This window comes from Gemmatimonadetes bacterium SCN 70-22, from assembly GCA_001724275.1.
GTDB lineage: Bacteria > Gemmatimonadota > Gemmatimonadetes > Gemmatimonadales > Gemmatimonadaceae > SCN-70-22.
On record MEDZ01000017.1, the window covers coordinates 1 to 57,671 of the forward strand.

Sequence of the window (57,671 nt, forward strand, 5' to 3'; positions counted from 1 at the left end):
ATGCGGGGGTGGGCATGCGGGGGTGGGCATGCGGGGGTGGGCATGCGGGGGTAAGTTCGAGTCTCGTGACCTCGTCCCTCCCTGAGGCGAATCGCTTCGCGCCGCGTACACCCGTCTCCCCACTCCCGTCTCCCGCCTCCCATGTCCCTCACCATCAACGAGACCTTTCGAGTCGACGCCGCGCCCGATCGGGTCTGGCAGTTCCTCAAGAACCCGGCGGAAGTGGTCACCTGCCTCCCGGGAGCAGAGCTCACCGAGACGATCGACGCGCAGACCTACGGCGGGCGGGTGAAGGTGAAGGTGGGGCCGATCACGGCCGCCTATGCGGGGAAGGCGACGCTGACCCTGGTGGACGATGCGGCCCGGCGGATGCAGATCGTCGGCGAAGGAAAGGAGAGTGGGGGCTCCGGGTCGGCGCGCATGACGATGACGGGGGTGGTGACCCCGCTCCCCGACGGCGGGAGTGAAGTGAGCGTCGACGCCGTGGTCGATGTCGCCGGCCGGGTGATGCAGTTCGGGCGCGGGCTCATCGAGTCGGTCAACAAGCAGCTCTTCCGGCAGTTCGCCGAGTCGGTGCAGGCCAAGCTCGCGACGCCGGGCGGCGCGGTGCCCGCACCCGCGGACTCGGCGGGGGAGGCGCCCACCGTTCCCCCGCCACCCGGGGGAGGCGGGGCCGCGCCCCCCTCCATCGAACCGACAGCTGCAAGCCTGTCCGCGTCCGCAGGGGAGGCGCCTGCGCCCCCGCCGGCGGGAAGGACGAGCGCCGCCCCGGCCACGACGCCCCGAGCCGACGGGGCGATCGCCAAGGGCGAGGAACTGCGCGCGCTCCCGCTGCTCTGGAAGGTGTTCGTCTCGTGGCTGCGGCGCGTGTTCGGCGGGAAGCGTTAGGCAACCCCCAGGCGCAACGAACCCGGGCGGTGCCGTGCGGCATCGCCCGGGTTCGCGTCGGCGCCGCCCCGCCGGTCAGCCGGTCAGCCGGTCAGCCGGCCGCCGCGGCGAGCGCGCGCGTGAGGGCGCGGCGGGTGTGCACCCGCGCCAGGTTCCCCTTGTAGGCGGCGCTCCCCTTGGCGTCGTCGACGAAGACGATCCCGTCGGCCGCGTGCGACGCGGCGGCCGCCACCGTGGCCGCGGTCGCCGGCTTGCCGACGAGCGCCCCTTCCACCGCCGCCAGCCGCATCGCCTTGGGGCCAAGCCCGGTCATGCCGATGCGGGCCGCGGCGATCTTCCCGCCGCTCACCTGCAGCTCGGCCGCGATGCCGACGATGGCGTAGCCCGACGCCGGGTCAGGGTCCTTCTCGTACGCCCCGCCGCCCCCCGCCCCCCGGGCGGGGACGCGGATCTCGGTGAGCATCTCCCCCGGCTGCAACGCCGTGGTGAAGACGTCGGTGAAGAAGTCGTCCGCGGCGATGGCGCGCGTGCCGCCGGGGCCGGTGGCCACCAGCGTTGCCCCCAAGGCGAGCATCGCGGCGGGGAGGTCGGCGGCGGGGTCGGCGTGCGCCAGCGACCCCCCGATCGTTCCCATGTTGCGGATGAGCGGGTCGCCGATGTGGCTCGCCACCTCCGCCAGGAGCGGCGCCTTCTGCCGCACGACGGGTGACGAGACGACGCTCGCATGGCGCGCCGTGGCCCCGATGTGCACCGCCGAGCCGCCGTCGGTGATGGCCGACAGGGCCGGAATGCGCCCGATGTCGATGAGGTGGGCCGGGGTGGCGAAGCGGAGCTTCATCACCGGGATCAGCGAGTGCCCCCCGGCGAGCAGCTTGGCGTCGTCGCCGTACCTGGCCAGGAGCGCCAGCGCATCGGGGACGCTGGTGGCCGCGTGGTATTCGAAGGATGCGGGATACATGGTCAGTTCCCCCCCTTGGCGTCCTGGATCGCCGACCAGATGCGGCCCGCGGTCAGGGGCATGTCGAGGTGGGTGATGCCGAAGGGTGAGAGGGCGTCGATCACGGCGTTGGCCACGGCGGCGGTGGAGGCGATGGTCCCGGCCTCGCCCGCCCCCTTCACGCCTAACGGGTTGACCGGCGAGGGGGTCACCGTGCGGTCGGTCTCGAAGTTGGGGAGGAACTCGGCCTTCGGGATGGCGTAGTTCATCAGCGACCCGGTCAGCAGCTGCCCGTTGGAGTCGTACTGGGCCCCTTCCCACAGCGCCTGGGCGGTCCCCTGCGCAATGCCGCCGTGCAGCTGGCCGTCGACGATCATCGGGTTGATCACGTTGCCGAAGTCATCGACCGCGACGTAGCGCCGCACCGTCACGTGCCCGGTCTCGCCATCCACCTCGACGACCGCGATGTGCGTCCCGAAGGGGAAGACGAAGTTTCCCGGGTTGAAGAACGTGGTCGCCTCGAGCCCGGGCTCCATCCCCTCGGGGATGTTGTGCGCCAGGTAGGCGGCGAGCGCCACCTCGCCGAATCCCTTCGTGCGCTGCGGCGACCCCTTCACGAAGTAGTTGCCGCCGGCAAAGTCGACGTCCTCGGGGGCGGCCTCCAGGAGGTGCGCCGCGATCCGGCGCCCCTTCTCCTTCACCTTCTGCAGCGAGTTGAAGAGGGCGGCGCCCCCCACCGCGCCCGAGCGCGACCCGTAGGTCCCCATCCCGAACGGCACGCGCCCGGTGTCGCCGTGCACGATCTCCACGTCGTCCATGGAGCACCCGAGCTCGCTGGCGACCACCTGCGCGAACGTCGTCTCGTGCCCCTGCCCGTGCGAATGCGAGCCGGTGAACACGGTGACCTTGCCGGTGGGATGGATGCGCACCACCCCGGACTCGTAGAGCCCGGCCTGCGCGCCTAACGCCCCGACGATGTGCGAGGGGGCCAGCCCGCACGCCTCGATGTACGACGACAGGCCGATCCCCAGGTACTTCCCCTTGGCGCGCGCCGCCGCCTGCTCGGCGCGAAGGCCCTGGTAATCGACCATCGCCAGCGCCTTGTCGAGCGCGGGCTCGTAGTTCCCGCTGTCGTACTGCAGCGCCACCGCCGTCTGGAACGGGAAGGCGTCGGGGGCGACGAGGTTGCGCCGGCGCAGCTCGGCCGGGTCGATCCCGAGCTGGTGCGCCGCGACGTCGAGCGTCCGCTCGAGCACGTACGTCGCCTCGGGGCGTCCGGCGCCGCGATACGCGTCGACGGGCGTGGTGTGCGTGTACGCGGCGGTCACCTCGACGTGAATCGCCGGGATGTTGTATTGCCCCGAGAGCAGCGTGCCGTACAGGTAGGTCGGGACGGCAGGGGCGAACAACGTCAGGTAGGCGCCGAGGTTCGCGACCGTCTTGACCCGCAGGGCGACGATCTTCCCCTGCGCGTCGAACGCCATCTCCACGTTGGTGTCGTGGTCGCGCCCGTGCGCATCGGTCAGGTACGCCTCGCTGCGCGTCGCCGTCCACTTGACCGGGCGTCCCAGCGTCTTCGACGCCCACGCCACCACGCACTCCTCAGGATAGATGAAGATCTTGGAACCGAAGCCCCCACCGACATCCGGCGCGATGACGCGGAACTTGTGCTCCGGGATCCCGAGGACGAAGGCCCCCATGATGAGGCGGTGCACGTGCGGGTTCTGCGACGTCACGTACAGCGTCAGCTCGTCCGCCGCCGGATCGTAACTGGCGAGCGACGCGCGGGGCTCCATCGCGTTGGCGATGAGGCGCTGGTTCACCAGGTGCTGCCGGACGACGTGCTTGGCGCCGGCGACGGCCGCGTCGGTCGCGGCGGCATCACCCAGCTGCCAGGTGAAGGCGACGTTGCCCGGCGCGTCGGCGTGCACCTGCGGCGCCCCCGGCGCGAGGGCGGCCACCGCATCGGCCACCGCGGGATGGTCCGCGTAGTCGACCAGCACCGCGTCGGCGGCGTCGCGGGCGAGCATCGGGGTGTCGGCGATCACCACCGCCACCGCATTCCCCACGTGCGCCACCTTCCCGACCGCCAGGGGGCGGAACTCGGCGATCCTGATCCCCGGGTGCAGCCACCCCGGCGGGATCGGGTTCACCCCCGCGCGCTTCATGTCCTCGCCCGTGAGGACGGCATGCACCCCCGGCATCGCCCGCGCCGCGCTCGCGTCGATCGCGTTGATCGTCGCATTGGCGTGCGGCGACCGCACGAACGCCGCGTACAGCTGCCCCGTGAGCTTGAGGTCGTCGGTATAGCGCCCCGCCCCGGTGATGAAGCGCTGGTCCTCCTTGCGTCTGACGGACTCCCCGATGAGGGACGTCCCCGGCACTGCGGTCGTGGCCATGCGCCCTCCTCAGTCGGCGGCGACGGCGGAGCCACCGTCGGCCATGGTGTTGGCGGCCAGCTGCACCGCCTTCACGATGTTCTGGTAGCCGGTGCACCGGCACAGGTTCCCCTCCAGCGCGTGCCGGATCTCGTCCTCGGTCGGCGCCGGGTTGTGCGTCAGCAGGTCGAGGCTCGACATGATCATCCCGGGGGTGCAGAACCCGCACTGCAGCCCGTGCGCCTCGCGGAATGCCGCCTGCAGCGGGTGCAGTTCGCCGTTTGTCCCGATCCCCTCGATCGTCGTGACCTGCGCGCCGTCGGCCTGGACGGCGAGCACCGTGCACGACTTCACGCCGCGGCCATCCAGCAGGACGGTGCACGCCCCGCACTGGCTCGTGTCGCACCCGACGTGCGTCCCGGTCAAGCCGAGCACGTCACGCAGGAAGTGAACGAGCAGCGTGCGCGGCTCGACGTCGCGCGTGTAGGCACGCCCGTTCACCGAGACGTTGATCTCTGCCATGCTGACGCTCCGGAAGGAAGTTGGGTCCCCGCCCCCGGATGACCGAGGCGGGGTCGCTAGCATGGCGCACGGTCCCTGACGCGTCAAGCAACCGCCGGCACGCACCGACGGCGCGGCTACCGCGCCCACGGCGCGGCTACCGCGCCCATGGCGCGGCTACCGCGCCACCCCCTTCCGCAGGACCCGCCCCGGCCGCGCCGACGTCATCGCGCCGTTGGCCACCACCCGCACGCCGTTCACCAGCACCTCGTCGATCCCCACCGGGTACTGGTGCGGAGCGGTGAACGTCGCCTGGTCCGCCACGGTCGCCGCGTCGAAGACCACCAGGTTGGCGGTCGCCCCCTCGCGCACCTCCCCATGATCCGGGAGCCCCAACCGCGCCGCCGGCATCCCGGTCATCTTGTGTACCGCCTGCTCCAGCGACAGAACGCCGAGCTCGCGCACGTATCGCCCCAATACCCGCGGGAAGGTCCCGTAGGCGCGCGGGTGCGGTTGCCCCTCCCCCGGCCTCGTCAGGCGGCCGTCGGACGCGATCATCGTCTGCGGATGCCCCATGATCCGCCGCACGTCCCCCTCGTCGATCACGTGGTAGATCATCGACGCCCCGCCGTTGAGCTCGCCTTCGACCACCAGCGGCGCGGCAGCCGCGGGCGTCGGCTCGACCCCGCGCTCCACCGCCCAATCGTACAGCGTCCGCCCCTCGAGGTCGTGCTTCCACGACACCCGACCGAACTGCACCCGCTTGATGTCGCCGCCGCCGCGGTCGTTCAGGAGGTACTCGATCACGCCACGAACGATGCTGTCGCGAAGCACCGGGTCCTTCATCCTGCGGGCCAGCGCGGTATCCCCATTGGCCAGTGCCCAGGGCGGAATCAGCACCGACAGGCTGGTCTGGCTCGCCGTGTACGGGTACTGGTCGATCATCACGTCGATCCCCGCGCTCCGCGCCGAATCCACCATCGCCAGCGTGCGCACGGACTGTCCCCACATCTGCCGGCCAATGGCCTTGTGGTGCGTCAGGACCACCGGGATGCGAGCCTCCCGGCCGATGGTGATCGCCTCCGCGACCCCCTCGAACAACCCCAACCCCTCCTCGCGCAGGTGCGAGGTGTAGATCCCGCCGCGCGCCGCGGCGACCCGGGCCAGCGCCACCACCTCGTCGGTCTTCGAGTAGAACCCCGGGATGTAGCGCAACCCGGTGCTCAGCCCGAAGGCACCGTCATCCATCCCGTCCGCCACCAGCGCCTGCATTCGCGCGAGCTCTGCCGCGGTTGGGGCGCGGTCGTCCAGCCCCATCACGCGCTCGCGGATGGAGTTGTGTCCGACGAGGAAGGCGACGTTCATCCCGAGCCCGGCGCGCTGCGCCGAGTCCATGTACGGCGCGAGCGGAAGGGGGCCGCCGCCGTCGGGCCCTCCCAGCGCCAGCGTGACCCCCTGCCGCACGTGGCTCTCCGCATCCGGGAGGCGCAGCAGCGGATCGAGGTGGGCATGCAGGTCGATGAAGCCCGGGGCCACGATGCGCCCCTCCGCTTCAATGACGGTGCCGGCCGATTGCGGATCGAGGCCCGAGCGCGAGACGCGCACGATGCGATCGCCCCGCAGCGCCACATCGGCCCGGAAGCGCGCGCTCCCCGTTCCGTCCACCACCGTCCCGCCCCGAATCAGGACGTCGTAGCGCTCGGCGAGCTGCGACCACGCGGGAGCGGCCGACACGGCGAGCAGGGGCGCGCTCAGGGAGATTCGGAGCATGAGCGCGAGGGCGCCGCGCAGCGGCGGCCTCGGGCGAAGCAGGCGCGACATCACGTTCAATCCTCTCGAAGTGGCTCTCGCCGGAAACGTGGCGAGCTGCACGCCACCGGGCAAACTCAATGCGAGTTGCCGCTCTCCTCCGGCACCGCCGGGCGCGCCGTCCAGGTCACCGACCAGCTGCGCTCCCCGCCGGGATCGACCCACGCCGCGCTCTTCCAGTCACCCAGCGCGTCGCTGAGCGAATCGGGGGCGCCGATGCAGGGGGAGAAGGCGAGGTTGAGGTACGGCGCCTCACGCCGGAACGGCGTCCACCCGCGCTTGTTGATCCACAGGCCGAAGTGCGTGACGATCCCGGGATCGAAGGTGGCGGTCAGCTCGGCGTCTCCCTCGCGCAGGGTGGCCCACCCCTGTGGCATGTCGAGAAAGAGCTTGCACGCGTACCGCTTGGCGACGTCGTGGGGGGCGACGAACTCGTGCACCTTCCCCCCACCGCGGACGAACGGCCAGCGGTGCTCGGAGCGTGCCTCGCCGAGGTCGATCTCGTGCCGCGCGAAGACGCGCAGCCGCGCGCCGCCGGGGAGGAGGACCCGCGTCGACGGGGTGAGCGGAAAGGTCGGGTGCGCCGACCAGATGAAGGGGATGCGCTCGGCGCCGTCGTTGACGAGCGCGTAGTCCATGCGCACCGAGCCGTCGGGGGTGACGCACACGGCACGTTGCAGCCGGTAGGGGAAGCGCGCCCCACGCCAGGTGAAGACCGCGCATTGCCCCTCGGCGGCGGTGCGCACGCCGAGCACCGGCTCCTGCGACCACAGCTCGCCGTGGTCGGGGAGCTCGATGCCCCCGAAGGTGCGCACCCACCCCGGGACGCGGCACGACGCGACCGTCGGGAAGCACTCGTCGAAGCCGCCACTGTCGCCGGTCTCGAGATACGAGGTCCCGTCGATGCCGCGGGCGAGGGGGACGACGTCGCTCGTCCAGAGCCACTCCCGCCCGCCCATGAACAGCTCGGTGATCTTCCCGCCTAACGACGGGACGAGGACCACCCGGGTCCCGCCACCGCGCAGCTCGAGGTAGCCGAAGTCGGCGGCGGTCGGGAAGTGCTTGCGGGGCTTGGCGCGGAAGGGGAGCTTCACCCGACCGACTCTACCGAGATGCCGCGCGTGGCGAGGATGCGTGCCACGGCCTCGCCGATCTTGTTGTTGGGCGTGCTGGCCCCTGCCGTGATCCCCACGCGCACCGCCCCGCGTGCCGGAAGCCATCCGGCCGCGTCCGCCTCGACGTGCCGGACGCCCGCCACCCGATAGTGCAGCGTCCCGCGTTCCGGATCGATCGACTCGGCATCCTCGACATGGTAGGTGGGAACCCGCTCCGCACAGAGCGCGGCGAGGGAAATTGTATTGCTCGAGTTGAAGCCGCCTATGACGATCATCACGTCGAGCGGCTCCTGCAGGAGCTCGTTCACGGCGTCCTGCCGGTCCTGCGTCGCCGAGCAGATCGTGTCGAAGGTCCGGTGGTGGGCCACCCGGTACTCCTCGCCGAAGGCACGGGCCATCGCCTTCCCCACCGCCTCGCCGATCGCCAGCGACTCGCGCGCCAGCATCGTCGTCTGGTTGGCCACCCCGATCTTGCGGAGGTGCTCGTCCGGGTCGAAGCCGGGCGAGGCCGCCTTGGCGAAGCGGTCCAGGAAGGCCGCGCGCCGTTCCGGGGTCACCTGAGCGCTCCCCATCGCCTCGATGTACGCGCAGACCTCCCGCGCCTCGTCCATGTCCCGCACGACCAGGTAGCGCCCCTCGGGATACTTGAGCACCTGCGATGCGGTGGCCCGCGTCTCCTCATGGTAGTACTTGCCGTGGATGAGCGCCGTGAAGCCGTCACGTGCATACCCCTCCACCCGCTTCCACACGTTGAGCACGCTCCCGCACGTGGTGTCGACCAGGACGCAGCCGCGCGCGCGCAACGCGTGGAAGTCGGCCACGGTCACCCCGAAGGCCGGAAGGATCACCACGTCGTCCTGCCCCGCCACCGAGAAGTCGAAGCGGGGCTCCCCATCGGTGGTGCCGGGCAGGGGTTCGAGGATCTCGATCCCCATGCGGCGCAGGTTGGCGTTGACGTGCGGGTTGTGGATGATCTCTCCCAGCAGGAAGAGCTTCCGGTCGGGGAACTTGCGGCGCGTCTGGTAGGCGTAGTCCACCGCACGGTCCACGCCGTAGCAGAAGCCGAACTCGCGGGCCAGCCGGATGGTGACGTCGCCCGCGGTCAGCGTGTAGTCATGCGAGCGCAGGTAGTCGACCAGTCGCCCCGTGTAGTCGGCAGTGAGCTCGTCCCGGACCTCGGCGCCAAGGCCGAACCCCTTGCGGAAGTAGCTGTCGGGCGGGGTGGCGGGAGTCGTCATGCGCCCCCCGTCACGCGCGCCGCGCGCGCCTCGTCCACCGTGAGCCGGTACGGTGCCAGCGCCTCGATGAAGGCGCCCGGCCAGGCGATCCGTCGGATCGCATCCCCGCGATCCGGCCCATCGTATACGCAGACCAGCACCAGGTATCCGGCCATCCGGAGCGCCCCCCCATCGCCATAGGCGTCGAAGTTCAGTCGCAGCGAGGTCTCGCCGACCTCGGAGATATACACCGCCACCTCGAGCAGTTCGTCGAGCCGCGGAGGGGACGGATACTCGAGGTGCATGACCCGCCGTGGCAGGGAGATGCCGAAGTGGTCGGCAAACTCTCGATAGCCGATCCCGACGGAGCGGAAGAGCTCCCCCTCTCCGATCTCCATGAAGCGCGTGTAGGCGTCGAAGCGGATGATCCCCATCGGGTCGCAGTCGGACCACCGGACGCGCTCGCGAATGACGAAGGGCGCCGGGGACATCAGCGTCCCCCCTTGCCCGCCGCCGCCGTCCAGAACGACGCGGCGATGACCGGGGAGAGCGCGTAGGTGACCAGGACCTCGTAGGCGCGCTGCCGGTCGATCATCCCATTCGTGAGGATCCCGACGGCGCCGGCGCCGTGCTTGGTGTCGGACTCCCCCGTCAGCGCATCCATGGCGTGACCGAGCTCCGTGCCGCCGCGCACGAGTTCGGCGACGGCCGGCGGGAGGGGCATGGCGAGGGAGCCGCCGAAGAACTCGCGCCCGTCGCGCAGCGCGACCGCGGCCCAGGCGCAGGTGCGCATCCCGAGGTGGCCGTCCTCGACGATGCCCCCCTCGAGCCCGACGCCGATGTCCGCATCCAGGGCGGCGCGGGCCGCCCGGGCGCGCGCCGCCGCGCCGCGCCGCGTCTCGTCATCGCCGACCGGCTGGTCGGGGACGCCCGAGGGCACCTGGATCCCTTCCACGATGGCCGACGCATGCAGCCGCCTAACGACGTGCGCCACCGCCGCGACCTTCACCGGATTGCGCGACCCCACGGCGACCCGGGGGACGTGCACAGGCTCCTGCATCGACTCCATCACCTCTCCGTGGGATCCTGGTCCTCACCCCCGGCCGTGCGGGCCGGGTCCTCGAAATCTAAGCGGCCGCGACGGGGGCGACGGCGCGCCTTGCTCCCCCCGCAGGCGGGGGATAAGCTAGGGCGCCCATGGGTCTCCTATCCACGCACGTACCGCTGCACGCCGTGCTGCCGCCCGCGCGCCCGCGCCACGAGCCGTCGCCGTTCACCCTCATCGCGGAGCGACTCTGGCTCGACTTCGTCAACACCGACGACGTCCGCCGCGGCATGCGGGTCGACCTGCTGCGTGACTTCGACTCGCTCGTGCGCTTCCTCGAGTCGTCCGGTGTCCTCGACCAGGAGCGTGCGGCAGGGATGCGGCGGCGCGCGCAGCAGCAGCCGGCCGGCGCCGCCGCGGCGCTGGTCGACGCGCGGCGGATGCGCGCCGCCCTGCGCGCGCTCGCCGAGCGGGGGGCGAACTCGGAGAAGATCCGCTGGGATGCGCTGGCGGAGATCAACCGCGTCCTCGGCCGCAGCGCCGGGACGCGGCGCCTGGAGACGCGCGCCGACGGCTCGTTCACCCGCGCCTTCGTCCCGACCGGCGACGCCTTTGCCGGCCTCATCATCCCGGTGGTGGAGTCGGCCGCCGACTCGCTCATCGCCGGCGAGCTGTCACGGGTCCGGCGCTGCGGCGACCACCGCTGCCCGCGCGTCTTCTACGATGCCACCCGCAACGGCCGCCGCCGCTGGTGCGACATGGCGACGTGCGGGAACCGGGCCAAGGCGGCGCGATTTCGCGAGCGCGAGCGCTCGGTCGACGACCACTCCCCGGCGACCGGCCCCGCCGGCCCCCCACGCCGGGCTCGTTAGGCCTCGCTGGGCACCACGCGGATGTACCCCATCTCCGCGGCGTAGGCGCGAAGCTTCCGCTGCAGGATCCGCCGCCCGCGGAAGAGGCGCGACTTGACCGTCCCCTCGGGGACGCCAAGCACCGAGGCGATCTCGGAGTAGCGCATCCCCTGCACGTCGCTCAGCATGACCGACGTCCGGTATTCGTCGGGGAGCGCCTCGATGGCTTCCACGACCTTCTCGTCGATGAACGAGTCGTAGAACGCCCCCTCGGGGTCGGTCTCGCCCACCGCCTCGAAGGCGGGATTCCCCTCCGCATCGTCCGGCGCCAGCACCTCGCGCGCGTCGATGCGGCGCTTGCGGCTGACGAAGATGTGGTAGAGGATCGTGAACAGCCACGCCCGGATGTTGGACCCGAGATGGTACTGCTCCCAGCGCTCCAGCGCGCGCAGGATCGTGTCGGACACCAGGTCCTGCGCATCGTCGCGCGAGCGCGAGAGCTTGAATGCGAAGTTGTACAGCGCATCCAGGTGCACCAGCGCCTCGCGCTCGAACGCCGCGCGACGCTTCGCATCGGACTGGCTCGTCATGCCGTACCCCCCTCACGAACGTGCATGGCAAGGAATCGCTTCAATTCCGTCTCCACCTCGCGCAGCACCCCCGCATCTCGGCTCACCTTCGACAACATGAGTGCCCCCTCGAGCGTGGCGACGATGAACCGCGACAGGCGCCGTGTGTCCGTCCCCGGCTTCAGGAACGCACGCGCCTCCCACAGCATCGATTCAATTTGGGCGACCCACCGGTCGAAGGCCAGTGCCAGCCGCACGCGAAAACCCTCGCCTAGAACAAATATCTCAGCAGAAAGGTTTCCAGCCGCTCCCCCTCCCTCAACCCCGCCCGCGCCGTGCAGCATTACCAGCGCCTCGACGAAGCGCTGCAGGCGATCCGCCGGCCCCAGCGTCGTGTCCCGCAGGATCGCCCCCCCCTGCTCGGCGAGCCGGTCGAACTGGCGATCCACCACCGCCATCGCCAGCTCCTCCTTGGACCGGAAATAGTGATAGAAGTGGCTCTTCCCGCTCAGCGAGGCCCGATCGATCACGTCGTCGATCGACGTGCGCCGATAGCCCCGCTCGGCCATCAACCCTGCGGCAGCCTCGATGATGCGCCCCTTCGTCTCGCTCATGGCGACTACGATCGGCCCCTCGGCACCGCCGCCGCAAGGCGCGCTCAGCGCCCGCGTCGTCGGTCACTCCCGCGCCCTTGACTCCCCCCACGGCGGTCGTCCCGCCCACGGCGATCGTCGGGTCCGCGGCGCTCGTCCCGCCCCGCACGCCCCTCGCGGGCATCGCGCTCGCGCCCCCGGCCACGCCGGTCACGCGCGAACTGGGCCCGCACCTCGGCCACGTCGCGCTCGCGCCGGCGACGGTGCCGCTCCTCGAAGCGCTCCCGTCGATCCACCAGGTGCTCCTCGGGCGACCAGGGGCGGTCGAGCAGTTCCTGCAGCTCATCCAGCGTGGCCGCGCGCACGCTCCCGCGCTGGCCGCGATGCACGACGAAGCGCAGCGGACGATCCAGCCGCGGCAGTTCCTCCGCCACCAGCGATCGCGCCAGCTTCTCCGGAAGCACCAGGCGCGCGACGCCGACCGTGGCATCTCCCCCCTCGAGCGCCGCCCTCTCCTCCACGTCGTAGTCGATACCCACCGGATGCCCCCGCACCTCGACGTGCTCCGGGAGCGCCAGCAGGCGCTCGCGCTCCTCGGCCGGGACCCAGTCGGCGAGCGGGAGCCGGAGCGGCGCGGCCCGGTACTCCCGCATCGAGCCCACGTCGCCTAACGCGGATTCGTACAGCGCCGCCAGCTCCGGCATCCCCAGGCGCCGCGTCGTCCCGCCCGAGCGCCGGTACAGCTCGCGTGCCTCCTCGATCATGGGGCGGTTGCGCTTGACGGCCACGTGACGCGGCTCGCCCCGTGCCAGCGCCTCCGCCAGCACGCGCCGCGCAACCCCCTCCTCCCCGGACGGGAACGCATCGAGGAGCTCCTCGTCCCGCTCCAGGTCGAAGCCGAAGTACGTGAGCCGCGACTCGCGCACCAGCGCCTCGCGCTTGCCGCGCCCGTCGTACGCCAGTCGCGACTCGCCGGGCACGGCGTACCTGCGCACCAGGGCCATCGGCAGCTGTGTCCCCTCGATCGAGGCGCGCGGGATCCCCATCCGATCGGCGAAGTAGCGCAGCGAGCCGGCCACCGCCCCCCAGGACCCGCATACGCTGCTCTTGCCGACCCGCGCCTCCTGCCCGTCGGCGGTCTCCTCGTCGATCACGAGGTCGAAGGGCATGATGCGCGCGACCAGGTCGCAGTACGCGCGCCTCACCTCCTCGGTCACCAGCGGCATCGTGTCGGGAAGCGGGAGTCCCACGCCACGGTACACCGACGCCATGGCCAGCGCCGTGTCCTCGATCGCCTTCACCAGCACCCCTCGCCGGTCGGCCCAGCGTGCCACCGCCTCCTCGTCGAACAGCTGGCGTGCCAGGCCGTACACCTCGCCCATGTAGCCGGCCTTCGCGTAGGCCTCGGCATACACGTTGTAGGCCGTGAGGTGATCGCTCCCGGCGACCACCAGCCCCTCCAGGTCGCGCTCGTCCCGCGTCATCCGGTGCAGCGATTCCACGCTGGCCATCACCGCAAGGTACGGCATCAGCGTGTCCTCGCCGTGCACGATGAGCTCGGCCCACTCCCGCTCCACCGGGAGCTTCTCGACGAGCCGGCCGTAGCGCGACAGCCGCCCGTTCTCGATGACGCCACGCGCCTCCAGGTGCTGCACGGCGCGCCGATAGGCGCCGCGGTCGAGCGCCACGGGGAGGTCGAGCTCGTCGGCGCGCACCCCGAGGTCGGCGCAGGTGAGCGCCACCCGCTCCGAGTCGCCCGCCAGCTGGAAGTCGGGCTCGGTGGGACGGAGCGAGGGCCAGTGCAGGTCGCGATCGCTCAGGATGAAGACCTTCCCCCCATCCACGCGCCCGTGCACGCGCCCCGCCATCTGCAGGATCTCGTTGTTCCCCAGGTGCGTGCGCGTCAGGACGTTCTTGCCGCGCTCCACGACGTTCGTGAATCGCGTGTCGTCGATGACGACGGTGTCGAGCCCCTTGATGTTCAGCGCACTTTGTCCCGCCGCCGTCATCGCCAGGAAGAAGGGCTTCTCCACCCCCTCCTCGAGGAAGGGACGGATGACGCGAATCGGCTCGCCGCCGTGGTAGAACGCCGTGGTGATGCGGCGGAAGCGATCGCCCACCAGCGCCGCCACCTGCTCCACGGCCGCCCGGGTGGGGAGGAACATCCCCACCCCCCGCCGCTGCTTCATCACCTGCTGCAGGAACCGGTCGTCGAGGAAGTTCGCCGGGTCCTTCCGCACGACGCGCACGTCGGCCGCCTTGCGCGGGTCGAAGGCGGTCGACTCGATCACCGCCGACGACCCCAGGTATTCGGCGTAGAAGCGCGGGTCCACCGTGGCCGAGAGCCAGATGAAGCGGCACCCGACCCGCTTGCCTAACGCCAGGCAGAGCTCCAGCTCCGCCGACGTCTGGTGGATCTCGTCGATCACCAGCGTGTCGCGCGCCTGGATGTCACCGTCCTGGAACCAGCGGCGCGCGATCCCCGTCGTCACCACGATCACGTTCCAGGTCGGGGTCTCGGGAGTCGCCTCCCGCTCGCGATTCACGACGCCGACCCGCAGCGCCTGGGTGCGGAGGATCGCCTGGGCGATCGGGCGGACGGCGAGCGTCTTCCCCGTCCCCGTCCCGGCGACGATCCCGAACCCCGCCCCCGATGCCGCGAGCGCCCGCACCTCGGCGCCATGCTCGCGCTCGATGACGGTCTCGATCTGGAGGGCGAGCGCGAGCTCGATCGTCTCGCACGCGGCGCGCGTGGGGGCGATGACGATCACGCGCCCCGTCGGCGGCTCGGCCGCTACGAAGGCGTCGTGGTCTGGCGGGAGTGAATGGTCATGGACGGCGCGGAGCACGCCGTAATCTAGTCGATCGGCTTGCCGCGCTTGCGCCCCTTCGCTTCGCGCTCGCCCTTCCCGTCCTTCCCGTCCTTCCCGTCCTTCACGTCCTTCACGTCCTTCACGTCCTTCGGATCGCGCCGGCTGCGCGCCCCGTCCTCGGGAAAGATCACCCGCCCATTCGGCGGCCGGTTCCGGATTGCCGTCGCGCAATCGGTGGGGGCCGGCTGCTGCGCCGGCGGCACGTTGTCGATCCAGATGCGGCACATCCCGGCGGGTGGCAGGTGGCTCTCCGGAATCGACTCCCGGGCAGCCCCCTTCTTGCCGGCCGGCACGAGCGACCGGACCGGGAGAGGGTTCTGCCCCTCCGCCCGATTCGGCGCCATCGCCAGCGCCGCCATCGCCACGAGTGAGATCCAGCCGATTCGAGAGACCACCACCACTCCCTGCTCGAGAAGTGTCGCGCTTCGGGGGCGCAGACGTGCACAGAAGGTGCCGATGCCGCCCGGATGCGCTCGAGCTGCTCTAACCCACATCAGTTCAACGTCTTACCCGGTACGTCGCCATCGGTGCCGCTCCCCGCACCGTCCCTCAGGGCAGACGATCGGGGAGGACAGGGGGACACCCCCTAGTCGCCGAAGGAGATCCCGGTCGCGCGCGCCGTCCGCACGATGTCGTGGTTGACATCCACTCGCTTCGGCTGCCTCAGCGCCTCGGTGAACGGGACCGTCACGATGTGCGGCGACTGCAGGGCGACCATGTGCCCCCACTTCCCCTGCTCCACCGCCTCGATCACCGCCCCCCCGAATCGCGTCGCGAGGAGCCGGTCGTACCCCGTGGGCCCGCCACCACGCTGCAAGTGGCCGAGGACGAGCGAGCGCGACTCCTTCCCCGTCCGCGTCTGGATCTCCCAGGCCAGCCGGCCCGCAATCCCCCCGACGCGCTTGTCCTGGCCCGGGAGCGAATCGCCGAGGATCGACTCCTGCCCCCCGACCGGAAAGGCCCCCTCGGCGACCACCACGATCGAGAAGTGCCGCCCGGCGCGGTCGCGCGCGCGCACCTTGGCGCAGACCTTCTCGATGTCGAACGGGATTTCCGGGATGAGGATCACGTCGGCCGTCCCCGCCACGCCGGCATGGAGCGCGATGAACCCGGCGTGACGCCCCATCACCTCCATCACGATGACGCGATCGTGGCTCTCGGCGGTGGTGTGGAGCTTGTCGATCGCCTCGATGGCCGTGTTCACGGCGGTGTCGAAGCCGAAGGTCGTGATGGTGCCGCTCACGTCGTTGTCGATGGTCTTGGGGACGCCCACGATCCTCATCCCCCGCTCGAACAGCCGTTGCGCGATACTCAACGAACCGTCGCCGCCGATCGTCACGATCGCGTCGATCCCCATCCGCCGGGCATTCTCGAAGATCTCGTCGGAGCGGTCGACCTCGATGAACGACCCGTCCGCCTGGCGTACGGGGAACTCGAAGGGGTTTCCCCGGTTCGTCGTGCGCAGGATCGTCCCGCCCAGGTGAGCGATGCCGCGCACGGCGTCGCGAGTGAGCGGGATGATGTCATCCTCGCCTAACAATCCGTAGTAGCCGCGACAGATGCCCAGCACGTCCCAGCCGCGGCTGGTGGCAGAGAGGACGGCGGCACGAATGACGGCATTGAGCCCCGGTGCGTCGCCGCCACCGGTTGAGAGTGCGATGCGCATCTCGGACAGAGGGGGTGAGGAACGGGCGAGGGAAGCGCGGACCTCCCCGGGCGATGGCATCCCTCCACCCCCGGGCGCCCTCGCGTCCCTGCCCGGATGCTGCGAGTGCTGCGTCAAAGGTAAACGATTCCCGTGCGGTCACGCCGCGCAGCGGTGCCCGGCGGCGGCGCCCCGCTCACCGCGGAACCTGCACCCCGGCCAGGTTGGCCAGCATCCGGATGATGGAGTCCTGCCTGACGGCCACGGTCCGCAGCGAGTCGATCTGGTCCTGCAGCTCCTGCTGCGCAAGCCGGATGTCGTTGAACGACTCGCCGAGCTCGGAGATGGCCTGCGCCGTCTGCAGGTCCTGCTGCGAGGGAGGGGCACACGCCGCCACTCCGAGGAGCGCGCTCGCCACCCCGGCCCCGAGTCGCCGTCGCATGGGATTGTGCGTCATGGAGGCGGATTATGGCCTCACGCGGGGAGGCGCGTAAGCTCCCCGGGGCTCGCGACGTCCGGACGACGTGCGCTGAGGGCCGTCCAGCGGCCCGGCAACGGATTGGGGGGTGCGGCAACGCCATGATGACGCGGACTGCTCGCGGGGGCGCCATCCTCGAGGCGTTCCCCAAGGAGCCCCCATGCGCGCCGGATACACGCTGGTCGAGAGCACCGTCGTCCTCGCCGTCATCGGCATCATCTCGTCGATGGCCATCCCCGCAATCGCCCGCCTGCGGGACCGCGCCGCCGTGCATGGCGCAACCTCGGCGCTCACCTCCACCCTGGCCGATGCCCGGCACCACGCATCGCGATGGCAGCGCCACACCGCGGTTCGCTTCGACACCGCCGCGGGGCGCGTCGTGGTCCACGCCGGGAGCGATACGCTCGCGCGCGCCATGCTGCACGACGTCTTCGGCGTCACCCTCGCGACCACGCGTGACTCCATCGCCTTCTACCCCAGCGGACTCGGATTCGGCGCCGCCAACACCCGCCTCATCGTCGGGCGCGGGGCGGCGGCGGAGACCGTCACCGTCTCCCGGGCGGGGCGGGTCAAGCGGTGAGTGACCGTGCCGCGCTCGCGTCCCGTCAGGACTCCACCGCGACCGTCCCGAAATCGTAACCCGGGATCGAGATCCGTTCGATGGGCTGTCCCAGGACCCGCTCGATCGTGCGCACCATGGCGATCTCGTCAGCCGCCATGAAGGTGAAGGCGTCGCCGGAGGATGCGGCGCGCCCGGTGCGTCCGATCCGGTGGACGTAGTCCTCGGCTTGCGAGGGAACGTCGTAGTTGATGACGTGCGTGATCCCCGAGATGTCCAGGCCGCGCTGGGCGATGTCGGTGGCCACCAGGACGCGGATCTCTCCGCGCTTGAACTGCTCGATCGCCTGCGTGCGTTGCGCCTGCGACTTGTCGGCATGCATCGCCGTCGCCTCGATCCCCGCGTCACGCAGGTCGTGCACGACGCGGTCCGCGCCGCTCTTGGTTCGCGTGAAGACCAGCACCGAGTCCATCTCCGGCTGGCGGAGGAGCTCCACGAGCAGGTCGTTCTTGCGCCCGCGTGGCACCGGGTAGACGGCGTGGCGCACCGTGCTCGCCGCCGACGAGCGCCGCCCCACCTGCACCACCACCGGGCGGCGCAGGTACTTGCGCGCCAGGGCCTCGACCTCGGGCGGCATGGTGGCGCTGAAGAGGAGCGTTTGGCGATAGGGGGGGACGCCGGAGACGATCCGGCTGATTTGCGGGGCGAACCCCATGTCCAGCATGCGGTCGGCCTCGTCGAGCACGAGGATCTCGAGCGACTCGAGCGACGCGTTGCGCTTCTCCATGTGGTCGATGAAGCGCCCGGGGGTGGCGACGATGACGTCGACGCCGCGCTGGAGCGCCTTCTCCTGCGGCTCGTACGGGACCCCGCCGTAGATCGGCGCGACCTCGACGCTGGTGAACTGCCCGTACTTGCGGAAGCTCTCGTCCACCTGCTGGCACAGCTCGCGCGTGGGCGTGAGGATGAGGCAGCGGAGCCGCCTGGGCCCGCCCAGCAGCCGATGCAGGATCGGGAGGGTGAAGGCCGCGGTCTTCCCCGTCCCCGTCTGCGCCAGCCCCATCACGTCGCGCCCCTGCATGGCGATGGGAATCGCATCGCGCTGGATCGGGGTCGGGGCGCGGTAGCCGGCAGCCGCAACGGCGCGGACCACCTCGGGCGCCAGGCCTAACGAGGCGAACGCCTCCCCGGCTTCGGCGGGAGCGACGTCGTCCGCGGGTCGGCCGTCGTCCGGGCCATCCGGCACGGCCGGTGCGGCGGCGCCGGCCACGTCGGGCGGCGCTGCGTCGGGGGCCGAAGGCGCCGCCGATGGAACGAGTGCGTCGGGGGGCGAGGGTCGCTTGGTCGTGCGTTTGCGCTGGCGCGTGGCAGGTCGCGTGGTCGTCATTCCGCGTGTCGTTGTCTGTTCCTCGGAAGCTAAGTGCCGGACGCAGGGCGACGCCACCGCCGCGGCCAACCGCCTGCGCCCACTGCCGCCGCGACTCACTGCCGCCGCGGCGTACAGCCGCCGCGACTCACTGCCGTCGCGGCGCACGACCCGGTGGGCGCGCAGCCCCGGCTAGGGGTGCGCCGCCAGGTGGGGGAGCAGCTCGTCGAGCACCCGCAGCGGCACTTCCTCGGCCAGGACGTGCCCCGCGCGGGCGATGACGCGCGCACGCCAGCGCGGCCGCCCAGCGGTGCGCGCCACGGACTCGGCGCCCCGTATCAACAGGTCTTGCCCCCCGAGGAGGACGAGGACCGGGGCGGTGATCGCGTCCAGCTCGGGGTCGGTGCGCGGCTCCAGGCGGTACCGATGGAGGAGCGCCCGCAGTGCCCAGCTGAAGGCGGGGTCGCGGGAGGGGGCCCAGTACTCGTCGGCGTCGCGCACCGCGAAATCGCCTAACGTCCCGTTGATGGCGCGAATCGCCAGGGGAATCGTCCACGGGGGAACGGCGTACTGCACGAGCGGCGCGGCAAACCCCGGCGTCGCCAGCCGGGCCAGCGCGAGGAAGCGCACGGGAGCCAGCCCCACCGGGGCCAGGAGGGTGAGCGACGACAGGCGCTCCGGCTGGCGCCGCGCCACGTCCAGCGCCACGCCGCCGCCTAACGAATGGGCGACGAGGGCGAGGCGTGCGCAGCCGAGGGCGTCGAGCACGCACGCCACGTGGTCGGCCATCGCCTCGCCCGAGTACAGCGCCGCGTCGCGCGGCTTGTCCGATCCGCCATGTCCGCGCAGGTCCATCGCGATCACGCGCCGCCCCAGCCCCATCACCGAGGGGAGGAGCTTGCGGTAGAAGTAGGCCGACGCGCCCCATCCGTGCACGAACAGCACCGGCGGGGCCGCGGCGTCGCCCCCCTCGACGAGGCGCACCCGCTCCCCGTTGCCGAGCCTGAGCTGCCGGGTTTCGAGCCCGGCCTCGTGGGCGGGGTAGCACTCGTCAGGCGAGAGCCGCCCGCGAAGGACGCTGACCAGCACGTGGACCTGTGGAAGGAGGGAGCGGTTCCTCCCAAAGTTGCCGCGCCCGCGCGTGGAATTGAAGCACGACGAACGACGGCGAGCCCTCGCACGACGCACGTGCCTGGACTCGCCGCCTACGCCGCACCCTCCTGCGATGCGACGCGTTCATGTCGCGGCTACTTCCCCGCCTTGACCTCGATCTTCCGCCCCTTGGCGACATCGTCCGACGCCTTGGGCATCGTCACCACCAGGACGCCATTCCGGAACTCGGCCGTGATCCTGGCCGGGTCGATCCGGCGTGGCAGGGTGAACGAGCGGGAGAAGCTTCCATAGTAGCGCTCGAACATGTGGAACTTCGGCTCCTCCTTCTCCTCGCGCTTCTCCTCGAGCTTCTCGCCCCGGATCGTCAGGATGTCGGCCTCGAACGAGACGTCGAGGTCCTTGCCATCCAGCCCGGGAAGCTCGGCGGTCAGGACCAGCGCATCGGGTTTCTCGACGATCTCGACCGGCGGCATCCACCCCACGGTCTCCATCGGAAACCGTTCCATCATCGGCGGCTGGTTGAACATGCGCAGCAGGCGATTCTGCATCTCGTCCATCTCCCGGAGCGCACTGGAAAAGATGGGCGTGGTGCGCGGCAGCAACTGTCTGGTCATACGGCCCTCCATGCTCGGACATCACGCGTCGATGCATCCACCATCGACACACGCAAGGTGGCGTGTTGCCGCCCTTCCGTCTGTAGGGCGCGTCGCGGATCGACTGCCAGTGTTCGGCCTACGTATCGGCGCGGGCCGGGACCCGACCCAGGTGGGGCGCGACGGTCAGGCGAGCTCCACCTCGCGCCCCGCCGCGCGCGCGATGATCCCGAGTCGCGTCGTCACCTCGGCCGAAACGGCGTCCGCATCCCGGCGCGCGTCGAGCGGGTACATCGCCCACGCCTCACACAGCGACGGCGCCCTCGGAGGCCCCCCGCGCGACGCCCGCCAGATCCCGTCGCGGTCGCACCCCCGCACGACCAGCTCGTACGCCTGTCCCCACGCCTCATGCGTCTGCATGAGGCCAAGGCGGGCAAGCGTCTCGAGCCAGAACAGCGTCGTCGCGACATCACCGGTGGGAGCGCTCCGCCCGGTCAGCGGGTCTCCCAGCACGAGCTGCGGCTGCGGGAGGAGGGCGTCGCCCACCTGCTGTTGCACTTCCTTCTGCCCGACCGGCCGGATGAGGTACTCGCGCAGTTCCTTGAGGAACTCGTGGTTCTCGTGCCGGTACAGCGGCATGTGGGCGAGCATCACCAGGAGCGAGACGGAGGGCGGCGTCGCATCGGGCGAGATGGCATGCTTGTTCCCGATGCGAACCCAGGGATCCTCGGCCAGCGGCGACTGCAGGAAGTCGCGGACGCGCTGCACCATGCGGTTGGCGCACCCGCGCAGCCTGGGATCGCTCTCGTAGCCGAGGCGGGCCAATACCGCCGCCGCCGCCTCCCGCAGCCGCCGCCGACCGTAGCGCCGATAGTCCGCCCCCGTCCCCCGCGCCCCCAGCTCGAAGAGGTAAGCCGGGTCGTTGTCTTCGGCGAGCAGGCGGAAGAGCGTTCTGCGCGCCACGAGGAATGGGGGAAAATCGGGGTCGTACCCCAGCTCGAGGAGCCGATGCACCGCGGGGATCGTCCCGATCGCGTCATCCAGCTTCCGCGCACCGTCGCTCGGGATCTCGAGCATCGATCCGTTCCAGGTGCCATCGATCCGCTGGGAGACGGCGAGGCGCAGCCCCGGGAAGTACGCCAAGGGGATGGAGGGGAGCCGCTCCGCTGCATCCGCAAGCATGGCAACGGACTTGATGGCGCGATACTGTACCGGAGGCGACCCGTTGGTGATAATCCATTCCAAGGGGAAGCGCAGCGGTTCGGGGCCGGAAACGTCGGCTGCAACGATCTCGGGGAGATTCTGCGGCAGGGTCACGGGACCAATCCACCTCGCAAGTTGTTGCACGACATACAACTAAACTGCGACGCCGGCGGCGCGCGGACCCGCCGCCCCATACGTTATCAGTTTAGAGAAACGGCGCTAGAGGTCCCGCGCCCTGCGCTTGTCCGGGGAGCGGGTGCTCTCCAATTTGCCCTTTCTGACGTTCACCGTACCGACATGCCACCAGACGCCTCCTCGCCCCCCTTGCCACACCGGCGCCGCCGTGCGCGGTGAATTCGTCGATGTGGGCGGTGCGCGCCTCTACTACTATGCCGCTGGCACGCGCGGCGTAGGGGAGCCGGTCGTCTTCATTCACGGCTTCCCCACCTCATCGCATCTCTGGGGCGAGGTCGTCCCGCTGGTCCCCAAGGGGCACCGCGTGGTGGTCCTCGACCTCCTCGGCTACGGGCGGAGCGACCCTCCTGGCGGGGCGGAGCTCTCACTGCGGGCGCATGCCGATCGCGTCATCGCGCTCCTCGACGCGCTCGGGATCAACTACGCCACCATCGTCGGGCACGACATCGGCGGTGGGATCGCGCAATCCCTGGCCATCCGCTATCCCACGCGGGTTTCGCGATTGTGCCTCATCAACTCGGTGGCCTTCGACGCCTGGCCGGGACGGGAGGTGAAGCTGGTACGGGCAACGATGCCGCTGACGCGCCACCTCCCCGCCACGTGGATTCTCTCCGTCCTCCGCGCCGACCTGCTGCGCGGCTATGTCGTCTCGGAACGGGGGGCCCACTCCATCGAGCAGTTCGTGCGCCCCTTTGCGACCGATGCCGGGCGCGACGTCCTCATCGCGCACCTGGCGGCGCTGGACCCCGCGGAAACAAAGGCGTTCGCCCCGCGGTTGAAGGATATCGTGGCACCGACGGCGATCGTGTGGGGCGCCGAGGATCCCTTCCTGCCGCGCGACATTCCGCAGCGGCTGGCGGAGGCGATTCCTGGCGCCACGCTCGACGTGGTGTCCGACATGCGACACTTCACCCCGGAAGAGGCGCCCGAACGGGTGGCCTCGGCCCTCACCGCGCTCCTCGCCCGATGACCGCGCCGCGACTCGACACCTTCCGTGCCATGGTGGCGCGAAACCCGGCAAACCCGCTGGCGCGCTTCGGGCTGGCCAACGAGCTGTTGAAGGCGGAGTTGTGGGAGGAAGCCCGCGAGCACCTTGTCGCCTACCTCGCCGCGTTCGACGACGAAGGCAATGGCTACGGGCGCCTCGCGCAGGCCTGTGAAGCGTTAGGCAGGACCGAGGAGGCCCGCGAGGCATTGCGGCGCGGCATCGCCGCGGCGAACCGCTTCGGGCACCCCGGGCTGGCCGGCGAGCTCGCCGGCCGACTCGACGACCTGGAGGAATCCGCGTGACTCGTCTCGTCCTGGGCGCGCTCGCCGCCCTTGCCTTCTGCACCCTCGACATCCCGGCGCTGGCGGCCCAGCAGCCGGCCCCGGTCGCCGCCCGCCCCGTCGGCATCGGCACGCGCGTGCGGATCTCCGCCCCCACGATGCGGCGCGACCGCTTCGTGGGACGCGTCGACTCGCTCGACGCCGAGGCCGTCACCCTCGACACCGCGGGGGTGCGCCGCCGTCTCGGCTTCGAGATGGGACCGGTCCTCGTCGAATCCTATCGCCGCGTCACGATCCGGACCTCGGCGATCGAGCGCATCGAGGTCAGTTCCGGCCGTACGACGCGCGGCGCGACCGTGAAGGGGATCGTCATCGGCGGCTTGACCGGCGCCCTCCTCATCGGGTTCGGGCAGCTGCCGGAGGTGAACCCGCGGGCGAAGGACTTCCTCAAGGGGGCCCCGGTGGGGCTCGCGCTGGGCGCGGTGGTCGGCGGGCTCGTGGGCTACGCGTTAGGCGGCGAGCGCTGGGTCCCGGGCGAGCTCCCCCGCTAGCTGCCGCCCCGCCGGCGGCGCCCCGCAACACGCCCCGCAACACGCCGCGCCGCACCACGCCGTACCACGCCGCGCCGCGGCGTCCCGCCGCCTTACCGGACTTCTCGCGCCGCGTCGAGGACGTGGGCGATGTCGCGCGAGAGCGCCCTCGCCTCCTGCGTCGCCGAGGAGACGTCGTCGAGGGCCGACTGCACCCCCGCCGAGCGCAGGGCGATCATGTCGAGGCGCATGTTCTGCAGCACCAGCGATGCGCTGTCGAGCTGCGAGCGCAGCGTCTCGTGCCGCGACAGGAGGTCGGCCATCGTCGTGCGCTGGCGCTCGAGGAGCTGGATGCGCTGGTCGCGCTCCCGCGACTCCGGCTGCGCCCGTGCCGCTTGCAGCCGCTGCTCGAGTTCGGCCACCGCGGCGGGGCGCACATCCTCCTCGAGGCGATGCAGCGCCTGGGCCAGCGCGGCCACGCGCTCGGCGAGGGCGTCGACCGTCGGCGCCACGTCGGGGATGAGGTCGCGATCTGCTTTCGATAGTTTGGCGAGCACGTCCTGCACGGCCAGGCGATCGGACGCCGCGCGCCGCACCTGGTCGCCATACGGCCCGGCCAGGACGTCGTCGGGCACCATCCGGCGCGCCAGCTGCGCGGGTGACGGGAGTCCCGCCCCGGCCCCGGCCGCGGCCCCGCCGGCGAACGCCCCCGCCTGCAGGGCGCGCCGTGCCTCCCTCCCGAAGATGTCCTTGAACCGCACGCCGTCGGCCCAGAGCGCCGCGAGCCGCTGCGCCAGCGGGATCGCCATCCCGGCCGCCGGGAAGAGGAACCAGAGGAAGTCGGGGGAGAAGACCAGGTTGATCGCCGCGAGAAACCCCACCGTCACCGCCGAACTGGCGGTGCGACGTCGGAAGGCGCGGATCCGGTCGACGACGCTCATCTGGCCGAACGATTCCAGGCTCTCCTTCCCGCGGAGCGCGGCGCGTTCACGGCGCAGCTCGTGGCGCGAGAGCCTCCCGCGCTCGCGCACGTCGCGCCACGATTCGGGCATCCAGGGGGGGACGGGCGGAAGGGGGAGCAATTCCTGGTTTGGGCGCCTTGCGTCCGCCCCCCCCCATCCGGCATTGGCGGCGTCGATGGCGTCGCGCCCCGCCTCGGACGCGGCGCGCACCGCGTCGCGGCCGAGCGCCCGGGCGTCGTCGTGTGCTCCCCGCACGATGTCGCGCACGCTCGCGGCGATGCCCTGCTCCTGCGGGGCGCGATGCTTCCACGCGGACGAGAGACGGTCGGACTGCGGATCCGGCCGGCGTCCCGATTCGGCCGGCGGGAGCGGCGCACTGGCGGGGCGTGCCGCGAGCCCGTCCTCGATGGCGGCGATGGCATCGCGAAAGGCCGCGGCATGCTCCCACCGATCCTCGGGACGCTTCGCCATGGCGCGGTCGATGGCGGCGACGAGGGGCGGCGGGAGGTCGGCCCGGCGCTCGCGCAGCGGACGGGGGGTATCGCTGATGTGCTTCATCAGCATCGCGGGGGTGTTGGACGCCTGGAACGGGAGTTCGCCCGAGAGCATCTGGTAGCCCACGATTGCCAGCGAGTAGAGGTCGGCGCGCCCATCCACCTCCCGCTCGCCCATCGCCTGCTCCGGGGACATGTAGGCCGGGGTGCCGACGGCGATCCCCGTCACGGTGAGCCGGGCATCGCCCTCGGCGGCCCGGGCAATGCCGAAGTCCGTGACGAGGGGGCGCCCGGTGACGCGATCGATGAGGATGTTGTCGGGCTTGATGTCGCGATGGACGATCCCGTGCGCGTGGGCATAGGCCAGCGCGTCGGCGACGCCGCGGAGGATGCGGCAGACTTCGGCGAGGGGGGGGCGCCGCACCGTCGCCAGGCGCAACGCCAGCGGTTCTCCCTCCACCAGCGCCATCACGAAGCAGACCAGCCCGTCGCGTTCCTCGACCGCGTAGATGGGGACGATGTTGGGGTGGTTCAGCTGGGCCGCGGTCTGCGCCTCGCGCAGGAAGCGCTGCCGCACGTCCTCGCGGTACGCCAGCTCGGGGGGGAGGACCTTGATGGCGACGGCGCGGCGCAGCTTGCGGTCGAGGGCGCGATACACCACGCCCATCCCCCCGCGTCCGAGCTCGCCCTCGATCTCGTAGGCGCTCCCCAGCGCTGCGTCGACGCGTTCGCGAAGGATATCGGTCATCGGCTGCCGGAGGCGCTGGGCGCGGGTGACGGACGGACCGTCGCCGCGCGGGCGCTAGCCCCGTCCTCCCAGCTTCAGCTTGGCCATCTCGTCGCGCGCGTACACGGCGGCGTCCACCTCGCGCCCCAGCGCGATCGCCTTCTCGGCGACCGAGGTGATGGTCTGGTAGTCCTGCGGCCCGCTGCGCAGGCGGACCACCTCGAGGCGCATGTTCTGGAGGGCCAGGACACAGCTCTCGAGCGTTTCGCGCGCATGCGACAGGCGACCGCCGAGATCGGCCACCGACCGACGTTGCCGCTTGAGGTACGCCAGGCGCCGCACGCGTTCCTCGCTCCCGCGGGCGTCGAGCGGATTGGCTTCGCCCTCGAGGCGGGTGATCTCCGCATCGAGTTGCGCCCCGGACTCGGGGCCGATGTTCCGTTCCAGCTCCGCCACCTGCAACGCGAGCCCCTCGACCCGCTGGTAGAGCGCCATCGCCGACGAGGGGACGTCGCCCAGCAGCGAGCGCTCCTTCTTGGGCAGCCCCTCGATGAGGCGGAGGATCTCGTCGCGGTTGCGCCGGGCGTCGTGCACCGACCGGGCGGCCGTCCCCGCGAGCGCCCCGAGCTGGGCGGCCGAGGCACCCGCACCGAGCGCCCCCGGCGTCCCCGCGCGGTCGAACAGCTCCGCCCCACGGCTCCCGCGCAGGCGGGCCCGATCGCGCACCTCGGTCCGCTTGGCCGGATCCCAGAGGGCGCGCACGTTGTCCACCCATTCGGCGACGACGTCGAAGAAGAGGCGGTCCTTCGGCTCCTTGAGGACGTCGCGCCAGTCGTAGCCGTCGGTCCAGAGCTTGGCGTATTTCCAGGCGATGTAGATCGAGTACATCCCCCACAGCCCGGCGAAATCGGGGCCGCCGAATGCGGCCACGACCACGCTGACCCCGCCGGCGAACATCCACGGGGCGAGCTTCTTCCGGAAGGCCACCACCTCGGCGGCATTCCAGCGGGCGAGTTCCTCGCCGGTGGGCGGGGCCATTCCGCCAGCCGCAACGCCGGGGCGCAACGCCGCCGCCTCGATCGCCGAGCGCTGGGGCATCGTTCCGAGCGACAGCGGCCCCCCGTAGGCCGGCTCCGGCACGTCCCCCGATTCGAGCGCGGTCGCGAGGGCGGCTGCGCTCGGGAAGCGGTTGGTCGGGTCCTTCTCCAGCATCATCATCACCGCCCGCCCGAGGTCGGGGGGGACGCCGGGGCAGCGCTGGTGCACCGGGGTGGGCGTCTCGGAAATGTGCTTGACGAGGAGCGCCGGGGTGCTCGACGCGTTGAACGGGAGCTCGCCCGTCAGCATCTGGTAGCCGACCACGCCTAACGAATAGAGGTCGGTGCGCCCGTCCACCTCGCGCTCCCCCATGGACTGCTCGGGCGACATGTACGCCGGCGTCCCGATCGCCATCCCGGTGGCGGTGAGCCGCGCGTCCGCGCCGTCGCTCACCGCCCGCGCGATGCCGAAGTCGGTGACCATCACCCGCCCGTCCTCACGGTTGATGAGGATGTTGTCGGGCTTGATGTCGCGGTGCACCACCCCGCGTTCGTGGGCGAAGGCCAGGGCGCGGGCCACCTCGAGGAGGCACCGCCGGGTGTCCTCGAACGAGAGCGCCCCGTCGCGGTAGAGGCGCACCGCGAGGTTCTCGCCATCCACGAACGCCATCACGAAGAACACCAGCCCCTCCCGCTCGTCGACGGAATAGATCGGGACGATGTTCGGGTGGCTGAGCTGGGCGGCGGTCTCGGCCTCGCGCAGGAAGCGCGTGCGGATCTCCCCGCGGAAGGCGAGCTCCGGCGGGAGGATCTTGATGGCGACCTGACGCTTGAGTCGCCGGTCCCGCGCCAGGTACACGATCCCCATCCCCCCGCGCCCGATCTCGCGGTCCAACTCGTAGCTGCCACTGAGCACGCGTTCCACGTGTGCGCGAAGCTCGGAGTCGGACGACGAAGCGAAGGGTGCTGACACTCGAGGGGGGGAGGTTGGAGCCTGAAGGACGGACAGCATCGTAGTGTAGCATTCGGCCGAGAGAGCGTCTAGCGCATGGTGCCGCCGCTACGGCGCAGTCGTCCGCACACTACGTCAGAATGGCCCGGGAAAGTTGCAAAGCCCGTCATCATGGCCGAAATCGGGAGCCCGCAACGTGCAGGAAGCGGTACCAGGGAAGACGGACCCACGAGATCCCGCGCTGTGCCTGCGGAACGCAGGGCCAAGGCGGAGTCGTTCACCCTTCGTCTCCCGTTCCCGAACGCGCACGTCCTCGCCTTCTCGTCTTCTCGTCCTCTCGTCCTCCGGTAGAACATGGGCCAACGACAGACCCTCCCCGTCCTCCCCCTTCGCGGGATGGTGACATTCCCGGGCCTCACCTCTCCCATCGCGGCGGGGCGCCCCGGGACCTTGCGCGCCATCGAGGCCGCGCTCAAGGCGGACCGCCTCGTCTTCGCCGTGGCGCAGCGCGACAATACGGACGAGCCCTCCCCGGAAATCCTCTACTCCATGGGCGTCATCGCGCGGATCGGCCAGATCCAGCGCGGCCTGGGCGGCGTGCAGCTCCTCCTCCAGGGAGAGCAGCGGGCCACCTCGCTCCAGTACACGATGGGTGACGGCTATCTCAACGCCATCGTGATGCCCACCGAGGAGATGGCGCCGCTCGACGAGCATGACCCGGCGTTCGAGGCGCTCCACAAGGAGGCACGCGAGCGCGCCCAGGAACTGGGGGAAAAGCGCGGCCTTCCCGAGGAAGTCGTACACCAGGTCCTCGACTCGGTCGACGAGCCGGGGCGCTTCACCGACCTGGTGGCCGGCTACATCGAGCTCCCGGTGGCGGAAAAGCAGGGGCTCCTGGAGACGCTCAGCGTCGAGGAGCGGCTGCGTCGCGTCCTGGTGCACGTCCAGCGCCAGATCGGCATGCTCGAGGCCCAGGAGGAGATCAAGTCCCAGGTGCAAGAGGAGCTGGGAGAGCGCCAGCGCGAGATGTTCCTGCGGGAGCAGCTCAAGGCGATCCAGAAGGAGCTGGGGGAGGACGACCAGTCCAAGGAAGTCGCCGAGCTTCGCGAGAAGCTCGCCAAGCTCGACCTCAAGAAGGAGGCGAGAGCCGAGGTCGAGCGCGAGCTGGGACGCCTCGAGCGGTCGGGGCGCGAGTCCATGGAGGCCCAGGTGATCCGCACCTACCTCGAATGGATCGCCGAGCTCCCCTGGAACCAGCGCTCCGACGACCTCCTCGACCTCAAGCGCGCGACCGAGATCCTCGATGAGGACCACTACGGGCTCAAGGATGTGAAGGATCGCGTCCTGGAGTTCCTCGCCGTGCGCCAGTTGCGCGCCCAGCAGGTGGCCGACGAGGTCAGCAAGACGGGCGAGTTCTCGGCCATGCCGGCCGCCGGCGACGGCGGGGCGGCGGCGGCGCCCGAGGGGAACGGCGAGGGCGACGAGCATGTCATGCCCGACGCACGCGAGGCGAAGGCCCGCGCGATGGCCCGGGGGCCGATCCTCCTCTTCTCCGGCCCGCCGGGGGTGGGGAAGACGTCGATCGCCAAGTCGATCGCCCGCTCGCTGGGGCGCGAGTACGTGCGCGTCGCGTTAGGCGGCGCCCGCGACGAGGCGGACATTCGCGGCCACCGGCGTACCTACGTCGGCGCCATGCCGGGACGCATCATCCAGGGGATGAAGCAGGCGGGGACCAAGAACCCGGTCTTCCTGCTCGATGAGGTGGACAAGCTGGGGCAGTCGTTCCAGGGCGACCCGTCGAGCGCCCTCCTCGAGGTCCTCGACCCGGCGCAGAACGATTCGTTCACCGACCACTATCTCGGGGTCCCGTTCGACCTCAGCGAAGTGCTGTTCATCGCCACGGCCAACTTCATCCAGAACATCCCGGGCCCGCTCCTGGACCGCATGGAGGTGGTGGAGTTCGCCGGCTACACCGAACGCGAGAAGGCAGAGATCGCCAAGAAATACCTGATCCCCCGCCAGCTCGAGGAGTCGGGACTGCAGGACAAGAACGTCGCCTTCGACGATGACGCGGTGATGTCGGTCGTGTCGCACTACACGCGTGAGAGCGGCGTCCGCCAGCTCGAGCGCGAGATCGGACGCGTCTGCCGCAAGGTGGCGCGGCAGCTGGCCACCGGCGATGCCTCCACCATCGCCGACAACCGTATCGACGCCGACGAGGTGCGCGCGCTCCTCGGACGCCCCAAGGTCCACCCCGAGCGTGCGCAGGAGCACCACGAGATCGGGATCGCCACCGGGATGTACTACACCCCGATGGGCGGCGACATCATGTTCGTCGAGGCCTCGATTCGCGGCGGGGATGGGCGCGGGGCGCTGGGCGAGGAAGGGGGGGCGCGTCCGGGCCCCATCTCCCTGATCCTCACCGGCCAGCTGGGCGACGTCATGAAGGAGAGCGCGCGGGCCGCGCTCACCTACGCCACCAACAATGCCGCCGCGCTCGGCATCCCCGCGGAGCGGATCAACGCCGCCACCGAGGCACACATCCACGTCCCGGCCGGCGCCATCCCCAAGGACGGCCCCTCGGCCGGCCTCGCGATCGCGACCGCGCTCGTCTCGGAGCTGTCGGGGCACCCGGTCCGGCGCGACGTGGCGATGACCGGCGAGATCACGCTGCGGGGACGCGCCCTCCCCATCGGCGGGCTGAAGGAGAAGGTCCTCGGCGCACACCGAGCCGGGATCAAGCACATCATCCTCCCCAAGCAGAACGCCGACGACGTCGAGGACATCCCCGACGAGGTGCGGAAGGAGCTCACCTTCCACCCGGTCGAGACGCTCGCCGAGGTACTGGCGATCGCCCTGACGGGCGACGGCAGCCGGCACGACGTCAAGGCGGCCTAGGCACCGGGGAACCCCTGACCCACGCGCGGGCGCCGACGAGGCGCCCGCGTCGCATTGCGGGGGAGGCGGAACCAGCGCGAGCTTCGACACGTAGGGCCCGCCGACTCCCACCTCGCGCCATGTTCACGTCCTTCGCCACCGCCTTCGCCGTCGCCTTCGACCAGCTGCGGGTCAACACGCTCCGGACCCTCCTCTCGACCCTCGGCGTCATCATCGGGGTCGGGTCGCTGGTGGCGGTCCTCTCGTTAGGCGACGGCCTCGAGCGGTTCACGCGCAACGAGGTGGAACGCACCACCGACGTGCAGTCGGTGTCGCTCTCCTCGCGCACCATGGAGCGCATCGACGGGGAGTGGGTCCCCGTGCGCGACTATCCCGTCTTCACCCGCGACGACGCGACCGCGATCACCCGCGAGGTGGACTTCGTCAAGGATGTGTCGCTCTCGGTGGGCTCGACCGTGCCGGTCGAATCGCCACGGAGCGGGAGGCGGAGGGAAACCTCGGTGACCGCCGCGATGGCCGGCGTCGACCAGTATTCGCATGCGGAGCTCGCGGCCGGACGCTTCTTCACCCGGGTCGAGGACGAGCGCAATTCGGCGGTCGTGGTGCTCTCGCACAAGCTCGCCTCCGACCTCGCCCTCCCCCGTTCCCCGGAGCGCCTCCTGGGCGAGTCGGTGCGCGTCAATGGCGCCCCGCGCATGGTCATCGGGATCCTCGCACCCTACAAGGGTGAGCGCGGCTGGGCCGCGATCGTCCCATATGCGTCGGCCCCCCTCCTCGCCACGGCAGGCGGGCGGCGCCTCCTCCCCACCATCGCCGTCCGGGCCACCCGCATCGAGGACGTCAACGCGCTCAAGGCCTCGGTCGAGGACTGGCTGGGGCGGCGCTACGGCTCGCGGTGGGAACGACGGGTGGAGCTGGGAACGATGGAGAAGCGCCTCGAGCAGGCGACCCAGGGCGTGCGCGTCTTCAAGTGGTTCATGGGCGCGATCGCCGCCATCTCGCTCCTCGTCGGGGGGATCGGCATCATGAACGTCATGCTCGCCTCGGTCACCGAGCGCACGCGCGAGATCGGGGTGCGCAAGGCCATCGGCGCTCGCCCGCGCGACGTCCTCCTGCAATTCCTGTCCGAGTCGGTCGCGATCTCGAGCGTGGGGAGCGCGATCGGCGTGCTGCTCGGGGCGTTCATTGCCGCGCTGGCGATCCTGGTGATCCGGCAGCAGACGGGGGTCGCGGGCCTTGCGCCGAGCCTCTCGGCGTCGTCGGTCTTCGTGGCGGCCGGGTCGGCCGTCGCGATCGGGCTGGTCTTCGGCACCTATCCGGCGCGCCGCGCCGCGCGCCTCTCGCCCATCGACGCCATCCGGCACGAATAGGCGTCGGCGCGGCAGGCGGTGCGACGCCGTCAGGTACAATGCGGCGTCGGGTGGCGCGAGGCGTGTCCGGCGCGACGGCCGCCGCCCGCGGTCGCTCAGCGCACGATCGGCCCGACTCGCAGGATGCGCCAGGCGTCCATGCGCAGGATGGGGGGCTCGGTGGACGGGAGGAAGTACTCGGTGTAGCGCCGCTCGGGCGGGGTCGCGTCGGACGCCACCTGCCCCGTCGCGCGGTCCAACTCGGCGGAAACGATCCCTTCGGGGGGGAGCCAGGCGGCGACACCGCGTCCCGCGCCGGCCTTCTGCACGAGGCGCCCGAAGATCGGCGCCGCGAGCGAGCCCCCGGCCGCCCCGGGGGTGATCGTCTTCGGCGTATCGAAGCCAAGCCAGACCCCGGCCACGAGGTCGGGCGTCATCCCGACGAACCAGACGTCGGCGTTGTCGTTGGTCGTCCCGGTCTTGCCGGCGACGGGGATGGATGGCGGGACATAGCGGCGCACCGCGGTCGCAGTCCCGCGATCGACGGCATCGCGCATCATGTCGCGCACGATGAAGGCCACCTTCGGGTCGATCATCGGGGTCGGGGCCAGGGGGCGCATCTGCCACACCACCTTTCCCGCCTGGTCCTCGATCGTACTGATGAAGCGCGGCTCGACCCGGCTCCCGAGGTTGGCGAAGGTGGCGAACGCGCTGACCAGGTCGAGCGGCTGCACCACCGACGCCCCGATGGCGCTCGACGGATACGGGGCGATGAACGAGGCGATGCCTAACGACCGGGCCATGGCGGTCACCGAGTCCATTCCCAGGCGCAACGCGAGCTGGACGGCCACGGGGTTGCGCGAGAGGACGAGCCCTTCCCGCATCGTCACGGGGCCCAGGAACTTGCCGTCGGCATTCTCCGGGCGGTACGTCGTGCGATTGGGGAGGGGGATGGCGAGCGCCGTGTCGGGAACGATGGTGTTGGGGGGGAGGCTGTCGGCGATGGCGGCGGCGTACACCACCGGCTTGAACGCCGATCCCGGCTGGCGCATCGCGCTGACGGCGCGGTTGTACGGCGACTCCGCGTAGTCGCGCCCCCCGACGAGGGCGCGCACGTCGCCGGACGAGGGATCGAGCGCGACCACCGCCCCCTGAAGGTAGTCGGTGCTCCCCTTCGGCTTGCGGGCGTACGTCGGGTGGCGGTATCCGGGCCGGGCCTCGACTTCGGCCGTCCCTTCGCGCAATGCCTCGTTGGCCGCCAGCTGGATCACGGGGTCGAGCGTCGTCTGGATCCGGTATCCCCCCTCGGCGACCTTGATCCCGGCCCGCTCGGCCTGGACGCGCACGACGTCGACGAAGTAGGGGGCGGGCGCCGAAAGGCCGGCGTTAGGCGCCACCACCACCGGCTCGCGCTGCGCCGCGGCCGCCTGGGCGGCCGTGATGTAGCGCTGCTCGGCCATCAGCGAGAGGACGAGGTTGCGGCGCGTCCGGGCCCGGTCGGGGTGGCGCGCCGGATCATAGATTGCCGGCCCCTTGGGGAGGGCGGCCAGCGTCGCCGCCTCGGCGAGGGTGAGCCGCGCCGCCGGCTTGCCGAAGTAGTGCCGCGCCGCCGACTCGATGCCGTAGTAGCGCGACCCGAAGTGAATGAAGTTGAGGTAGGCCTCGAGGATCTGCTCCTTGGTGTAGTGCTTCTCCATCTCGCGCGCCGCCGCCTGCTCGCGGAGCTTGCGCATCGGGCTGCGATCGGTCCGGTCGATGATGTCGGGATGCATGTTCCCGACGAGCTGCTGCGTGATGGTGCTCGCCCCGCGCAGGCGCCCCCCCAGCGCATCCTTGATCGCGCCGGCGACGCCGACGATGTCGACGCCGTCGTGCTGGTAGAAGCGCTGGTCCTCCACGGCGACGAACGCCTGCGGCACGTAGCGCGGGAGCGACCGGAGCGAAACCAGGGTCCGCCACTGGCGCCCGATCTCGCCGATGAGCGAGCCGTCGCGCGCATACACCTGCGATGACTGCGGCATCGCGACGATGCGCCACGGCTCGCCTGACGAGGGAGGGGGCGTCTCCTGTGCCGCCATCGGCGACGCCGCGACGAGCAGGGCCGCCGTCGCCGCGAGCCACCACCCTGCCCCCGGCCGGCGACGCGGCCTGGTGGCGTGGCAAGGTGGAGGCGCGGCGTGGCGGGCGGTCACGTACGGAGCGGCGATGCGAGGGGGAAGGAGGGGGGCGGTGTACGTCGCCCGCGGCGCGTCATGCGACACGGGGCGACGGCATTCCACGCCTGAAGGTAATACCCGGCTGCGTCTCCCAGTTTCGTGCGCTCGACGCTCGAGGCGCGGCGACGTGCCCCACCGATGGGACGCGACGCGGCGCACGGACGACGGTCGCCACGTTGCTGTCCGGCGGCGCCCGCACCAGCTTTCCGCCATGCCGAGAACCCTGACGATCGCCACCACCCAATTGCACCCGCGAAAGGGCGACTACGCGGCGAATCTCTCGCGCCTGGGAGGCGTCATCGCCCAGCTCACCCAGGGGGAGACCCCCCCGCAGGTGATCCACCTCCCCGAAGCGGCCCTGTCGGGTTACTTCGTCGAGGGCGGGGTGCGTGAAGTCGCGGTGACGGCCGGGACGCTGGCCTCGGACCTGGACCGGGCGTATCGGGACGCTGCGCGCGAGGGTTCGCTCCGTCCGGTCGATGTGATCGCCGGGTTCTACGAACGCTGGCGGGAGACGCTCTACAACTCGGCAGCCTACGTGCGACTCGGGGAGGGGGCTCCACGCGTCTTGCACGTGCATCGCAAGGCGTTCCTGCCGACGTACGGACTGTTCGACGAGGAGCGATTCGTCGAGCGCGGACACGACATCCGGGCGTTCGACACCCCCTGGGGACGCGCGGCGCTCCTGATCTGCGAGGACGCCTGGCATTCGCTGTCGGGGACGATCGCCGCCCTCGATGATGCGGAGGTGATCTTCGTCTCGTCGGCGGCACCCGCCCGCGGCATTCACCCGCGCGACACCGGACCGTCGGGCCCCGCGACGGTGGCGCGCTGGGAGCGCCTCATCCGCGAGATCGCCGAGGAGCATGGGATCTTCGTCTCGCTGTCCAACCTCGTCGGGAGCGAAGGAGGAAAGGTCTTCGCGGGGTGCTCGGCGGTGATGGGGCCGCACGGTGACGTGCGCGTGCGCGGGCCGGCGTGGGAGGAGGCGGCGCTGGTGACGCGACTGGACCTCCGCGACATCGGGCGTGCACGCTCGGACACGCCGTTGCTGGCCGACCTGCGGACCGCGATCCCGCACCTGCAGCGCTCGCTCGAACGCGCCGAGCGCGGAGAGCGCGCGGGAGCGGCGACGTATGACGCGGAGGAGCGCGCGAGCCACGGCACCGCGACGGGCGGCGGCGCGCCGGGAGCTGCCCAAGCGGAGACCGAGGTCGGCGTCGGCGGGGGGGCGCGGGGGGCCCCCCCCGATACGAATACTGCCGCCGATTCCTCCCGCGAGCGTCATCATTCCCTTGCCATCCAGGTCCTTTCCACCGCCGACGGCGCCGATGACACGGGAGGGCCGCCCCCCCTCGACATCGACGCCACGCTGGTCGAAGCCTGGCTCACGAAGTTCATCCGCGACGAGATGACACGCCGCGGCTTCCAGCGCGCGGTCGTCGGGGTGTCGGGGGGAGTCGACTCTGCCGTGACCGCCTTTCTCGCCGCGCGCGCGCTCGGCAAGGAGAACGTGCTGGGGCTGCGGCTCCCCTATCGCACCTCGAGCCGGGAATCGCTCGAGCACGCGCAGCTCGTCATCGACTCCCTCGGCATCCCCTCGCGCACCCTCGACATCTCCGGCGCCGTCGACGGCTACCTGGCGCACGAGCCCGACGCCGATCCGACGCGTCGCGGCAACGTCATGGCGCGCGTGCGCATGATCGCCCTCTTCGACCAGTCGGCACGCCTTCGCGGCGTCCCGTTAGGCACGGGCAACAAGACCGAGCGGCTCTTCGGGTACTTCACCTGGCATGCCGACGACTCGCCACCGATCAACCCGCTGGGCGACCTCTTCAAGACGCAGGTCTGGGCCCTGGCCCGGCACCTGGGCGTTCCCGAGGTGATCGTCGGCAAGCCCGCCTCGGCCGACCTCGTCCCCGGCCAGACCGACGAGGGCGATTTCGGGATCAGCTTCGCGCACGCCGACGTGATCCTGAACTGGCTGGTATCGGGATACTCGGCAGCCGACCTCGTGGCCCGTGGCTTCGACGCCGAGCAGGTCGCGCTCGTGCGCCGCCGCGTGGACGGGACGCACTGGAAGCGGAAGCTCCCCACCGTGGCGATGCTGACCCAGACCGCGATCGGCGAGTCGTACCTGCGCCCGGTCGACTACTAGCGGGACGGCGCCGATGTCATACGTCCTCAGGCTCCGCGACGTCATCGTCGGGCGATCGGACCTGGCCGAGCGCGACGCGGAGCGGCGCACGGCGCGCGGCGCGTTCCGGCCCGGCCTGGGATGGGAGCTGGTGGAGCCGATCTTCGCACTCCTCCCGGTTGGCGACATGGCGGCGTCGGACGAGCAGCGCGAACGCTATCGCCGCGCCCGCGACACCCTGGCCCTGGCGCTGTACGGGCCCGACGCCGCGCTCGTCGACACGGCACGCATCGACATCGTCCCCGACCCCACGTCGCCGACAGGGCTGGCGCTCGAGGTGGGCGTGGTGGATGATGCCTTCTGGCAGCGCTGACGCCCCGTCGCGCGCGCGGGGCCTGCGTCGGGCCGCTGGCGCGGGCTACGCCGCGTAGGCGAGGCTCACGGCGCGCCGCGCCCCGCGCTTGAGTGCGCGATGCACGGCGCGCGCATACCGAACGAAGTTCGCGCCGGCCCACGGATGCCGCGCGAAGAACTCGTGCGGCAGCATGTCGCCCTTGAGTCGATTGCAGCGAGCGCAGGCGGTCACGAGGTTTCCGGGGGCGTGCGTCCCCCCGCGGGCGAGGGGATAGACGTGGTCGAGGGTGGCCTCCTCGAGCGCGAGCCGCTCGGCGCAGTACACGCAGCGCCGGCCGCAGTCACGCATGGCGGCGTGCTTCAGCGCGCGTTTCAGGTCTCGGTACTGCAGGTGACGGTCGCGGTCATCAGGGGCGCGACGCGCGCGCGGCGAACGAGGAAGGACCACCCGAAGCATCCCACGTCGAGACATTGCACCTCGCCGGAAAAGACGACACCCCGCCCCGGCAAGCCGGGGCGGGGTGTCGCGAGTGGAGGAGAGCCGATGCCCGGTGCCGCGAGTCGTCGCGGCACCTGGGGTTCGCCGGTCGAGAATCTGCGAACTCGGGGCATCTCCCTCCTGTCATGCGGGGACCGATGGCCCCGCGCCGGGATACTTATGTTGCATAACGATTGATCGCGCAAGACCCCTCGGGCCGCGAGTGGGCCGTCCGTCGGCCGCGAACACGCCGCGAAAACGCCGCGAGGCCGCCGTGAGGCGGCCTCGCGGTCGGACGAAGGCGGCGTCGTTATGCGCCGAGCGCCGTCAGGCGCTCATCACCGACAGGCGACGCGCGATGTGCTGGCGTACCGGGTCGCGCAGCTCGGCGATGATCCGCGCCGCCATCGCGTCGAGCAGCGTCCGGTCCGGCATCGTCGACCCGGCGAAGGGGAGCGGGATGTCGAACCCGTCGCCCGCGCGGCGGGGAATGAGGTGCACGTGGTAGTGGAAGACGTCCTGTCCCGCGGCCTCCCCCGAGTTCACCACCAGGTTCATGTCCTCCGCCCCGTTCAGGCGCCGGACCACCGGCGACAGGCGCAGCGCCACGTCGAACAGGTGCATGGCCAGCTCGGGCGGAATGTCGGTGAGATTCTCGTGATGCTCGCGCGGGACGACCAGGACGTGCCCGAGGTTCACCGGCTGGATGTCCATGAACGCGATCGCGCTGGAATCCTCGTAGCACATGGATACCTCTCCGGCCCCATTGATGAGGTCGCAGAAGATGCAGTGGCGGCCCGGCGCGGTCATGTCTCGTCTCCTCGGGTGACGAGGAGGGGAAGTGCATGAGCGGTGCCAGCGCCCCGGCCGTGGCGTAAGCGGCGACACCGCCCCCCGCAGGGAGGAATCGTGGAATTCCCTCCCTGCAGGCGAGGCGCGCACGCCACAACCCGGGTGCGCGTCCTACATCCTGACGAGCTCGACCCGTCGGTTGTTCTGGCGCCCTTCGGGGGTGTCGTTCGAGTCGGTGGGCTTGGTCGCCCCGAGGCCCTTCGCGCTCAGGCGCGCGGCATCGATGCCCTGCGCCGTCAGGTAGGCCACCACCGCGGCCGCTCTCTTCTCCGAGAGCGTCTGGTTGGACGCCGCGTTCCCGACGTTGTCCGTGTGCCCTTCGATGGTGAGCTTGAGGTCGGCGTGATCGTTCAGCATCGCCGCAATCTCCTTCAACGTCGGGGTCGACTCGGGGCGGATGCGATCCGACCCGGTGTCGAAGTAGATCCCCTGAGTGGCCACGCGCCCCTTCTCGGCCAGGGCGTCATAGAGCTTCTTCCCACCCGCCGCGAGGCGGAAGGCGCCGAACAGCGCGGGATTGTCCGGGCTGCCATCGACGTAGAACAGGATCTTGCTCCCCCGCGCCGCGCTCGCGTTCGGGATGTTCGCCAGGCGCTTCTCGTTGATGTAGAGCTTGACGTAACGCCCGTCGGCCATCACCCGGGCCCGGAACATCTTGCCCCGGTACGACTCGACCCAGTCGGTCCCCGTGTAGGGGCGGCCGTCCTCGTGGTAACCGACCCTCCCGCCGTCGGCAAACTCGATGCGCTGCTTGTACTCCTCGTCGACCGGGGAAATCCAGAGCGCACCGGCGGGGACCGCAAGATCGAACTCCAGCGTGTAGCGCTCGGCCAGCGGCTGCGGGAGCACGATCTGGAACTTGGCGTCGCTCTGCGCACGCAGGTAGCGCGCCCCCTTCCACTCCACGATCTCCAGCGAGCCGCTTACAAACTCGAGTGACCGGGGGAAGTCGCCGACCTCGTCCTTCATGAAGTCGTCGGCGTACAGGACCTTCTCCCCCGGCTTGAAGTCGTAATTGGCCCACGCACCCTCCCCGGGCTTGAGCGCGTCGGTTCCCGCGGCGTCCCCACCCGCCTGTTCACCCGCGGCGGGCGTTTCCTTCTTCGAGTCGGCGTCCTTGCCCGGCACGACGTTCACCGTCTTCCCTTCGGCCTTCGCCTTCTCGATGCACTTGGCGTCGCCCATCGCGCAGTCGACGGCCTTGTCGACCTTTCGGCCGACCGACTCCTCGGCCCGGCGCTTGATCCGGTCCTTCAGGCTCTGGCCCGAGGCCGGCGCCGCCAAGGCAACCGCGGCGAGGACGCTGAACGAAACGAGCTTGTGGAACCGCCACATATGAGCCTCGAAGCTGGGGAAAGCGGGATGTGCACGCGGGATGCCTGGGCGCCGGCGCGCCCTGAATCCTGCCGGCCGCCGAGTCGCGGCGAAAGGGTGAAACTACCCAGTCCTCACCGGCCAGTCATCCGACGTAGATTACGAGGATCGCTGCCTCCTCCCTCTTCACGCGACACCCCATGGCTACGACGACCAGAACGGAGCGGAAGCGCGCCGCCGGCCTCTCGCGCGAGCAGCTCCAGCAGGCATACCGAACCATGCTCCTGTCGCGCCGCATCGACGACAAGGAGATCCAGCTCAAGCGGCAGAACAAGATCTTCTTCCAGATCTCGGGAGCGGGACACGAAGCGGTGCTCGCCGCGGCGGGGCTCCACTTCCGCCCCTCGTACGACTGGTTCTACACGTACTATCGCGACCGCGCCCTGTGCCTCGCGCTCGGGATGACCCCGGAGGAGATGCTGTACGAGGCCGTCGGCGCCGCCATCGACCCCAACTCGGGCGGCCGCCAGATGCCCTCGCACTTCGGGCACAAGGCGCTCAACATCGTGAGCGCCTCCTCGCCCACCGGGACGCAGTTCCTCCAGGCCGTGGGGTGTGCCGAGGGGATCCAGCGCGCCGCCGCGCTCGGGATCAGCGAGGGGTTCAAGGCCGACGAAGTCGTCTATGTCTCGTCGGGCGATGGCACCACGAGCGAAGGCGAGTTCTGGGAGAGCCTCAACACCGCCTGCAACCTCAAGCTCCCGATCGTCTACGTCATCCAGGACAACCAGTACGCGATCTCGGTCCCGGTGGAGGTGAACACCGCCGGCGGCTCGATCTCGAAGCTGGTCGCGTCGTTCCCCGGGCTCTACATCCAGGAGGTCGACGGCTGCGACTTCATGGCGAGCTACGAGGTGATGCAGCGCGCCGTGCAGCACGCCCGCGAGCGCAAGGGGCCGGCCTTCGTGCACGCCCACGTGATCCGCCCGTACTCGCACTCCCTGTCGGACGACGAGGTGCTGTACCGTCCCCCCGAGGAGCGGGCAGCCGACGCCGCGCGCGACCCGATCACCACCTTCCCCCGTTGGCTGGTGGAGAACGGTCACGCCACCGAGGCGGAAATCGCGAAGATCCAGGAAGAGGTGGATGCGCAGGTCCTGGCGGCGACCGACGATGCGCTGGGCCAGCCGCAGCCCGATGCCAGCACCATCTACTTCGGCGTCTACTCCCCCGACGTCGACCCGACGAGCGAGTCGTTCGACACCGAGGACGACCCGCAGTTCTCGGGGAACGAGACGACGATGGTCGACCTCTTGAACGCCTGCATGCGCGACGAGATGCGGCGCGACCCGCGCATCGTCGTCTTCGGCGAGGACGTGGCCGACGTCTCGCGCGAAGCGTACATGGGGAAGGTCAAGGGGAAGGGGGGGGTCTTCAAGGTCACGCACGGGCTGCAAAAGGAGTTCGGCTCCACGCGCGTCTACAACTCGCCGCTCGCCGAGGCGAACATCGTCGGCCGGGCCATCGGGTTGGCGGCGCGCGGCTTCAAGCCGGTCGTCGAGATCCAGTTCTTCGACTACATCTGGCCGGCGTTCATGCAGATCCGCGACGAACTGGCCACGATGCGGTGGCGGTCCAACAACGCGTTCTCGGCGCCGGTCGTCATCCGCACCACGTATGGCGGCTACATCCGCGGCGCCATCTACCACTCGCAGACCGGGGCGTCGCTCTTCACGCACAACCCGGGGCTGCGGGTCGTCTGCCCGGCGACCGCGCTCGATGCCAACGGGCTCCTTCGCACCGCCATCCGCTGCGACGACCCGGTGATCTTCCTCGAGCACAAGCACCTGTACCGGCAGACCTACAACAAGGCGGCGTATCCCGGCCCCAACTTCATGATCCCCTTCGGCAAGGCGAAGGTCGTGCGCGAGGGGAGCGACGTGACGGTGGTGACGTACGGCGCCACGGTCCAGCGCGCCTTCGCTGCGGCCAACCAGATCGCCGACGAGGGAGTCTCGGTCGAGGTCATCGACCTCCGCACGCTCTCGCCGTGGGACCAGGAGACGGTCTACGCGTCGGTCAAGAAGACCAACCGCGTGATCGTGGCGCATGAGGACTCGCTCTCGTGGGGGTACGGCGCCGAGATCGCGGCCCGCATCTCCGACGACTGCTTCGCCTGGCTCGACGCCCCGGTGAAGCGGGTGGCGAGCACCGACACGTTCGTCGGCTACGCCCCACAGCTCGAGGACGCGATCCTCCCGCAGATCGACGACTTCGCGCGGGCCTACCGGGAAATCGCGAACTTCTAGCGGCGGCCGGGGCTAAAGGGTTCGAGGGGCCGGGCGACCGTGGCGGGTCGGCCGGCCCCTTCGCATTCGACCGGCGAGTGACCTCGAAGCCTTCGCGAAAGTCAGAGGCAGTCGGCGGCGCGGCACGAATTGCCGCATCGAAGAGACGAGGGTGCACGGTCATTCGCGACGGCCCGCGCCTTGCACGGCAGTCGCGCACCGGTCCCGACTCGGGGTTCCCCGAGTGTACAGCCGGATCGGCAGGGCGTTGTATTCAACTTGCGACGTCCGCGTCAGCAGCCCGTGACCACGTGGGGTGACCGTGCCGCTGACGCCCACGGATCCTCAGGGAGGGATCGATGCAGATCTCCCACATCGAAGTTCGACGGCACCCCATCTGGCAACGCGAGGTTCATCACGAGCGGCTCGTGGCGGGCCCGGCCGGTGGGGGATCCTCATCGCGGCGGAAGCTTGCGGTGGTGATCCTGGTCGGAGTGGCCGCCGTCGCCGCACTCCTCATCGCGACCGCCTAGCGCGGCTGCGTGGCGCGGCCGAGTGGTGCGGCTGCGTGGTGCGGCTGCGTGGTGCGGCTGCGTGGCGCGGCCGACTCACCGCCGCTCGTGGACCGTCTTTCCGCCGATCACCGTGCGCATCACGCGCGCGTCGCGGATCGTCTCCGGGGCGATGGTGGTCAGGTCGCGATCGATGATGACGAAGTCGGCGAGCTTGCCGGGCTGCAGGGCCCCGAGGTCCTGCTCGTCGAAGCCGGCGAACGCGCTCCCGGCGGTGTAGGCGCGGAGCGCCTCGTCCACCGTGATCTTCTGCTCCGGCACCCAGCCAAGCGGCTGCTTGTCGTCGATCGTGCGCCTCGTGACCGCGGCGTAGATCCCCTCGATCGGGGTCGGGGGGGCGACGAACCAGTCGGAGCCGAAGGCGAGCGTCGCCTTGGCATCGAGGAACGAGCGGAAGGCATAGGTCCCCTTGGCGCGCTCGGGGCCGATCACCTTGTCCGCCCATCGCCCGTCGTCGATGGCGTGATACGGCTGCATCGACGCGATGACCCCCAGCTCGGCGAAGCGGGCGAAGTCGCCGGGGGCGACGTGCTGGGCGTGTTCGATGCGGAACCGGCGGTCGCGCGCGCCGTTCTCCTTCGCCACCCGCGCGTAGATGTCGAGCTGCGTGGCGATGGCCCGGTCGCCGATGGCGTGCACCGCCACGTGCAATCCGGCCTTGTCGGCGCCAGACACCCAGGCGTACAGGTCCTCGGGCGAGTTGACGAAGAATCCCGAGTCGTGCGGCGCGTCGGTGAACGGTGCCTTCATGGCGGCCGTGTGCGAGCCCAGCGATCCGTCCACGAAGCCCTTGAGCCCGCCCAGCTTGAGCCAGGCGTCGCCGCGCCCGCGGGCCGCCACGGTGTCGCGCAGGCGCTCCCAGGTGTTGAGCGGGACGAAGGCATAGATGCGGGTCCTGAGCCGCCCCGCCCGCTGCGCGCGGGTGGCGATCGCGAGGTCGTTCCAGGATCCCATCATGTGCACCGTGGTGACCCCGTACGACGCGACGTACGCCATCGCCGAGTCGAGGGCGCGATCCTCCACCGCCGGCGGGGGCTGCGGGACGACGCGGTCCACGAGCGACATCGCGTTGTCCTTCAAGACGCCGGCGGGCTCTCCCCCCGCCAGGCGCACGATGGTCCCGCCGCTCACCTCCGGCGTGGCCCGGGTGACACCGGCCGCCTCGAGCGCCGCCGAGTTGGCGAGCGCCATGTGCCCGTCGAGGCGGTTCACCCAGACGGGGTGATCGGGGGTGACGGAGTCGATCCACGCCCGCGTCGGAAGCGTCCCCCCCCACAGCTCGTGGTCCCAGTCGCCGCCGGTGATCCACGTCCCCTTGGGGACGGTCGCGGCGAAGGCCTCGATGCGCGCCACGAAGTCCTCCGGCGTCTTCGCGTCTCGCAGCTGCACCGAGGAGAGCCGGAACCCTCCGTCGACGAAGTGCACGTGCGAATCGATGAATCCGGGGACGACCATCTGCCCCTGGGCATCGATCACCTCGGCATCCCGGGCCAGCTTGCGGATCTCGGCGCTGGATCCCACAGCTGCAATCCGCTCGCCGCGCACGGCGATACCGTCGGCCCACGGGCGCCGCGCGTCACCCGTCCAGACGCGGGCATTGACCACCGCGAGGGTGACGGGGCCGGAGCCGGCATCGGGCGACTTCATGGTGCAACCGGCGAGGGTGGCAAGGGCGAGGAAGGTGACGAGCGGGGAGCGCATCGGGGCCCCTATCGCCGTTCGAGCGCGTCGCGCACGTCGAGCAGGATCTCGAAGTAGAGCTGCTCGCGGCGGTAGGCGAAGTCGAGCGACGCCATCTGCGACTCGTCGCCCGTGGCCTTGGCGCGCTCGAAGGCTTCGCGGTACATGTCGTCGAGATTGGCGAGGATGCGGTCGCGGGTACGGGACATACGGGTTCTCTGGATGGCGTGGGGGGTGAGGCGGGGCGCCTCGTCGACGGCGGGGGGGCGGGCCTCGGCGCTCGGCGACTCGATGGCGTCGAAGAGGTACTTCCTCGCGGCTCCCATGAAGAGTCGGCGCGGATTGAGCGAGTCGGGCATGCGGGGGCGCGAGGCGAGCAGAGGGCACGTCGAGGTGCGGCCGGGAACTTAGCCCCCCGTCGCCCCCGTCGGGAACCTCTCCCCCCATTCGCGGGTTCTTAGCAACTGAAGGGGAGTAGCTACGCGGAACCGACAATCCGCGCGGCCGAATCGTCAAGACTGCCCGGTTTCCGGGCACGGTTCGGCCGGGTCCTCCGGATCAGGCGAGACTTTCGAGCGACACCGGCAGATTGTCCGGGCGCTTGGAACGTCCGCCTTTTTTTTGCCCGTATCTCGTCTTCTCGTCTTCTCGTCTTCTCGTCCTCTGGTGAACAATGAACAACGTCAAGGTCTTCACCCTCATGGCCGCCATGACCGCCCTCTTCGTCGCCATCGGCGGAGGAGTGGGAGGGCAGTCCGGGGCACTCCTCGCGCTGATCTTCGCCGCGGGGATGAACCTGTTCATGTACTGGAACTCGTCGTCGATGGTCCTGCGCGCCTACGGGGCCCAGGTCGTCTCGCCGCACGAGGCACCGGAGCTCCATGAGATGGTGGATCGCCTGCGCCAGCGCGCGGGGCTCCCGATGCCGACCGTGGCGATCGCGCCGCACGCGCAGCCGAATGCCTTCGCCACGGGGCGCAACCCCGAGCATGCCGTGGTCTGCGTGACGCAAGGGATCATGCAGCTGGTGAACCGTGACGAGCTGGAGGGGGTCATCGCGCACGAGCTGGCGCACATCAAGAACCGCGACATGCTCCTGCAGACGGTGACCGCCTCGCTGGCGGGGGCCATCTCCAACCTGGCGATGATCGCGCAGTGGGGGGCGCTCCTCGGCGGGCGCGACGAAGAGGGGGAGTCGCCGTTCGCCGCCCTGGCGATGGCGATCGTCGCCCCGATCGCCGCAGGGCTGATCCAGTTTGCCATCTCGCGCCAGCGCGAGTTCAAGGCCGACGCGGTAGGGGCCCAGATCTCCGGGCGTCCGCTGGCGCTGGCGAGCGCGCTCCGCAAGCTGGACATGGCGGCGCACCGGATCCCGATGCAGGTGGCCCCCGCCGTGGCCCCGTTGGCACAGGTGAATCCGCTCTCCGCCTTTGGCGGCCGCGGCATGATGTCGCTCTTCTCGACGCACCCGTCGACGGAGCAGCGCGTGGCCCGGCTCGAGGCGATGGCTTAGGGGCAGAAGACGAGAAGACGAGAAGACGAGAAGACGAGAAGACGAGGGCGCGCGGCGACACTCGTTCCCTCCCCACTCTCGTCTTCTCCCCTTCCTCATCTCCTTGCGTCCCCTACTCCGCGCCCTCTCCCTCGACTGCTCCCCTACTCGGTCGCCCCCGTATCTTCACGGAGGTCGTGAAAGACGGCCTCGCGGATCACGCGCCCTTCCTTGAGGTGCTCCATCACGATCCGCTCGAGGCGCTCGTCGGTGACGTGATGGTACCAGGTTCCCTCGGGGTAGACCGCGACGATGGGGCCGCCCGCGCAGACGCCCAGACATGGCGCCTCGCTTCGCTTGACTCGAGAGGGGCCGAAGAGGAGCTCCTCGCGCTGGAGCAGCGACGCCAGGCGTGCGTACACGGCACGTCCTCGCCGTCCTGCCGAGCAGAACTCCCCGGTGCAGACCAGGACATGGCGGCTGTATCCCTCCATGAACGGAGGCTCGTCGTGCGGCGTCCCCATCAGCGTACCATGGCCATGATGATCTCCCCGACGATCAGGATGACGATCGCCCACTCCAGCACCTCGGCGCGGGTGGCCTGCGCCTCGGCGTTGAGCATCTCGTAGGTCTCGCGGACCAGGGTGAGCTTGCGGTCCACCCCGGCGCGCCACTCACGCCCGCGAAAGATCTCGAGCGCCGCCGAATAGACGCGTGCGAGGAAGACGTCGTCGGTGACCTTGAGCGCGTTCTCGGCGCGCTCCACCAGCTCGGTGGACTCGGCGTAGAGGCGCTGCATGTCGCCCAACAAGTTCGAGAAGCGGCGTGAAAAGTGGCGCATCGACGCGCCACGCGCCGCCTCGATGCGGCCGTACAACTTGGGGAGCTCGCCGTCGAGCACCGCATCGTAGTAGCGGAGCTCGAGGAGCTGGGCGTTGGCGAACTCCAGGATGTACTCGACATCGCTGGCCCCCTCCACCGGGTCGAGCACGAGGGCATTGTCCCAGGTCAGGACGGCGAGGTCGTCGGTGTAGTAGGAATAGCGGTGCTGCAGCAGGTCGTCGCGGGCCCGGGTGGCCAGGACGCGGCGCTCGTTGAGAAGGAGCGGGGCGAGGTCGACCGTGCGCGGGAGCGACTCGCTCGTGAGCGTCCCGCCGTCGTCGCCGCGCACCATGCGCATGCGGAAGACGACGTACTCCTCGCGCACCGGCGCAATGTTGGGGCGCTCGATGGCCGGGGCAATGCGCTCGACGAGGAGCTGCGCGTGGTGCTCCAGGAGGGCGGGGATCGCGGTCGCGTCGTCGACGGCGTTCCCGAAGGCGGCGAAGTCGTCCCAGGCGACGTCTTCCCCGGCGGGGATGCGCACGCACAGCGAGGCGACGCCGAAGTCGAAGACGCGCGCCAGGACCTCCGCGTCGTACGAGCGACCGCCGATCGCGACGCGCTCTCCCCCGAGAAGGACCGAGACAGGCGGGTTGGGGATCTGCAACGCGGCGGCTTCGCTGCGCACGGGGCGGACGCGAGCCGGCGCGCTGGAGGCGAGGACGCCGAGCGCCCCGTCGAGCGAGATGGAATAGCCCACGTCGAGCAGGCGGTACGCATGAGCCGCCCCACGGATGACGCGCGTCATTCCTCTCGCTCCGGGCACTCAGTCATCGTCGACGAGCTTGTTGTCTCCCGGCGGGGCCACGTAGCGGAGCGTCTCGACCACCGTGCCGCCCACCAGGTGCTCGCTCACGATGCGGCGCCCCCCCGCCTCGTCGACGTCGCAGTACCAGACGTCCTGGGGGTAGACGACGACCATGGGGCCGTGCCCACACTGGTTCATGCACCCCGACTTGTTGACGCGCACGGTATCGCCGAGCCCGGCCTCGCGGGCGGCGGACTTCATCGCCTTGAAGACGTCGATGCCCCCGGCCTTCTCGCACGTCTTGCCGAAGGAGCAGACGAAGACATGGTGCTTGTACTGTCCCATGGGTTGAAGCTAGGGCCACACCTCGCGCGTCCCAAGGGGACCGCGACGTTCCCCAGTAGGGGGGTACCTGGCGGAACGTGCCGGCGTCCTGCGGACTTCAAGGGTTGTGAGGCACCGCCTCTCCACTCCCGTTATCTATCCCGGGTACCGGCAACCAGGCTTCCTCATGACCACCATCAGCACTACCCCGACCATCGCCGCGAAGGGCTACGCCCACCCCGACGCCCTGGTGAGCACCGAATGGCTCGCCGAGCACCTCGATGACCCCTCCATCCGGATCCTCGAGAGCGACGAGGACGTCCTGCTCTACGCGATGGGACACATCCCGAACGCGCAACGGATCGACTGGCACACCGACCTGAACGACGGCGTGGTGCGCGACTACGTGTCGCGCGAGGCGTTCCAGGCGCTGGTGCGTGCGCGCGGCATCGACGAGCAGACGACCGTGATCTTCTACGGGGACAAGAACAACTGGTGGGCCTGTTATGCGTTCTGGGTCTTCCAGCTCTTCGGCTTCCGGAACGCGCGCATCCTCGACGGCGGGCGTTCGAAGTGGGAGCTCGAAGGTAGGCCGATGACGACCGAGGTCCCTTCCTTTCCACCGACCAGCTACGTCGCCCCCGAACGCGACGACGCCCGGATCCGCGCCTACATGCACGAGGTGCGCGCGCACATGGAGGCGGGGAAGGCGCTGGTGGACGTCCGGTCGACGCCGGAGTACACCGGCGAGCGCACACACATGCCGGAGTACCCGCAGGAGGGGACGCTGCGCGGCGGCCACATCCCGGGGGCGAAGTCGGTCCCGTGGGCGAGGGCGGCCAACCCCGACGGCTCGTTCAAGTCGGCGGCCGACCTGCGTGCCATCTACGAGGGGGAGCAGGGATTGCGCCCGGACGACGACGTCATCGCCTACTGCCGCATCGGCGAGCGCTCGTCGCACACCTGGTTCGTCCTCACGTACTTGTTAGGTTACCGGCACGTGCGCAACTACGACGGCAGCTGGACCGAATGGGGGAATGCCGTGCGCGCGCCCATCCGCCTGGGGAGCCAACCGTGAGCACGTTGGAGACGATTCCGGGGATCGAGATCAAGATGGTGAACCGGGTGCACCTGACGTGGGACGGTGAGCACCGGTTCGATGCGGGACGCCCGGGCGGGGTCACGCACCGCATCGACGCGAGCGCCAGGACCGGTCCCTCGCCGGTGGACACGTTGCTGAACGCCCTTGCCGCCTGCACGTCGGTGGACGTGGTGGACATCCTCGCCAAGCGGCGTACCCCGGTGCGGTCGCTGGAAGTCGACGTCGAGGGGGCTCGCGCGGCGGAAACGCCGGCTCGCCTGGTCGGGATCCTCCTGACGTTCCGGATCGCGGGGGCCGGGATCGAGCGGGTGCACGCGGAACGTGCGATCGAACTGGCGGTGACGAAGTACTGCTCGGTTCGCGACTCGCTCGATCCCAACCTTCCCGTGCGCTGGGCGCTGGAGCTGGAAGCATAGGCGACCGCGCCGACCTCGGACTCGTATCGGAGCCAGCGGCCCGGCGAGGCGGGTGAAGTCCGCACTTCCAATCGGTGGGGTTGTGCCGCAGCTTTTTATGGGTCGGGCGACCCATGCTCCCCACACCGGAATGTCGCACGATACGGTGCCCTCGGTGGACGGGTGAAGGTCAAGCCGCCCGTCTCGACCCGCTCCGTCGGTTTCCCGCTTCGGTTGCCCCTCGTGCGACTGCTTCGCCGCCCGATTGCCGCGCTGCTCGCGTTGTGGATGGCCCTGTATCTCGGGGCACCGCAGCTGGTGCATCCGTGCCCGGCACATTCGGCATTGCGTGCGTCGCATGCGGCGAGCGCCTCCAGCGCGGCACGCCACGGCGGACATCACCAGGCCGCACCCAGCGGCGCGCGCGGCGAGTCCGGCGCGCACGACCTGGTTTCCGCCGCGGGTGACCACGGGGAGCACCACCGCGGTGATCGGGCAGGCGACAGCTGCTGCTGTCCGGGCCCGCAGTGTGGGAGCGGGAGTGCGCTGCTCGAGGGCGCAGTCGCGTGGCATTTCGCCGGCGTCATCCGCGCCACGGACGCGAGGGCATTCGGGCCTCGCACCCCTGGCCGGCCGCGCGCCGCGCATTCCCTCCCCTTCGCCACCGCTCCTCCCGCCGCGCTGATCGCCTGACGCGCGCCGCCCGCGGCCGTTCGCGTTAGGCACCCCGCCGTCGACTCCCGACGCGCCAGCACCCGGGCCGGTTGGCCCCGTGCTGCGTGTTCGCCCGGGTACCCCTCCAACGCGGACGCACCCTCGTGTCACTTCGAATCTTCTCGCGCCCCTATGCGGCGCGCGTCACAGCCCTGCGTTCCCCAAGGGGACGCGTGTCACGCGATCGCCATCGCGTGGCGCTCACCCCCCGCCTGGTCATCACGTTGGGCATGGCACTCGTCACCCCCGCCACGCCCGCGCATGCGCAGGGCGGCGCCACCATCACGGGCATCGTGCGCGACGCCGGTACCCGTGCACCGATCCCCGACGCCGTCGTGCTCGTCCGCATGACGGTCCGCGCCGCGACCAACGGCTCGGGAACCAGAATCGCCGTAGGCACCGGCGCCCCGCGCGGAGCACAGACGGACGAGGCCGGCCGTTACACCCTTGCTGCCCTCCCCTCAGGAGAGGCCATGCTGACCGTGCAGCGCCTCGGCTACGCTCCGGTCGTCGACTCGATCTCGCTGGCCGACGGTCGCACCGCCACGCTGGACGTGGCGCTGTCGCCGGCGGCCCAGGTCATCGCGCCGATGGTCGTCTCCGCCACCCGTGAGGCACAAACGCGCACGGAAAACTCCGCCACCATCGACGCCATCGACGGCACGGCGATCCGCGAGGCGCGCGCGGCGCACCCGGCAGCGATCGCCCAGCGCATCCCCGGCGTGCACATCTCTCAACTGTCGGGGGAGGGGCACTCAACGGCGATCCGCCAGCCCATCTCCACCAAGCCGCTCTACCTGTATCTGGAGGATGGCGTTCCCACGCGCTCCACCGGCTTCTTCAACCACAACGCACTCTATGAGGTGAACCTGCCGCAGGCGGGGGGGATGGAGGTGCTGAAGGGGCCGGGGACCGCGCTGTACGGGAGCGACGCCATCGGCGGGGTGGTCAACGTCCTCACGCGCCCAGCCCCGGCCACGCCGTCGATCGACGTGTCGGTCGAGGGAGGGAGCTACGGCTATCACCGTGCCCTCCTCACCGGTGGGCTCACGCATGGCGCGCACGGCCTGCGTGTCGACGTCAATCGCACCACCGCTGACGGCTTCAAGGATGACGCACCCTACAAGCGCCTCAGCGCCACCGTGCGCCATGACCTCTCCACCAGCAGCGGCTGGAGCTTCCGAACGGTCGTGACGGGGACATCGGTCGAGCAGCGAGATGTCTTCGCCCTCGACGCCACCCAGTTCGACCGCCGTCCGGCGCTCAACCGGTCGCCCATCGCCTATCGCGACGTGTCGGCGCTCCGCTGGCACACCGCCGCCGAGTTCGAGCGTGGGACCACCCTCGTGAGCGTGACCCCCTTCGCCAGGCGCAACGTCCTCGACCTCCTCCCCAACTGGCAGCTGGGCTACAACCCCGAGATCTGGGACACGCGCAACAGCTCATGGGGGGCGTTGGTGAAGCTCCGTCGCGACTTCGCCCCGTGGCGCACGCGCGTCATCGCCGGCGCCGACCTCGAGGTCTCGCCGGGCTCAGCCAGGAACACCGGGATCGTCACCGGACGGACGGGACCCGACAGCGCGTGGACGAGCTATACCTTGGGCGCCGTGCACTATGACTACGACGTCACCTTCCGCCAGGCGTCGCCCTACCTCCACACCGAGTTCTCGCCGTTGCCGCGGACGCGCTTCGATGTCGGGCTCCGCTACGACCACAGCGGCTACCGCTACGCATCGCACCTGGCCGCCGTGCAGACGGGGCGCTTCCGGGTCCCGGCCGACACCTCGCCCACGTATGCGCGGTGGAGCCCCAAGGCCGGCGTGACCGTGGACCTGCGCCGTGACCTCAACCTGTATGCTTCCTATCGCGAGGGGTTCCGCGCCCCGGCGCAGAGCCAGCTCTTCCAGCAGGGCGCGAATCTGAACACGGTCGGGCTCGAACCCGTCACCGCCAGCAGCAAGGAGGTCGGGGCGCGCGGCAACCTGACGGCGCGCGCCACCTGGCAGGTCGCCGCATACGAGATGCGCGTCCGCAACAACTCCTCAGCGTCCTGGATGCCCAGGGGATCCAGACCACCTCGAACGCGGGCGCCACACGGCACCGGGGGCTGGAGGTGTCGCTCAGCGCGGCGCTCCTCGCGGACCTGCGACTGGACGTGGCGCACAGTCGCGCCAGCCACCAATACGAGCGCTGGGTGATCCCGGTGGGCGGGCAGAATCGCGACTATGCGGGCAAGACGATGGAGCAGGCGCCCGACGCACTCACCAATGTGCTCCTGAGCTGGAGCCCGGGCGCGCTGCATGGCGGTCGCCTCGCGGCGGAGTGGTCGGGCACCGGGCGGTACTACATGGATCCGGAGAACTCGCACAGCTACGCGGGCTTCGCGCTCTGGACACTGCATGCCAACTACATGCTGCGCGGGGTCGGCGAACTCTTCGCCCGCGTCACCAACCTTGCCAACCGGCGCTACGCCGAGCTGGTGTCCTACAACGCGTTCAGCCGTGAGCAGTTCACGCCCGGCAATCCGCGCATGGTCTTTGCGGGGGTACGGTTCACATGGGAGCGCTGACTGCGATGCGCCGCGCCCTCCAGGCCGCCGTTGTCGCACTCGCGCTCGCGAGCGCGCTGGGGTGCGCTCGCGCGCCCGAGATCATCCTTGACCGGCCGGCCACGCTCCGCGCCGCGACCGACGGCGGCGCCACGCCGATGTTCGCCATCGCCCCGAGTGGCGCGCGCACCCTGGCGTGGGTCTCCGCGCCCGGCGGCGGAAGCGATGGGCGCCTCTACACGTCCACCGACGGCGCGCCAGCCTCGGAGCTGCGCGACCCGTTGGGCGGCATCGAGCCGCACGGCGAGGCGCCGCCGAAGATCGGCTACGCGCCGGACGGCGCGCTCTATGCGCTGTACGCCGTCGCCCGACTGGAGGCGGCGCGCCGCTTTCCCTTCACGACCTTGCGCCTTGCCCGATCACCGGACGGCGGCCGTACCTGGGGCGCGCCGCACACGGTGCTGGGCGACGCCGTGCCGGGGTCACGCAACTTCCACGCGTTGCACGTGGCGGCAGACGGTTCGCTCTACGTCTCCTGGCTCGAGGCGCGGGGCGGCGCCCGGTCGGCGACCTACCTCACCCGCTCCACCGACGGAGGGATCACCTGGCGCCCCACCGTTCGCGTGGCCGAGGGAGAATCGTGTCCCTGCTGCCGCACCGCCATCGCGACCGCCCCCGACGGGACCCTGTTCCTGTCGTGGCGCACCGTCCTGGCCGGCAACGTGCGGGACATCGTCGTCGCCTCGTCGGCCGACCTGGGGGTCACCTGGAGTCCCGCCGTGCGCGTGCACGCCGACGACTTCGTCTTCGACGGGTGCCCGCACGCCGGTCCCTCGCTGCAGGTGGATGCCGCCGGGCGGCTCCACGTGGCCTGGTGGACGGGACGCGAAGGTCACGCGGGCGTGTACTACGCCCGCTCCGACGACGGGGGCCGCACGTTCGGGCCGCCCGTCGCGTTAGGCGTGGCTCCCTTCGCCCGCCCGGCGCACGCCCAGGTCGCGCTCCAGGGCGACGGCTCGGTCGTGGTGGCGTGGGACGACGCGCGCACCTCGCCCCCGCGCGTCCTCCTCCGGCGCTCGCGCGACGGCGGCGCGACCTTCGGCCCGGCGGTCATCGCCTCCGACACCACCGCAGCCGCGACCTTCCCGGTGCTCGCGCTCCACGGCGATGCGATCACCGTCGCCTGGGCGCAGCAATCCCGCGCGGCGCTGGAACACGCCGATCACGTCCGCCCCGACATGAAGGACCCCAACGCGGTGATGCCGCTGCCCGCCGTTGGGGCCCAAGTGGTCGTCGTGCGTCAGGGGTTCCTGCCGCCCTGACGTCCCCGCGGACGGAGAGGCGTGTCGTGGTGGCACCGGTTGGCGAAGGGCCTGTGTGCCGTGCGCGCCCGAACGGGCGGGCGTGCCCGGCGTCCCAGGCGCCTCGGGCACCCCGGGCGCTGCCGCCTGCCCCACGCGCAACGCGCCCGACACCACGGAATGCGCCGCGGCACTCCCGGGCATCAGGCACCACTGCCCCCCCGCCAGGATCATCACGATCCAGAGCGGCAGGGCAGCGGCCAGGGTGAGCGAACGGCGGAGCATGCGGATCAAGGCGTGAGCTGGTCGCGAGCGTGTCGCGAATCGGGACCGGAGCGAAGCCCCGGGGTCAACGCGCGTGACGGTACATGAGTTCGATCAACTCGTCGTAGACGGCCTCGGCGGCCTCCGGACCCGACTGCACCGCCGCCGCAACACAGTGGCGCAGGTGGTTGCGCATCAGTTCGCGCCCGGTGGCGCGGAGCGCCTCGTGCACCGACGAGATCTGCGTGAGGATGTCCGCACAGTAGCGGTCCTCCTCGACCATCCGCTGCAGCCCGCGCACCTGTCCCTCGATGCGCCGCAAGCGCTTGAGGTTGCGCTCCTTGATGGCGGGATCCACCGCCACCGCCTTGCGCCCCCCTTCCTGGTCGATGGCGCAGCCGCAGCCGCACGTCGTGGCCAGCGCTCCCTCGTCGCCCGGCAGGGCCCCCTTCTCGTGCGTGTCATGCATGGCGCTGACCCCTGGTGGGAGGACGCCAGGAGCGGAGACGCAGCGAGTTGCCCACGACCGAGACGGAGCTCATCGCCATCGCCGCACTGGCCAGGATGGGACTGAGGAGGAGGCGGAAGACCGGATAGAGCGCCCCCGCCGCCACCGGGATCCCGATGGAGTTGTAGATGAAGGCCCAGAACAGGTTCTGCTTCATGATGCGCAGGCTGGACCGGGCCAGCGCCAGGGCGTCGACCACGGAGGTCGGGTCGCCCCGCATCAGGGTGATGTCGCTCGCCTCGATCGCGATGTCGGTCCCGGTGCCGAGGGCGATGCCGACGTCGGCCTGGGCCAGCGACGGCGCGTCGTTGATGCCGTCACCGACCATCGCCACGACCCGCCCCTCGCGTTGCAGCCGGCGGATCTCCTCCACCTTGCCGTCGGGGCGCACGTCGGCCACCACGCGGGCAATCCCCGCCTGGCGGGCGATGGCCTCGGCGGTGCGGTGCGTGTCGCCCGTCAGCATCACCACCTCCATCCCCTGCGCCTTCAACGCCTCCACCGCCTGCGCGGCCGTCGGCTTGAGCGGGTCGGCGATGGCCAGCGCCCCCGTCAGGGTGCCGTTGACGGCGACATAGACGGGCGTGTAGCCGAGCGACGACCACGCACCCGCCTGCTCGCTGAGCGGGGCGACGTCGATCGCATTGTCGGCCATGAGGGCGGCGTTCCCCACCGCCAGCCCCTGTCCGTCGACGACCCCCACCACCCCCTTCCCGGTCACCGAGTCGAACGCCTCGGCCCGCACGAGGGCGGCGCCCATGGCCGTCGCCCGCGCCGCGATCGCCTCGCCTAACGGGTGCTCCGAGGACTGCTCGAGCGACGCGACCAGGCGCAGCATCTCGCCCTCGCTCACCTCGGCGCCACGTTGCACGACCGCCATCACTTCCGGGCGCCCTGCGGTGATCGTCCCCGTCTTGTCGAAGACGACCGTGTCCACCCGCGACGCCCGTTCCAGCGCCTCGCCCCCCTTGATCAGGACACCCAGCTGCGCCCCGCGCCCCGTGGCCACCATCACGGCCGTCGGGACCGCCAGTCCCATCGCGCACGGACAGGCGATGATCAGGACCGCCACGGCCGCCGCGAAGCCGCGCACGAACGGCGCCGAGTCGCTGGCCACGAACCAGGTCACGAACGTCGCCACGGCGATCGACAGGACGATGGGGACGAAGATCCCGCTGATCCGGTCGGCTTGCCGCTGGATGGGGGCCCGTGTCCCCTGCGCATCCTTCATCAGCGCCACGATCTGGGACAGGACCGAATCGGCGCCCAACGTCGTGGCCCGGAAGCGGAACGCCCCGGTGCGGTTGACCGAGCCGCCGATCACGCGGTCGTCGACCCGCTTGGCCACGGGCATCGACTCGCCGGTGAGCATCGACTCGTCCACCGCGCTCTCGCCGGAGACGATCACCCCATCCACCGGAATGCGCTCCCCCGGGCGCACGCCGATCACGTCGCCACTGCGCACCTGCTCCAGCGGGAGCTCCACCTCCACCCCGTCACGGTCCACCCGGGCCACCTTGGGCTGCAAGTCGATGAGCTTGCGTAATGCCGACGACGTCTCGCCCTTCGCCCTGGCCTCCATCGCGTTCCCGACGAGGATGAGGGCGATGATGATGATGACCGCCTCGTAGTAGACGTCGGGGGCCACTCCGCGCGCGATGAAGAAGCCCGGCGCGAGCGTCGCCGCCGCGGAGAAGAGGAAGGCCGCCCCGGTGCCGATCGCGATGAGCGTGTTCATGTCGGCCGAGCGATGACGGAACGCCTGCCAGGCGCGCGTATAGAAGTGCCGTCCCGCCCACCCCATGATCACCAGCGTCAGCGCCAGCAGCGCGTAGCCGAGCGTCGTGGCGGGGATGGCGTAGACCCACGGCATCACGCGCCGGAGGGCCGGGTCGAGCACCATCATCGACCACCGCATGAAGGGATCGGCGGTCTCGCCCATCCCCAGGTGTGCGTTGGCCGACATGAGCGGCATCGAGACGACCATCGCGACGACCCCGACCAGCGCGGCGATGATCGCCTTGTGTCGCAGCTCGGCGTATTCCTGTCGACGCGCCGCATCCTGCGCGTCCTGCTCCTCGGCCGCGGTACGCCCCGGCACGGGGAGCTCGGCGCCATAGCCCGTGTCGCGGATGCGCTCGACCAGGGTGGCGGGGTCGATGCGCGCGGGGTCATAGGCGACCGTCGCGCTGTTGGTCATCAGGTTCACGGTGGCGTCGAGCACCCCGGGCGTCTTGCCCAGGGTGCGCTGGACGCGCCCCTGGCACGCCGCGCAGGTCATCCCGCTCACCGGAATCACCACCGTGCTCCGCTCGTCGGCCGCCGCCCCCCGCGGCTCGGCCGAAAGAGATGTCGTCATGACCGGTCCTCCACCACGATCGTTCCCCGCAGCATTCCCATCCCGCACATGAACTCATGGGTCCCCGGCGCCCCCGCGGTCAGTTCCACCGCGGTCTTCTCGTGCGCCGGGAGGAAGCGCCGCACGCCGAAGTCGGGAATGACCACTTCCTCGGAGCAGCTCGAGTCCTCCTGCCGGTCGAAGACCAGGGTCACGCGGGCGCCGCGCGGCACGCGCACGGTCGAGGGGGTGTAGCCCCCCCGCACCACGATCGGGACCCGGGCCGCACCGCCAGCCGCAACAGCCGCCGTTGCCCCCTCGCCCTCGGAGAAGAAGAAGTACCAGTTGATGAGGGCAATCAGGACGAGGCCGCCGGCCACCACTCCCCAGTCCGCGGCGCTCACGTGACCTCCTGCGCGTCGTAACCCGCGTCGCCCACGGCCTCGATCAGCGCCCCCACCGTCGTCCGCGAGGGGTCGTATGCGACCGTCGCCGAACCGATGGCCAGCTGCTCGAGCGTCGCCCCCTCGACGGCGGTGATCGCCTTGCGCACCGCCTGGACGCAGTGTCCGCACGACATGCCCGAAACCTTCAGCGTGATCCGCTCCATGTGTCCCTCCCGAGGTGTATTCGGGGGAACCATATACCCCCCGATGGTATCCAGATTAGATACCTCCGGGGGGTATGTCAATAGGGGGACCGCCTCAGGTGATGTCGAGCCCGGCCTCCCGCAGCTTGGCCACCACGCGGGCGCGAAGGTCCTGCGAGCAGCAGCGCACCTCGCGCGTCTCGTGGAGGGCGGCAAGGAAGCGCTCGGCGAACTCGGCGTGCGGGACGCAGTGCGAGCACTCGGCCAGGTGCCGCCGGACCGCGATCATGCGCTCGGGGGTCAGCTCGGCATCCACGTAGTCCCAGAGCTGTTGCATGGCCGACGTGCAGTCGACCTTCGGCGAGTTTTCAGTCATCGGTCCGCTCCTCCCCCATCGACGCCGCCGAGGCGAAGCCGGCGTCACGGGCG

50 protein-coding genes and 1 pseudogene (1 of these 51 running past the window's edge) are annotated in these 57,671 nt (G+C 70.7%); 16 read left to right on the top strand and 35 right to left on the bottom strand.

Going from position 1 to position 57,671, the window contains the following annotated elements; genetic code table 11:
* Positions 1-141: 141 nt before the first annotated feature.
* The gene (locus ABS52_10020; GenBank protein ID ODT03219.1) at positions 142-888 is read left to right on the top strand and encodes a hypothetical protein; all 747 of its coding nucleotides are present in this window, start codon (positions 142-144) and stop codon (positions 886-888) included.
* 91 nt (positions 889-979) lie between these two features.
* On the opposite strand, the gene ABS52_10025 is transcribed toward ABS52_10020, so the two are convergent.
* From ABS52_10025 to ABS52_10060, 8 genes are all read right to left on the bottom strand, one after another.
* Complete coding sequence (locus ABS52_10025) at positions 980-1,846, bottom strand: carbon monoxide dehydrogenase (GenBank protein ODT03220.1); 867 nt, start codon at positions 1,844-1,846, stop codon at positions 980-982.
* 2 nt (positions 1,847-1,848) lie between these two features.
* Positions 1,849-4,224, bottom strand: a complete 2,376-nt coding sequence (locus tag ABS52_10030) for a carbon monoxide dehydrogenase (protein ID ODT03221.1) — start codon at positions 4,222-4,224, stop codon at positions 1,849-1,851.
* Positions 4,225-4,233: 9 nt separating this feature from the next.
* Complete coding sequence (locus ABS52_10035; GenBank protein ID ODT03222.1) at positions 4,234-4,725, bottom strand: carbon monoxide dehydrogenase; 492 nt, start codon at positions 4,723-4,725, stop codon at positions 4,234-4,236.
* Between the two features lie 156 nt (positions 4,726-4,881).
* Positions 4,882-6,474, bottom strand: coding sequence for an aminoacylase (locus ABS52_10040; GenBank protein ID ODT03269.1), 1,593 nt, complete (start codon positions 6,472-6,474; stop codon positions 4,882-4,884).
* 116 nt (positions 6,475-6,590) lie between these two features.
* Entirely contained in the window at positions 6,591-7,607 is a 1,017-nt protein-coding gene (locus ABS52_10045) for a hypothetical protein (protein ODT03223.1), read from the bottom strand.
* The gene (locus ABS52_10050; GenBank protein ODT03224.1) at positions 7,604-8,866 is read right to left on the bottom strand and encodes a 4-hydroxy-3-methylbut-2-enyl diphosphate reductase; all 1,263 of its coding nucleotides are present in this window, start codon (positions 8,864-8,866) and stop codon (positions 7,604-7,606) included. Before ABS52_10050 ends, ABS52_10045 begins: the two co-directional genes overlap by 4 nt.
* Positions 8,863-9,336, bottom strand: coding sequence for a hypothetical protein (locus ABS52_10055; GenBank protein ID ODT03225.1), 474 nt, complete (start codon positions 9,334-9,336; stop codon positions 8,863-8,865). Before ABS52_10055 ends, ABS52_10050 begins: the two co-directional genes overlap by 4 nt.
* Positions 9,336-9,905 carry a hypothetical protein gene (locus ABS52_10060; protein ID ODT03270.1) on the bottom strand — a complete coding sequence of 190 codons (570 nt, stop codon included), beginning with the start codon at positions 9,903-9,905 and terminating at the stop codon, positions 9,336-9,338. The genes ABS52_10055 and ABS52_10060 overlap by 1 nt, the downstream gene beginning before the upstream one ends.
* Positions 9,906-10,081: 176 nt before the next feature.
* Between ABS52_10060 and ABS52_10065 the strand changes: the two genes are divergently transcribed.
* Positions 10,082-10,762, top strand: a complete 681-nt coding sequence (locus tag ABS52_10065; protein ID ODT03271.1) for a hypothetical protein — start codon at positions 10,082-10,084, stop codon at positions 10,760-10,762.
* Here ABS52_10065 and ABS52_10070 read toward each other — a convergent pair.
* From ABS52_10070 to ABS52_10095, 6 genes are all read right to left on the bottom strand, one after another.
* On the bottom strand, positions 10,759-11,331 hold the full coding sequence (locus ABS52_10070; protein ID ODT03226.1) for a hypothetical protein: 573 nt from the start codon (positions 11,329-11,331) through the stop codon (positions 10,759-10,761). The genes ABS52_10065 and ABS52_10070 overlap by 4 nt on opposite strands.
* Positions 11,328-11,924, bottom strand: coding sequence for a hypothetical protein (locus tag ABS52_10075; GenBank protein ODT03227.1), 597 nt, complete (start codon positions 11,922-11,924; stop codon positions 11,328-11,330). Before ABS52_10075 ends, ABS52_10070 begins: the two co-directional genes overlap by 4 nt.
* Before the next feature lie 44 nt (positions 11,925-11,968).
* On the bottom strand, positions 11,969-14,671 hold the full coding sequence (locus tag ABS52_10080; GenBank protein ODT03272.1) for a DEAD/DEAH box helicase: 2,703 nt from the start codon (positions 14,669-14,671) through the stop codon (positions 11,969-11,971).
* An 89-nt stretch (positions 14,672-14,760) separates the two neighbouring features.
* Positions 14,761-15,177: a hypothetical protein gene (locus ABS52_10085; GenBank protein ID ODT03228.1), complete on the bottom strand. Its 417-nt coding sequence runs from the start codon at positions 15,175-15,177 to the stop codon at positions 14,761-14,763.
* 185 nt (positions 15,178-15,362) lie between these two features.
* Entirely contained in the window at positions 15,363-16,442 is a 1,080-nt protein-coding gene (locus ABS52_10090) for a 6-phosphofructokinase (GenBank protein ID ODT03229.1), read from the bottom strand.
* Between the two features lie 175 nt (positions 16,443-16,617).
* A complete protein-coding gene (locus ABS52_10095) occupies positions 16,618-16,878 on the bottom strand; it encodes a hypothetical protein (GenBank protein ID ODT03230.1) in 261 nt (86 codons plus the stop codon).
* A gap of 181 nt (positions 16,879-17,059) precedes the next feature.
* Here ABS52_10095 and ABS52_10100 point away from each other — a divergent pair, with 181 nt between their 5' ends.
* Positions 17,060-17,479 carry a hypothetical protein gene (locus tag ABS52_10100; protein ID ODT03231.1) on the top strand — a complete coding sequence of 140 codons (420 nt, stop codon included), beginning with the start codon at positions 17,060-17,062 and terminating at the stop codon, positions 17,477-17,479.
* A gap of 25 nt (positions 17,480-17,504) precedes the next feature.
* Here the strand turns inward: ABS52_10100 and ABS52_10105 are convergent, their stop codons facing one another.
* The 4 genes from ABS52_10105 to ABS52_10120 all read right to left on the bottom strand — a co-directional run bounded on the left by ABS52_10105 (position 17,505) and on the right by ABS52_10120 (position 21,847).
* Positions 17,505-18,623 carry an RNA helicase gene (locus ABS52_10105; protein ID ODT03273.1) on the bottom strand — a complete coding sequence of 373 codons (1,119 nt, stop codon included), beginning with the start codon at positions 18,621-18,623 and terminating at the stop codon, positions 17,505-17,507.
* Between the two features lie 393 nt (positions 18,624-19,016).
* Positions 19,017-19,913 carry a hypothetical protein gene (locus tag ABS52_10110; GenBank protein ODT03232.1) on the bottom strand — a complete coding sequence of 299 codons (897 nt, stop codon included), beginning with the start codon at positions 19,911-19,913 and terminating at the stop codon, positions 19,017-19,019.
* A 158-nt stretch (positions 19,914-20,071) separates the two neighbouring features.
* On the bottom strand, positions 20,072-20,551 hold the full coding sequence (locus ABS52_10115) for a hypothetical protein (protein ID ODT03233.1): 480 nt from the start codon (positions 20,549-20,551) through the stop codon (positions 20,072-20,074).
* A gap of 165 nt (positions 20,552-20,716) precedes the next feature.
* On the bottom strand, positions 20,717-21,847 hold the full coding sequence (locus ABS52_10120; GenBank protein ODT03234.1) for a hypothetical protein: 1,131 nt from the start codon (positions 21,845-21,847) through the stop codon (positions 20,717-20,719).
* 250 nt (positions 21,848-22,097) lie between these two features.
* On the opposite strand from ABS52_10120, the gene ABS52_10125 reads away from it, so the two are divergent.
* The 3 genes from ABS52_10125 to ABS52_10135 are packed head-to-tail and all read left to right on the top strand — an operon-like array spanning position 22,098 to position 23,748.
* Entirely contained in the window at positions 22,098-22,898 is an 801-nt protein-coding gene (locus tag ABS52_10125; protein ODT03274.1) for a hypothetical protein, read from the top strand.
* Complete coding sequence (locus ABS52_10130; protein ID ODT03235.1) at positions 22,895-23,218, top strand: hypothetical protein; 324 nt, start codon at positions 22,895-22,897, stop codon at positions 23,216-23,218. The genes ABS52_10125 and ABS52_10130 overlap by 4 nt, the downstream gene beginning before the upstream one ends.
* A complete protein-coding gene (locus ABS52_10135; protein ODT03236.1) occupies positions 23,215-23,748 on the top strand; it encodes a hypothetical protein in 534 nt (177 codons plus the stop codon). The genes ABS52_10130 and ABS52_10135 overlap by 4 nt, the downstream gene beginning before the upstream one ends.
* Before the next feature lie 92 nt (positions 23,749-23,840).
* On the opposite strand, the gene ABS52_10140 is transcribed toward ABS52_10135, so the two are convergent.
* Positions 23,841-25,931, bottom strand: a complete 2,091-nt coding sequence (locus ABS52_10140) for a hypothetical protein (GenBank protein ID ODT03237.1) — start codon at positions 25,929-25,931, stop codon at positions 23,841-23,843.
* A gap of 54 nt (positions 25,932-25,985) precedes the next feature.
* The gene (locus ABS52_10145) at positions 25,986-27,872 is read right to left on the bottom strand and encodes a hypothetical protein (protein ID ODT03238.1); all 1,887 of its coding nucleotides are present in this window, start codon (positions 27,870-27,872) and stop codon (positions 25,986-25,988) included.
* Positions 27,873-28,253: 381 nt separating this feature from the next.
* On the opposite strand from ABS52_10145, the gene ABS52_10150 reads away from it, so the two are divergent.
* A complete protein-coding gene (locus ABS52_10150; GenBank protein ID ODT03239.1) occupies positions 28,254-30,797 on the top strand; it encodes an endopeptidase La in 2,544 nt (847 codons plus the stop codon).
* A 119-nt stretch (positions 30,798-30,916) separates the two neighbouring features.
* On the top strand, positions 30,917-32,167 hold the full coding sequence (locus ABS52_10155; protein ID ODT03240.1) for a hypothetical protein: 1,251 nt from the start codon (positions 30,917-30,919) through the stop codon (positions 32,165-32,167).
* A 95-nt stretch (positions 32,168-32,262) separates the two neighbouring features.
* On the opposite strand, the gene ABS52_10160 is transcribed toward ABS52_10155, so the two are convergent.
* Positions 32,263-34,224: a hypothetical protein gene (locus ABS52_10160; GenBank protein ID ODT03241.1), complete on the bottom strand. Its 1,962-nt coding sequence runs from the start codon at positions 34,222-34,224 to the stop codon at positions 32,263-32,265.
* A 1,438-nt stretch (positions 34,225-35,662) separates the two neighbouring features.
* Between ABS52_10160 and ABS52_10165 the strand changes: the two genes are divergently transcribed.
* Both ABS52_10165 and ABS52_10170 read left to right on the top strand, forming a co-directional pair.
* A complete protein-coding gene (locus ABS52_10165; GenBank protein ID ODT03275.1) occupies positions 35,663-36,520 on the top strand; it encodes an NAD(+) synthase in 858 nt (285 codons plus the stop codon).
* 13 nt (positions 36,521-36,533) lie between these two features.
* Positions 36,534-36,872 (top strand): hypothetical protein, encoded by a 339-nt coding sequence (locus tag ABS52_10170; protein ID ODT03242.1) that lies wholly within the window; start codon positions 36,534-36,536, stop codon positions 36,870-36,872.
* A gap of 45 nt (positions 36,873-36,917) precedes the next feature.
* Here ABS52_10170 and ABS52_10175 read toward each other — a convergent pair whose 3' ends face one another.
* The 3 genes from ABS52_10175 to ABS52_10185 form a co-directional block, all read right to left on the bottom strand.
* A complete protein-coding gene (locus ABS52_10175; GenBank protein ID ODT03243.1) occupies positions 36,918-37,310 on the bottom strand; it encodes a hypothetical protein in 393 nt (130 codons plus the stop codon).
* Between the two features lie 348 nt (positions 37,311-37,658).
* The gene (locus ABS52_10180; GenBank protein ODT03244.1) at positions 37,659-38,141 is read right to left on the bottom strand and encodes a hypothetical protein; all 483 of its coding nucleotides are present in this window, start codon (positions 38,139-38,141) and stop codon (positions 37,659-37,661) included.
* A 153-nt stretch (positions 38,142-38,294) separates the two neighbouring features.
* Positions 38,295-39,518, bottom strand: coding sequence for a hypothetical protein (locus ABS52_10185; protein ID ODT03245.1), 1,224 nt, complete (start codon positions 39,516-39,518; stop codon positions 38,295-38,297).
* Between the two features lie 179 nt (positions 39,519-39,697).
* On the opposite strand from ABS52_10185, the gene ABS52_10190 reads away from it, so the two are divergent.
* The gene (locus ABS52_10190) at positions 39,698-41,806 is read left to right on the top strand and encodes a dehydrogenase (protein ODT03246.1); all 2,109 of its coding nucleotides are present in this window, start codon (positions 39,698-39,700) and stop codon (positions 41,804-41,806) included.
* A gap of 587 nt (positions 41,807-42,393) precedes the next feature.
* Here the strand turns inward: ABS52_10190 and ABS52_10195 are convergent.
* Together ABS52_10195 and ABS52_10200 are read right to left on the bottom strand one after the other, a co-directional pair.
* On the bottom strand, positions 42,394-44,058 hold the full coding sequence (locus tag ABS52_10195) for an amidohydrolase (protein ID ODT03247.1): 1,665 nt from the start codon (positions 44,056-44,058) through the stop codon (positions 42,394-42,396).
* An 8-nt stretch (positions 44,059-44,066) separates the two neighbouring features.
* Positions 44,067-44,396, bottom strand: coding sequence for a hypothetical protein (locus tag ABS52_10200; GenBank protein ID ODT03248.1), 330 nt, complete (start codon positions 44,394-44,396; stop codon positions 44,067-44,069).
* 314 nt (positions 44,397-44,710) lie between these two features.
* Here ABS52_10200 and ABS52_10205 point away from each other — a divergent pair, with 314 nt between their 5' ends.
* On the top strand, positions 44,711-45,550 hold the full coding sequence (locus ABS52_10205; protein ODT03249.1) for a protease HtpX: 840 nt from the start codon (positions 44,711-44,713) through the stop codon (positions 45,548-45,550).
* Positions 45,551-45,693: 143 nt separating this feature from the next.
* Here ABS52_10205 and ABS52_10210 read toward each other — a convergent pair whose 3' ends face one another.
* The 3 genes from ABS52_10210 to ABS52_10220 are packed head-to-tail and all read right to left on the bottom strand — an operon-like array spanning position 45,694 to position 47,504.
* Complete coding sequence (locus ABS52_10210; GenBank protein ODT03250.1) at positions 45,694-46,053, bottom strand: ferredoxin; 360 nt, start codon at positions 46,051-46,053, stop codon at positions 45,694-45,696.
* On the bottom strand, positions 46,053-47,159 hold the full coding sequence (locus ABS52_10215; protein ODT03251.1) for a hypothetical protein: 1,107 nt from the start codon (positions 47,157-47,159) through the stop codon (positions 46,053-46,055). The genes ABS52_10210 and ABS52_10215 overlap by 1 nt, the downstream gene beginning before the upstream one ends.
* 18 nt (positions 47,160-47,177) lie before the next feature.
* Entirely contained in the window at positions 47,178-47,504 is a 327-nt protein-coding gene (locus ABS52_10220; GenBank protein ID ODT03252.1) for a hypothetical protein, read from the bottom strand.
* A gap of 166 nt (positions 47,505-47,670) precedes the next feature.
* Here ABS52_10220 and ABS52_10225 point away from each other — a divergent pair, with 166 nt between their 5' ends.
* From ABS52_10225 to ABS52_10240, 4 genes and pseudogenes are all read left to right on the top strand, one after another.
* Entirely contained in the window at positions 47,671-48,561 is an 891-nt protein-coding gene (locus ABS52_10225) for a thiosulfate sulfurtransferase (protein ID ODT03253.1), read from the top strand.
* A gap of 35 nt (positions 48,562-48,596) precedes the next feature.
* A complete protein-coding gene (locus tag ABS52_10230; protein ODT03276.1) occupies positions 48,597-49,001 on the top strand; it encodes a hypothetical protein in 405 nt (134 codons plus the stop codon).
* A gap of 1,166 nt (positions 49,002-50,167) precedes the next feature.
* A pseudogene (locus ABS52_10235) lies at positions 50,168-52,263 on the top strand (hypothetical protein).
* Positions 52,251-53,564, top strand: a complete 1,314-nt coding sequence (locus ABS52_10240; protein ID ODT03254.1) for a hypothetical protein — start codon at positions 52,251-52,253, stop codon at positions 53,562-53,564. Before ABS52_10235 ends, ABS52_10240 begins: the two are co-directional and overlap by 13 nt.
* 328 nt (positions 53,565-53,892) lie before the next feature.
* On the opposite strand, the gene ABS52_10245 is transcribed toward ABS52_10240, so the two are convergent.
* From ABS52_10245 to ABS52_10270, 6 genes are all read right to left on the bottom strand, one after another.
* Positions 53,893-54,228 carry a repressor gene (locus ABS52_10245; protein ODT03277.1) on the bottom strand — a complete coding sequence of 112 codons (336 nt, stop codon included), beginning with the start codon at positions 54,226-54,228 and terminating at the stop codon, positions 53,893-53,895.
* A 40-nt stretch (positions 54,229-54,268) separates the two neighbouring features.
* Complete coding sequence (locus ABS52_10250; GenBank protein ODT03255.1) at positions 54,269-56,674, bottom strand: copper-translocating P-type ATPase; 2,406 nt, start codon at positions 56,672-56,674, stop codon at positions 54,269-54,271.
* The gene (locus ABS52_10255) at positions 56,671-57,057 is read right to left on the bottom strand and encodes a copper-transporting ATPase (protein ID ODT03256.1); all 387 of its coding nucleotides are present in this window, start codon (positions 57,055-57,057) and stop codon (positions 56,671-56,673) included. The genes ABS52_10250 and ABS52_10255 overlap by 4 nt, the downstream gene beginning before the upstream one ends.
* Complete coding sequence (locus tag ABS52_10260) at positions 57,054-57,263, bottom strand: copper resistance protein CopZ (GenBank protein ODT03257.1); 210 nt, start codon at positions 57,261-57,263, stop codon at positions 57,054-57,056. Before ABS52_10260 ends, ABS52_10255 begins: the two co-directional genes overlap by 4 nt.
* 94 nt (positions 57,264-57,357) lie before the next feature.
* Positions 57,358-57,618, bottom strand: coding sequence for a hypothetical protein (locus ABS52_10265; GenBank protein ID ODT03258.1), 261 nt, complete (start codon positions 57,616-57,618; stop codon positions 57,358-57,360).
* Positions 57,611-57,671: the 3' end of a hypothetical protein gene (locus tag ABS52_10270; GenBank protein ODT03259.1), read on the bottom strand. 542 nt of this gene lie beyond the right edge of the window; 61 of the gene's 603 nt are visible here — the last part of the coding sequence; the start codon falls outside the window, past its right edge; it ends in the stop codon at positions 57,611-57,613. Before ABS52_10270 ends, ABS52_10265 begins: the two co-directional genes overlap by 8 nt.

What these genes read in the sequence shown, in the direction of transcription:
- ABS52_10225 (ODT03253.1), top strand. Translation starts at nt 47,671, where the DNA reads ATGACCACCATCAGCACTACCCCGACCATCGCCGCGAAGGGCTACGCC.
- ABS52_10025 (ODT03220.1), bottom strand. Translation starts at nt 1,846, where the DNA reads ATGTATCCCGCATCCTTCGAATACCACGCGGCCACCAGCGTCCCCGAT.
- ABS52_10160 (ODT03241.1), bottom strand. Translation starts at nt 34,224, where the DNA reads ATGGCGGCACAGGAGACGCCCCCTCCCTCGTCAGGCGAGCCGTGGCGC.
- ABS52_10140 (ODT03237.1), bottom strand. Translation starts at nt 25,931, where the DNA reads ATGACCGATATCCTTCGCGAACGCGTCGACGCAGCGCTGGGGAGCGCC.
- ABS52_10250 (ODT03255.1), bottom strand. Translation starts at nt 56,674, where the DNA reads ATGACGACATCTCTTTCGGCCGAGCCGCGGGGGGCGGCGGCCGACGAG.
- ABS52_10200 (ODT03248.1), bottom strand. Translation starts at nt 44,396, where the DNA reads ATGCCCGACTCGCTCAATCCGCGCCGACTCTTCATGGGAGCCGCGAGG.
- ABS52_10210 (ODT03250.1), bottom strand. Translation starts at nt 46,053, where the DNA reads ATGGGGACGCCGCACGACGAGCCTCCGTTCATGGAGGGATACAGCCGC.
- ABS52_10190 (ODT03246.1), top strand. Translation starts at nt 39,698, where the DNA reads ATGGCTACGACGACCAGAACGGAGCGGAAGCGCGCCGCCGGCCTCTCG.
- ABS52_10170 (ODT03242.1), top strand. Translation starts at nt 36,534, where the DNA reads ATGTCATACGTCCTCAGGCTCCGCGACGTCATCGTCGGGCGATCGGAC.
- ABS52_10185 (ODT03245.1), bottom strand. Translation starts at nt 39,518, where the DNA reads ATGTGGCGGTTCCACAAGCTCGTTTCGTTCAGCGTCCTCGCCGCGGTT.
- ABS52_10050 (ODT03224.1), bottom strand. Translation starts at nt 8,866, where the DNA reads ATGACGACTCCCGCCACCCCGCCCGACAGCTACTTCCGCAAGGGGTTC.
- ABS52_10055 (ODT03225.1), bottom strand. Translation starts at nt 9,336, where the DNA reads ATGTCCCCGGCGCCCTTCGTCATTCGCGAGCGCGTCCGGTGGTCCGAC.
- ABS52_10020 (ODT03219.1), top strand. Translation starts at nt 142, where the DNA reads ATGTCCCTCACCATCAACGAGACCTTTCGAGTCGACGCCGCGCCCGAT.
- ABS52_10215 (ODT03251.1), bottom strand. Translation starts at nt 47,159, where the DNA reads ATGACGCGCGTCATCCGTGGGGCGGCTCATGCGTACCGCCTGCTCGAC.
- ABS52_10230 (ODT03276.1), top strand. Translation starts at nt 48,597, where the DNA reads ATGGTGAACCGGGTGCACCTGACGTGGGACGGTGAGCACCGGTTCGAT.
- ABS52_10220 (ODT03252.1), bottom strand. Translation starts at nt 47,504, where the DNA reads ATGGGACAGTACAAGCACCATGTCTTCGTCTGCTCCTTCGGCAAGACG.
- ABS52_10260 (ODT03257.1), bottom strand. Translation starts at nt 57,263, where the DNA reads ATGGAGCGGATCACGCTGAAGGTTTCGGGCATGTCGTGCGGACACTGC.
- ABS52_10265 (ODT03258.1), bottom strand. Translation starts at nt 57,618, where the DNA reads ATGACTGAAAACTCGCCGAAGGTCGACTGCACGTCGGCCATGCAACAG.
- ABS52_10035 (ODT03222.1), bottom strand. Translation starts at nt 4,725, where the DNA reads ATGGCAGAGATCAACGTCTCGGTGAACGGGCGTGCCTACACGCGCGAC.
- ABS52_10030 (ODT03221.1), bottom strand. Translation starts at nt 4,224, where the DNA reads ATGGCCACGACCGCAGTGCCGGGGACGTCCCTCATCGGGGAGTCCGTC.
- ABS52_10095 (ODT03230.1), bottom strand. Translation starts at nt 16,878, where the DNA reads ATGACGCACAATCCCATGCGACGGCGACTCGGGGCCGGGGTGGCGAGC.
- ABS52_10115 (ODT03233.1), bottom strand. Translation starts at nt 20,551, where the DNA reads ATGACCAGACAGTTGCTGCCGCGCACCACGCCCATCTTTTCCAGTGCG.
- ABS52_10100 (ODT03231.1), top strand. Translation starts at nt 17,060, where the DNA reads ATGCGCGCCGGATACACGCTGGTCGAGAGCACCGTCGTCCTCGCCGTC.
- ABS52_10040 (ODT03269.1), bottom strand. Translation starts at nt 6,474, where the DNA reads ATGCTCCGAATCTCCCTGAGCGCGCCCCTGCTCGCCGTGTCGGCCGCT.
- ABS52_10195 (ODT03247.1), bottom strand. Translation starts at nt 44,058, where the DNA reads ATGCGCTCCCCGCTCGTCACCTTCCTCGCCCTTGCCACCCTCGCCGGT.
- ABS52_10130 (ODT03235.1), top strand. Translation starts at nt 22,895, where the DNA reads ATGACCGCGCCGCGACTCGACACCTTCCGTGCCATGGTGGCGCGAAAC.
- ABS52_10060 (ODT03270.1), bottom strand. Translation starts at nt 9,905, where the DNA reads ATGCAGGAGCCTGTGCACGTCCCCCGGGTCGCCGTGGGGTCGCGCAAT.
- ABS52_10150 (ODT03239.1), top strand. Translation starts at nt 28,254, where the DNA reads ATGGGCCAACGACAGACCCTCCCCGTCCTCCCCCTTCGCGGGATGGTG.
- ABS52_10205 (ODT03249.1), top strand. Translation starts at nt 44,711, where the DNA reads ATGAACAACGTCAAGGTCTTCACCCTCATGGCCGCCATGACCGCCCTC.
- ABS52_10070 (ODT03226.1), bottom strand. Translation starts at nt 11,331, where the DNA reads ATGACGAGCCAGTCCGATGCGAAGCGTCGCGCGGCGTTCGAGCGCGAG.
- ABS52_10155 (ODT03240.1), top strand. Translation starts at nt 30,917, where the DNA reads ATGTTCACGTCCTTCGCCACCGCCTTCGCCGTCGCCTTCGACCAGCTG.
- ABS52_10180 (ODT03244.1), bottom strand. Translation starts at nt 38,141, where the DNA reads ATGACCGCGCCGGGCCGCCACTGCATCTTCTGCGACCTCATCAATGGG.
- ABS52_10175 (ODT03243.1), bottom strand. Translation starts at nt 37,310, where the DNA reads ATGCTTCGGGTGGTCCTTCCTCGTTCGCCGCGCGCGCGTCGCGCCCCT.
- ABS52_10075 (ODT03227.1), bottom strand. Translation starts at nt 11,924, where the DNA reads ATGAGCGAGACGAAGGGGCGCATCATCGAGGCTGCCGCAGGGTTGATG.
- ABS52_10090 (ODT03229.1), bottom strand. Translation starts at nt 16,442, where the DNA reads ATGCGCATCGCACTCTCAACCGGTGGCGGCGACGCACCGGGGCTCAAT.
- ABS52_10240 (ODT03254.1), top strand. Translation starts at nt 52,251, where the DNA reads ATGGGAGCGCTGACTGCGATGCGCCGCGCCCTCCAGGCCGCCGTTGTC.